The 56,677-nt window shown below is 65.3% G+C and carries 52 protein-coding genes; 15 read left to right on the top strand and 37 right to left on the bottom strand.

Translation table 11 applies throughout. The features are described 5' to 3' along the window. Positions 1-199: 199 nt before the first annotated feature. On the bottom strand, positions 200-1,204 hold the full coding sequence (locus ACZBJS_RS31490; RefSeq protein WP_057015287.1) for a 2-hydroxyacid dehydrogenase: 1,005 nt from the start codon (positions 1,202-1,204) through the stop codon (positions 200-202). Between the two features lie 342 nt (positions 1,205-1,546). Here ACZBJS_RS31490 and ACZBJS_RS31495 point away from each other — a divergent pair, with 342 nt between their 5' ends. Continuing rightward, positions 1,547-2,071: an SH3 domain-containing protein gene (locus ACZBJS_RS31495; RefSeq protein WP_375162557.1), complete on the top strand. Its 525-nt coding sequence runs from the start codon at positions 1,547-1,549 to the stop codon at positions 2,069-2,071. Positions 2,072-2,143: 72 nt separating this feature from the next. On the opposite strand, the gene irrA is transcribed toward ACZBJS_RS31495, so the two are convergent. Further along, the gene (irrA, locus tag ACZBJS_RS31500) at positions 2,144-2,635 is read right to left on the bottom strand and encodes an iron response transcriptional regulator IrrA (RefSeq protein WP_026192029.1); all 492 of its coding nucleotides are present in this window, start codon (positions 2,633-2,635) and stop codon (positions 2,144-2,146) included. A 327-nt stretch (positions 2,636-2,962) separates the two neighbouring features. Here irrA and fabA point away from each other — a divergent pair, with 327 nt between their 5' ends. The 3 genes from fabA to fabV all read left to right on the top strand — a co-directional run bounded on the left by fabA (position 2,963) and on the right by fabV (position 6,002). Then, positions 2,963-3,484 carry a 3-hydroxyacyl-[acyl-carrier-protein] dehydratase FabA gene (gene fabA / locus ACZBJS_RS31505; RefSeq protein ID WP_057015289.1) on the top strand — a complete coding sequence of 174 codons (522 nt, stop codon included), beginning with the start codon at positions 2,963-2,965 and terminating at the stop codon, positions 3,482-3,484. Positions 3,485-3,527: 43 nt separating this feature from the next. Further along, the gene (gene fabB / locus ACZBJS_RS31510) at positions 3,528-4,751 is read left to right on the top strand and encodes a beta-ketoacyl-ACP synthase I (RefSeq protein WP_092081034.1); all 1,224 of its coding nucleotides are present in this window, start codon (positions 3,528-3,530) and stop codon (positions 4,749-4,751) included. 78 nt (positions 4,752-4,829) lie between these two features. Next, complete coding sequence (fabV, locus tag ACZBJS_RS31515) at positions 4,830-6,002, top strand: enoyl-ACP reductase FabV (RefSeq protein ID WP_316398806.1); 1,173 nt, start codon at positions 4,830-4,832, stop codon at positions 6,000-6,002. Between the two features lie 640 nt (positions 6,003-6,642). Here fabV and ACZBJS_RS31520 read toward each other — a convergent pair. The 11 genes from ACZBJS_RS31520 to rimP form a co-directional block, all read right to left on the bottom strand. Then, complete coding sequence (locus ACZBJS_RS31520) at positions 6,643-7,239, bottom strand: glutathione S-transferase family protein (RefSeq protein WP_057015292.1); 597 nt, start codon at positions 7,237-7,239, stop codon at positions 6,643-6,645. Then, on the bottom strand, positions 7,236-7,712 hold the full coding sequence (locus ACZBJS_RS31525; RefSeq protein ID WP_057015293.1) for a GNAT family N-acetyltransferase: 477 nt from the start codon (positions 7,710-7,712) through the stop codon (positions 7,236-7,238). The genes ACZBJS_RS31520 and ACZBJS_RS31525 overlap by 4 nt, the downstream gene beginning before the upstream one ends. Positions 7,713-7,835: 123 nt before the next feature. Beyond that, the gene (locus ACZBJS_RS31530; protein ID WP_057015294.1) at positions 7,836-8,558 is read right to left on the bottom strand and encodes a superoxide dismutase; all 723 of its coding nucleotides are present in this window, start codon (positions 8,556-8,558) and stop codon (positions 7,836-7,838) included. 203 nt (positions 8,559-8,761) lie between these two features. After that, positions 8,762-10,924 carry a polyribonucleotide nucleotidyltransferase gene (gene pnp / locus ACZBJS_RS31535; RefSeq protein ID WP_050383431.1) on the bottom strand — a complete coding sequence of 721 codons (2,163 nt, stop codon included), beginning with the start codon at positions 10,922-10,924 and terminating at the stop codon, positions 8,762-8,764. Between the two features lie 314 nt (positions 10,925-11,238). Beyond that, positions 11,239-11,508 (bottom strand): 30S ribosomal protein S15, encoded by a 270-nt coding sequence (gene rpsO / locus ACZBJS_RS31540; protein WP_016844725.1) that lies wholly within the window; start codon positions 11,506-11,508, stop codon positions 11,239-11,241. A 2-nt stretch (positions 11,509-11,510) separates the two neighbouring features. Then, positions 11,511-12,620 (bottom strand): tRNA pseudouridine(55) synthase TruB, encoded by a 1,110-nt coding sequence (gene truB / locus ACZBJS_RS31545; RefSeq protein WP_092081024.1) that lies wholly within the window; start codon positions 12,618-12,620, stop codon positions 11,511-11,513. Beyond that, entirely contained in the window at positions 12,620-13,030 is a 411-nt protein-coding gene (rbfA, locus tag ACZBJS_RS31550; protein ID WP_028343913.1) for a 30S ribosome-binding factor RbfA, read from the bottom strand. Before rbfA ends, truB begins: the two co-directional genes overlap by 1 nt. 174 nt (positions 13,031-13,204) lie before the next feature. Continuing rightward, a complete protein-coding gene (gene infB, locus ACZBJS_RS31555) occupies positions 13,205-15,901 on the bottom strand; it encodes a translation initiation factor IF-2 (protein ID WP_076824501.1) in 2,697 nt (898 codons plus the stop codon). Between the two features lie 107 nt (positions 15,902-16,008). Then, complete coding sequence (locus ACZBJS_RS31560; protein WP_057015296.1) at positions 16,009-16,695, bottom strand: RNA-binding protein; 687 nt, start codon at positions 16,693-16,695, stop codon at positions 16,009-16,011. A gap of 15 nt (positions 16,696-16,710) precedes the next feature. Next, on the bottom strand, positions 16,711-18,327 hold the full coding sequence (gene nusA / locus ACZBJS_RS31565) for a transcription termination factor NusA (RefSeq protein ID WP_057015297.1): 1,617 nt from the start codon (positions 18,325-18,327) through the stop codon (positions 16,711-16,713). Positions 18,328-18,330: 3 nt separating this feature from the next. Continuing rightward, positions 18,331-19,119, bottom strand: coding sequence for a ribosome maturation factor RimP (rimP, locus tag ACZBJS_RS31570; RefSeq protein WP_016840382.1), 789 nt, complete (start codon positions 19,117-19,119; stop codon positions 18,331-18,333). A 347-nt stretch (positions 19,120-19,466) separates the two neighbouring features. Here rimP and ACZBJS_RS31575 point away from each other — a divergent pair, with 347 nt between their 5' ends. Both ACZBJS_RS31575 and ACZBJS_RS31580 read left to right on the top strand, forming a co-directional pair. After that, the gene (locus ACZBJS_RS31575; protein ID WP_463439721.1) at positions 19,467-20,537 is read left to right on the top strand and encodes a DUF2336 domain-containing protein; all 1,071 of its coding nucleotides are present in this window, start codon (positions 19,467-19,469) and stop codon (positions 20,535-20,537) included. Between the two features lie 217 nt (positions 20,538-20,754). Beyond that, complete coding sequence (locus tag ACZBJS_RS31580; RefSeq protein ID WP_057015300.1) at positions 20,755-21,597, top strand: phytanoyl-CoA dioxygenase family protein; 843 nt, start codon at positions 20,755-20,757, stop codon at positions 21,595-21,597. A gap of 90 nt (positions 21,598-21,687) precedes the next feature. Here ACZBJS_RS31580 and ACZBJS_RS31585 read toward each other — a convergent pair whose 3' ends face one another. The 16 genes from ACZBJS_RS31585 to murJ form a co-directional block, all read right to left on the bottom strand. Then, positions 21,688-22,428 carry a tRNA (guanine(46)-N(7))-methyltransferase TrmB gene (locus tag ACZBJS_RS31585; RefSeq protein ID WP_057015301.1) on the bottom strand — a complete coding sequence of 247 codons (741 nt, stop codon included), beginning with the start codon at positions 22,426-22,428 and terminating at the stop codon, positions 21,688-21,690. Continuing rightward, positions 22,425-23,549, bottom strand: a complete 1,125-nt coding sequence (locus tag ACZBJS_RS31590; protein WP_057015302.1) for a M20 family metallopeptidase — start codon at positions 23,547-23,549, stop codon at positions 22,425-22,427. The genes ACZBJS_RS31585 and ACZBJS_RS31590 overlap by 4 nt, the downstream gene beginning before the upstream one ends. A gap of 179 nt (positions 23,550-23,728) precedes the next feature. Continuing rightward, positions 23,729-24,145 carry a helix-turn-helix domain-containing protein gene (locus tag ACZBJS_RS31595; protein ID WP_028335515.1) on the bottom strand — a complete coding sequence of 139 codons (417 nt, stop codon included), beginning with the start codon at positions 24,143-24,145 and terminating at the stop codon, positions 23,729-23,731. A 261-nt stretch (positions 24,146-24,406) separates the two neighbouring features. Next, a complete protein-coding gene (lnt, locus tag ACZBJS_RS31600) occupies positions 24,407-26,020 on the bottom strand; it encodes an apolipoprotein N-acyltransferase (RefSeq protein WP_316398804.1) in 1,614 nt (537 codons plus the stop codon). Further along, the gene (locus ACZBJS_RS31605; RefSeq protein WP_463439722.1) at positions 26,017-27,129 is read right to left on the bottom strand and encodes a hemolysin family protein; all 1,113 of its coding nucleotides are present in this window, start codon (positions 27,127-27,129) and stop codon (positions 26,017-26,019) included. The genes lnt and ACZBJS_RS31605 overlap by 4 nt, the downstream gene beginning before the upstream one ends. 1 nt (position 27,130) lies before the next feature. Beyond that, the gene (gene ybeY / locus ACZBJS_RS31610; RefSeq protein ID WP_057015306.1) at positions 27,131-27,628 is read right to left on the bottom strand and encodes an rRNA maturation RNase YbeY; all 498 of its coding nucleotides are present in this window, start codon (positions 27,626-27,628) and stop codon (positions 27,131-27,133) included. Positions 27,629-27,696: 68 nt separating this feature from the next. Continuing rightward, positions 27,697-28,767: a PhoH family protein gene (locus ACZBJS_RS31615; RefSeq protein WP_077231173.1), complete on the bottom strand. Its 1,071-nt coding sequence runs from the start codon at positions 28,765-28,767 to the stop codon at positions 27,697-27,699. A 5-nt stretch (positions 28,768-28,772) separates the two neighbouring features. Beyond that, positions 28,773-30,161 carry a tRNA (N6-isopentenyl adenosine(37)-C2)-methylthiotransferase MiaB gene (gene miaB, locus ACZBJS_RS31620; protein ID WP_253588338.1) on the bottom strand — a complete coding sequence of 463 codons (1,389 nt, stop codon included), beginning with the start codon at positions 30,159-30,161 and terminating at the stop codon, positions 28,773-28,775. Between the two features lie 204 nt (positions 30,162-30,365). Next, positions 30,366-31,046 carry an HAD family hydrolase gene (locus ACZBJS_RS31625; protein WP_057015308.1) on the bottom strand — a complete coding sequence of 227 codons (681 nt, stop codon included), beginning with the start codon at positions 31,044-31,046 and terminating at the stop codon, positions 30,366-30,368. Between the two features lie 5 nt (positions 31,047-31,051). After that, positions 31,052-31,504, bottom strand: coding sequence for a Fur family transcriptional regulator (locus tag ACZBJS_RS31630; RefSeq protein ID WP_016840396.1), 453 nt, complete (start codon positions 31,502-31,504; stop codon positions 31,052-31,054). Between the two features lie 77 nt (positions 31,505-31,581). Continuing rightward, positions 31,582-32,067: a ribosomal protein S18-alanine N-acetyltransferase gene (gene rimI, locus ACZBJS_RS31635; protein WP_057015309.1), complete on the bottom strand. Its 486-nt coding sequence runs from the start codon at positions 32,065-32,067 to the stop codon at positions 31,582-31,584. Then, complete coding sequence (tsaB, locus tag ACZBJS_RS31640) at positions 32,064-32,759, bottom strand: tRNA (adenosine(37)-N6)-threonylcarbamoyltransferase complex dimerization subunit type 1 TsaB (RefSeq protein ID WP_316398803.1); 696 nt, start codon at positions 32,757-32,759, stop codon at positions 32,064-32,066. The genes rimI and tsaB overlap by 4 nt, the downstream gene beginning before the upstream one ends. 88 nt (positions 32,760-32,847) lie before the next feature. Next, positions 32,848-33,417, bottom strand: a complete 570-nt coding sequence (locus ACZBJS_RS31645) for a NifU family protein (protein WP_253588337.1) — start codon at positions 33,415-33,417, stop codon at positions 32,848-32,850. A gap of 201 nt (positions 33,418-33,618) precedes the next feature. Beyond that, positions 33,619-34,113 (bottom strand): universal stress protein, encoded by a 495-nt coding sequence (locus ACZBJS_RS31650; RefSeq protein ID WP_028335525.1) that lies wholly within the window; start codon positions 34,111-34,113, stop codon positions 33,619-33,621. An 88-nt stretch (positions 34,114-34,201) separates the two neighbouring features. Continuing rightward, positions 34,202-35,254: a tryptophan--tRNA ligase gene (trpS, locus tag ACZBJS_RS31655; protein ID WP_316398802.1), complete on the bottom strand. Its 1,053-nt coding sequence runs from the start codon at positions 35,252-35,254 to the stop codon at positions 34,202-34,204. Between the two features lie 65 nt (positions 35,255-35,319). Then, positions 35,320-36,858, bottom strand: a complete 1,539-nt coding sequence (gene murJ / locus ACZBJS_RS31660; RefSeq protein ID WP_463439723.1) for a murein biosynthesis integral membrane protein MurJ — start codon at positions 36,856-36,858, stop codon at positions 35,320-35,322. Positions 36,859-37,102: 244 nt separating this feature from the next. Between murJ and ACZBJS_RS31665 the strand changes: the two genes are divergently transcribed. Further along, the gene (locus ACZBJS_RS31665) at positions 37,103-38,104 is read left to right on the top strand and encodes an adenosine kinase (RefSeq protein WP_076824515.1); all 1,002 of its coding nucleotides are present in this window, start codon (positions 37,103-37,105) and stop codon (positions 38,102-38,104) included. A 170-nt stretch (positions 38,105-38,274) separates the two neighbouring features. On the opposite strand, the gene ACZBJS_RS31670 is transcribed toward ACZBJS_RS31665, so the two are convergent. Then, entirely contained in the window at positions 38,275-40,014 is a 1,740-nt protein-coding gene (locus ACZBJS_RS31670; protein ID WP_410469842.1) for an AMP-binding protein, read from the bottom strand. 288 nt (positions 40,015-40,302) lie between these two features. Further along, a complete protein-coding gene (locus ACZBJS_RS31675; RefSeq protein ID WP_253638159.1) occupies positions 40,303-41,496 on the bottom strand; it encodes a serine hydrolase domain-containing protein in 1,194 nt (397 codons plus the stop codon). A gap of 345 nt (positions 41,497-41,841) precedes the next feature. Here ACZBJS_RS31675 and ACZBJS_RS31680 point away from each other — a divergent pair, with 345 nt between their 5' ends. From ACZBJS_RS31680 to ACZBJS_RS31690, 3 genes are all read left to right on the top strand, one after another. Further along, a complete protein-coding gene (locus ACZBJS_RS31680) occupies positions 41,842-42,165 on the top strand; it encodes a hypothetical protein (protein ID WP_057015316.1) in 324 nt (107 codons plus the stop codon). Positions 42,166-42,406: 241 nt separating this feature from the next. Beyond that, positions 42,407-43,903, top strand: coding sequence for an NAD-dependent succinate-semialdehyde dehydrogenase (locus tag ACZBJS_RS31685; RefSeq protein WP_057015317.1), 1,497 nt, complete (start codon positions 42,407-42,409; stop codon positions 43,901-43,903). Positions 43,904-44,012: 109 nt separating this feature from the next. Beyond that, on the top strand, positions 44,013-44,474 hold the full coding sequence (locus ACZBJS_RS31690; RefSeq protein WP_316399322.1) for an FAD-dependent oxidoreductase: 462 nt from the start codon (positions 44,013-44,015) through the stop codon (positions 44,472-44,474). A 201-nt stretch (positions 44,475-44,675) separates the two neighbouring features. Here the strand turns inward: ACZBJS_RS31690 and ACZBJS_RS31695 are convergent, their stop codons facing one another. The 3 genes from ACZBJS_RS31695 to ACZBJS_RS31705 form a co-directional block, all read right to left on the bottom strand. After that, on the bottom strand, positions 44,676-45,482 hold the full coding sequence (locus ACZBJS_RS31695) for a crotonase/enoyl-CoA hydratase family protein (protein ID WP_057015319.1): 807 nt from the start codon (positions 45,480-45,482) through the stop codon (positions 44,676-44,678). 260 nt (positions 45,483-45,742) lie between these two features. Next, positions 45,743-46,657: a phosphoribosylaminoimidazolesuccinocarboxamide synthase gene (locus tag ACZBJS_RS31700; RefSeq protein ID WP_316399321.1), complete on the bottom strand. Its 915-nt coding sequence runs from the start codon at positions 46,655-46,657 to the stop codon at positions 45,743-45,745. A gap of 99 nt (positions 46,658-46,756) precedes the next feature. Further along, positions 46,757-47,674, bottom strand: coding sequence for a pirin family protein (locus ACZBJS_RS31705; RefSeq protein ID WP_028335539.1), 918 nt, complete (start codon positions 47,672-47,674; stop codon positions 46,757-46,759). A gap of 293 nt (positions 47,675-47,967) precedes the next feature. Here ACZBJS_RS31705 and ACZBJS_RS31710 point away from each other — a divergent pair, with 293 nt between their 5' ends. The 4 genes from ACZBJS_RS31710 to ACZBJS_RS31725 all read left to right on the top strand — a co-directional run bounded on the left by ACZBJS_RS31710 (position 47,968) and on the right by ACZBJS_RS31725 (position 51,807). Then, entirely contained in the window at positions 47,968-48,543 is a 576-nt protein-coding gene (locus ACZBJS_RS31710) for a GNAT family N-acetyltransferase (RefSeq protein WP_316395102.1), read from the top strand. Between the two features lie 31 nt (positions 48,544-48,574). Continuing rightward, complete coding sequence (locus tag ACZBJS_RS31715; RefSeq protein WP_463439724.1) at positions 48,575-49,648, top strand: helix-turn-helix domain-containing protein; 1,074 nt, start codon at positions 48,575-48,577, stop codon at positions 49,646-49,648. 311 nt (positions 49,649-49,959) lie between these two features. Further along, entirely contained in the window at positions 49,960-51,387 is a 1,428-nt protein-coding gene (locus ACZBJS_RS31720; protein ID WP_463439725.1) for a serine hydrolase domain-containing protein, read from the top strand. Between the two features lie 129 nt (positions 51,388-51,516). Beyond that, positions 51,517-51,807 (top strand): DUF1330 domain-containing protein, encoded by a 291-nt coding sequence (locus tag ACZBJS_RS31725; protein WP_316395106.1) that lies wholly within the window; start codon positions 51,517-51,519, stop codon positions 51,805-51,807. A gap of 273 nt (positions 51,808-52,080) precedes the next feature. Here ACZBJS_RS31725 and ACZBJS_RS31730 read toward each other — a convergent pair whose 3' ends face one another. Continuing rightward, positions 52,081-53,451, bottom strand: a complete 1,371-nt coding sequence (locus tag ACZBJS_RS31730) for an MmgE/PrpD family protein (protein WP_057015325.1) — start codon at positions 53,449-53,451, stop codon at positions 52,081-52,083. Between the two features lie 162 nt (positions 53,452-53,613). Here ACZBJS_RS31730 and ACZBJS_RS31735 point away from each other — a divergent pair, with 162 nt between their 5' ends. Beyond that, the gene (locus ACZBJS_RS31735; protein ID WP_076824532.1) at positions 53,614-54,753 is read left to right on the top strand and encodes an FUSC family protein; all 1,140 of its coding nucleotides are present in this window, start codon (positions 53,614-53,616) and stop codon (positions 54,751-54,753) included. 14 nt (positions 54,754-54,767) lie between these two features. Here the strand turns inward: ACZBJS_RS31735 and ACZBJS_RS31740 are convergent, their stop codons facing one another. Both ACZBJS_RS31740 and ACZBJS_RS31745 read right to left on the bottom strand, forming a co-directional pair. Then, positions 54,768-55,241 (bottom strand): DUF2867 domain-containing protein, encoded by a 474-nt coding sequence (locus ACZBJS_RS31740; protein WP_076824534.1) that lies wholly within the window; start codon positions 55,239-55,241, stop codon positions 54,768-54,770. Continuing rightward, the gene (locus ACZBJS_RS31745) at positions 55,238-56,635 is read right to left on the bottom strand and encodes an MATE family efflux transporter (RefSeq protein ID WP_057015328.1); all 1,398 of its coding nucleotides are present in this window, start codon (positions 56,633-56,635) and stop codon (positions 55,238-55,240) included. Before ACZBJS_RS31745 ends, ACZBJS_RS31740 begins: the two co-directional genes overlap by 4 nt. Positions 56,636-56,677 lie beyond the last annotated feature (42 nt).

The following is a 56,677-nucleotide window of genomic DNA, read 5'->3' on the forward strand; positions in this document are numbered from 1 at the left end:
GGGGGAAGGTCGGGATGGGGGTCAGCTACAGGCGACGCTGCAAGCGGAGAGAGCAGATCCCCACCCGCTTTGCTCTGCGAGCAAAGCGACCTCCCCTTTTCAAGGGGAGGTTATGGAAAGAAGCGGTCCCGGATTGCGCGGAGCCTGTCATCGGGCGCGCGTTCGCGCGACCCGTTGGCTCCATCCGGGCTACGAGCGCTTACAGCATGCTCGGCAGCACGCGATCCGGCGGCTTGTGGGCGTCGAGGAAGGTTCGGATGTTGATGATCACCTTCTCGCCCATCTCGACGCGGCCTTCGATGGTGGCCGAACCCATATGCGGCAGCAGCGTCACCTTGCCGGCCTTGGCGAGCCGCACCAGCTTCGGGTTCACCGCGGGCTCGTGCTCATAGACGTCGAGGGCTGCGCCGCCGATATCGCCGGCTTCGATCAGCTTGATCAGCGTGTCCTCGTCGATCACCTCGCCGCGCGCGGTGTTGACGACATAGGCCTCTTTCCGGATCAGCTTGAGCCGCCGCGCCGAGAGCAGATGATAGGTGGCCGGCGTGTGCGGGCAATTCACCGAGATGATGTCCATCCGCGCCAGCATCTGGTCGAGGCTTTCCCAATAGGTCGCCCCGAGCTCTTCGGCGATCATAGGCGCCACCGGGCGGCGGTTGTGATAGTGGATTTGCAGGCCGAAGGCGCGGGCACGGCGCGCCACGGCCTGGCCGATGCGGCCCATGCCGACGATGCCGAGCCTCTTTCCACCGATGCGGTGGCCGAGCATCCAGGTCGGCGACCAGCCCGCCCAATGCTGCTTGCCTTCGGTCAGGATCGAGGCGCCCTCGATCAGGCGCCGCGGCACCGCCAGGATCAGCGCCATGGTCATGTCGGCGGTGTCCTCGGTCAGCACCTTCGGGGTGTTGGTCACGGTGATGCCGCGGGCATGCGCCGCCGCCACGTCGATATTGTCGACGCCATTGCCGAAATTGGCGATCATCTTCAGCTTGCAGTCGGGCTGATTGATCACGTCCTCGCGGATCATGTCGGTCACGGTCGGCACCAGCACGTCGGCGGTTCGCGCCGCCTCGGCGATCTGCTCCGGCGTCATCGGCGTGTCGTCGAGATTCAATCTGGCGTCGAACAACTCGCGCATCCGGGTCTCGATCGAGTCCGGCAGCTTGCGGGTGACGACGACGAGAGGCTTTTTCTTCACCGACATGTCCTGCTTTCATGACGCGCGGCTTGCCAAAAAGCAAACCGTTGAGGCCTCATTAACCCGGTTGTTCGACACTGCTGATAGCCGCGCTGTCCCGGCGTTTCCTTCGCGTTTCCTAGGGTTCCCCGATACTTGCCCCGGCTCTTCGCCAAGGCGAAACGACGGGCAAATTCGGGTGTTCTGGCTCTCAGGCGTTCCGTCCTCTCTAGCAGAAGGCCGGGCCAAGACAAGAACCCCTCGGACTTGCAGTGCGGGAGCGAACGGCGCAGGCGCAGGGGCCTTCGGGCGTGGTTTGGGTTGCAATTCGCCGAATGCGGGTTGGGCATTTCGGCAGGAGACGAGTTGATGGTCTGGCGTTTCGGTTCATTGGTGGCGCTGGTCGGAAGCATGCTGAGCGCGTCGGTCATCCCCGGACATTCCGCCAAGGATATGAGCCCCACCACCAGCGGCCTGCCGATCCCGCGCTATGTCAGCCTGAAGTCGGATCACGTGAACGTCCGGGCCGGCCCGACCAAGGACAATGACGTCGCCTGGGTCTACACCCGGTCGGGGCTGCCGGTCGAAATTACCGCCGAGTTCGAGAACTGGCGCCGGGTGCGCGATTCCGAGGGTGCCGAAGGCTGGGTCTATCACTCCCTGCTGTCCGGCCGCCGCACCGCCGTCGTCACGATGAAGAACAAGGACGATCTGGCCTCGCTCTACGACCGTCCCGACGCCACCAGCGCGATCGCGGCGCGCCTGCAGGCCGGAGTCGTCGCGCAGGTGAAGAAATGCGCCAATAACTGGTGCCGGGTCACCGGCAGCGGGTTCGACGGCTGGATCGAGCAGCAGCGCCTCTGGGGCGTCTACGCCGACGAGAAGGTTGATTGAGCTTCCCCGACCGCAAATGAAAATGGCCGGGACGAGCCCGGCCATCACAACTCAAATCGACGGTAAGACGGTTCAGCGCTTCTTGCGCAGCCGTACGACCATGTCGACGCGGGAGATCTCGTAGCCTTCGGGCACGTCGGGCATCTTCGACAGCACGAGGTTCGGGTCGGGAATGTCGACCAACTCGTGGTTATGCTCGAGATAAAAGTGGTGGTGCGTCGACACGTTGGTATCGAAATAGGTTTTCGTGCCGTCGACGCTGACCTGGCGCAGCAGGCCGGCGTCGGTCAGCTGGTTCAGGGTGTTGTAGACGGTCGCCAGCGACACCGGAACCTTGGCCAGCGTGGCTTCCTCGTACAGCATTTCAGCGGTCAGGTGGCGGGCACCCTTGCCGAACAACAGCCAGCCCAGCGCCATGCGCTGACGGGTCGGCCGCAGACCGGCAGACTGCAACATCTCGTTGACGTCATGCCACGGACAGCCGGTCAGGGCAGGGTGGTGACCAGCGCCCCGGGCAGCCGGGTGCACGGCATCATCGTTCACAGCCGGTACTTCCTCGTTCATATCCACTCTATGCACCCAACTCAGGCAATATTCCTCATAAATATAAAAAGGATGCCTATCAGATGCAAGTTTTTCGCAACTAGAACGAATCCAAGCGGCGGTAGAAACCTAAGGAGAAGCGGTCATTTATCCTCGGAATGCCGCTTTGCCGCCCAGTTGGCGCTATGTTAGAGAGCGCGCGGACCACATATGCGCTTTCGGTAGAGATAACGGGCCGTAGCGTACCCAGGTAGCGCCAAGATGCGGGACGGGTTATTCCGGTTCCCGTGGGTAGATCAAGGTCCGACCAAGCAAAGCGCTCATCGGGACATCAGAGGTGGAAAGAGGATGCTGGATCGGCGCGGCGGTTACGAATACGAGGATTTGCTGGCTTGCGGGCGGGGCGAGCTTTTCGGTCCCGGCAACGCCCAGTTGCCGCTGCCGCCGATGCTCATGTTCGATCGCATCAGCGAGATTTCGGAGAATGGCGGCGAGTTCGGCAAGGGGCTGGTGCGCGCCGAGCTCGAGGTGAAACCGGATCTCTGGTTCTTCGGCTGCCATTTCAAGAATGATCCGGTGATGCCGGGCTGCCTCGGCCTCGATGCCATGTGGCAAATGGTCGGCTTTTACCTTGGCTGGATCGGTGGCGAAGGTCGTGGCCGCGCGCTCGGCCTCGGCGAGCTGAAGTTCTCCGGACAGGTGCTGCCGCAAGCGCGCAAGGTTGTGTACAACATCGATATCAAGCGCGTGATGCGGTCAAAGCTCGTGCTTGGAATTGCCGACGGGTGGCTTTCCATGGACGACGAGATTATCTATCGCGCCAAGGACTTGAAGGTCGGGTTGTTCAAGCAGGGCACGGCTCCATCTTGAGCAGGATCATCATGCGGCAACATAAAGGCAGGGCGAGGCGAACATGAGGCGGGTTGTCATCACGGGGATGGGTATTGTCTCGTCCATCGGTAACAACACCCAGGAAGTGCTTGCGAGCCTCTACGAGGCGAAGTCGGGCATTTCGCGCGCGGAGAAGGCCGCCGAACTCGGCTTCCGCTCGCAGGTGCACGGTGCGCCGACACTCAATCCTGCCGAGGTGATCGATCGCCGCGCGATGCGGTTCCTTGCCGAAGGTGCGGCGTGGAATCACGTTGCGATGGAACAGGCGATCCGCGACTCGGGCCTCGAGGAAAGCGAAGTCTCCAACATCCGTACCGGCATCATCATGGGATCCGGCGGTCCGTCGACGCGCACGCTGGTGGAGGCCGCCGACATCGCGCGCGCCAAGGGCCCGAAGCGCGTCGGTCCGTTCGCGGTGCCGAAGGGCATGTCCTCGACCGCGTCGGCGACGCTCGCCACCTGGTTCAAGATCAAGGGCGTGAACTATTCGATCTCGTCGGCCTGCGCGACGTCGAACCACTGCATCGGCAACGCCTATGAGACGATCCAGATCGGCAAGCAGGATGTCATCTTCGCCGGCGGTTGCGAGGAACTCGACTGGACGCTGTCGGTGCTGTTCGACGCCATGGGCGCGATGTCCTCGAAATACAACGACACGCCCGCCACCGCCTCGCGTCCCTACGATCTCAACCGCGACGGCTTCGTCATCGCGGGCGGCGCGGGTGTCGTGGTGCTGGAAGAGCTCGAGCATGCCAAGGCGCGCGGTGCCAGGATCTATGGCGAGGTCGTCGGCTACGGCGCAACCTCCGACGGCTACGACATGGTGGCGCCGTCGGGCGAGGGCGCCGAGCGCTGCATGCGCATGGCGATGTCGACGGTGAACACGCCGGTCGACTACATCAATCCGCACGCCACTTCGACGCCCGCCGGCGATCCGCCGGAGATCGAGGCGATCCGCAAGGTGTTCGGCACCGGCGACAAGTGCCCGCCGATCTCGGCGACCAAGGCGCTGACCGGCCACTCGCTCGGCGCCACCGGCGTGCAGGAAGCGATCTATTCGCTGCTGATGCTGAACAACGGCTTCATCTGCGAGAGCGCGCATATCACCGAACTCGATCCGGTGTTTGCCGACATGCCGATCGTGCGCAAGCGCATCGACAACGCCAAGCTCAACACCGTGCTGTCGAACTCGTTCGGCTTCGGCGGCACCAACGCGACGCTGGTGTTCAGGCGGCTTGACGCGTGATTTCGCCTCTCCTCGCTTGCTGAGGGACATCCGCGGGCAGCGAATGGGAACATTGCAACGATCCGGAATGGGGTGGGAATGATTATCGAACCGCGCGTGCGAGGCTTCATCTGCACGACGGCACATCCCGTCGGCTGCGCCACGAATGTCCGCGAACAGATCGCCTATGTTCTGAAGCAGGGTCCGGTCGCCGACTGCCCGAAGCGCGTTGCCGTGCTGGGCTGCTCGACGGGGTATGGCCTCGCGAGCCGCATCGTCGCGACCTTCGCCGGCGGCGCCGATACGATCGGCGTGTCGCTGGAGCGCGAGCCGTCGGAAAAGAGAAGCGCCAGCGCCGGCTGGTACAACAACCGCGCCTTCGAGATCGAGGCCCAGAAGATCGGACGCTCGCCGCTCACGCTCGAAGGCGACGCCTTCTCCGACGAGCTGAAGGCGACCTTCATCGAGCGCGTGCGCGAGAAATTCGGGCAGCTTGATCTGCTGGTCTACAGCATGGCCGCGCCGGTCCGTACCGATCCCGACACCGGCAAGACCTATCGTTCGGTGATCAAGCCGCTGGGCGCCCCGGTCGAGATCAAGACGCTCGACACCGAGACCGGCGAGGTGTTCCAGACCACGCTCGAGCCGGCGAGCGAGGAGCAAACCGCGGCGACCGTCGCGGTGATGGGCGGCGACGACTGGAAGCGCTGGATCGACCAGCTCGCGGATGCCGGCGTTTTGGCGCCGGGCTTCCAGACGCTCAACTACACCTATATCGGCAGCGAACTGACCTGGCCGATCTACTGGAACGGCACGCTCGGCCGCGCCAAGGTCGATCTCGACAGCAAGGCGGAAGCGATCCGCGGCCGGCTCGGCGCGGACGCGGCCCGCGTCGTCGCGCTGAAGGCCGTGGTCACCCAGGCGAGCTCGGCGATTCCGGTGGTGCCGCTCTATGGCACGGTGCTGTTCAAGGTGATGAAGCAGCTCGGTCTCCACGAAGGCTGCATCGAGCAGATCGATCGCCTGTTCCGGACGAAGCTCGGTAAGGGCGTCGAGCTCGATGACGCGCAGCGCGTCCGGGTCGACGACTGGGAGCTGTCGCCCGAGGTGCAGACGGAAGTGTCGCGGCGCTGGCCACTGCTCACCACCGAGACGCTCGGCGAGTTGGCCGATCTCGGCGAGTACAAGAGCCAGTTCCTGCGCCTGTTCGGCTTCGGCATCGACGGCGTCGACTATACACAGGATGTCGATCCCCGCGTCGTGCCGGGTTAGGCCGTTCGGAAGCATCCTATTGAGCTTGAAGACGGGAGCGCTCTACTGCGCTGAGACTATCCGAGCAGAAAAGCACCCGTTATCTCGCGCCATTCAGAACCGGGCGTAATTCTCGATGACTAAGCGCTCAGCCCGTTGGTATCTCTATTGGGTGGAGTCGGACGGTTACGAGGATTGTTTCGTTGTCGCCCGAAATAGTCGCAGTGCTCGCGCGGTTGAGTGCGAAATGAATGGCTTTGACCCGGGTGAGGTCAAAGCTACCAAAATTATGAGTGTTACTGAGCGCGCAGAGCGCGCCTATAGACGAGGGCAGGAATTCAAAGAGAGGCCGTGGCCGTGGTACGTATATGGAAAGAAATTCTTCGAACACTTAGGAGCTAGTTTCAGGACGATTAAGGGCCAAGCTATTACGCTAGCATTCAGTTCGCAGTTCAACACTTTGGCATGCCTGACGGCATGCCAAAGAAACTATTCAACAAGAATCAAATCGAAGAAATGGGAGTGTTCTTCGAATACTTCTCACCGAAAGCCGACGCTATTTGAGTATGTTCGAGATCCAGCTAGGAGGGGTGCGATCTGAGAATCGTAGGCCTCACAAGCTCCTTGGATAACGTCTCGCTTCATTCGGGTTGGATGAAGCTCACCCCGCCGCGATCTTCTCTGCGCGCTGGAACGCGGGCCGGGCCACGCAGCGGCCGATATAGGCCTCGAATGACGGCCGCGACGGCACCATCTTGAACACGCGCACCGCAAAGTTCAGTCCCGCGCCGATCGCGATGTCGGCCGCGGAGAATTGATCGCCGAGGATCCATGGCCCCTTCTGCAGCTCGGCGTCGAGCACGTCGAACACCTGCGCGGCGCTGCCCCATGCCGCGGTGCTGGTCGGCACCTCGAGCTTGGTGAAGAGCTGGATCAGCGCGGGCTCGATGCAGCTCGGCGAGAAGAATAGCCACTGCAGATAGCGCGCCCGCTTCGGGTCCGTCGCTGCCGGCGCGAGTTTGGTCTCGGGATAACGGTCGGCGATATAGGCGCAGATCGCGGCGGCCTCGGCGAGCTGCGCGTCGCCGTCGGTCAGCGCGGGCACCTTGCCCATCGGGTTGATCTTGAGAAAATCGGGCGATTTCTGCGCCCCGGTGCTGATGTCGGTCAGCACCCGTTCGTATGGCAGGCCGGATTCCTCCAGCAGCCAGATGGCTGAGAACGAGCGCGAGCGCGGCGACCAGTACAGCTTGATCATGGCTTAGCCTCCGATGTGCGGTTTGTTCTCATCCACCGATAGTGCTTCATCATGAAGCCGGTGACCGGATGGGGCGCTTCCTTCTCGAAGATGAAGCCTTCGCGCTCGTACCAGCGCCAGGCCTTCTCGTTCTCGCGGACGCATTTCAGCCAGATCTCGTCGGGCATCTGCCGGCGCGTGAAGGCAAGCAGCTCGCGTCCCAGGCTCCGGCCCTGATAGGCGGGGACCACCATCAGCTGATCGAGCAGCAAGGTCGGCAGGTGCAGCGCCAGCATGGCGGCGATGGCGCCGCGATCGTCGGCCACGAACAGGCTCCAGCCGCCGGCAATCTCGCGCGGCAGGCGGACACGCAGATCATTCAACAGGTTGTCGCTGGCTTGCGAGAGCCCGGTCGAAACCCAACTCGCCATCCAGGCGCGCGCGATCGCGTCATGTTCGTCGGGACGAGCGGGGCGGATGATCGGCAGCGTCATTGTTCCCTATCGCCTTCGACGCCGGCGGCGCGACGCTGTGGGTGCATAAAGGTGAAAGCCCGCGAGCGCCTCGCGGAGCTTTCAACTCTAGCGTAGTTGTTTGCGACCGGCGAGCCCGGCGGCTCACACGCCGAGCGTGCCGGCCTTTGCTGCCGCATAGCGCTCAGCCACGGCCTTCCAGTTCACCGTATTCCACCACGCCTTGAGATAATCGGGGCGGCGGTTCTGGTAGGTCAGGTAATAGGCGTGCTCCCAGACGTCGTTGCCGAGCAGCGCGCGCTTGCCGTCCATGATCGGATTGTCCTGGTTCGGCCGGGTCTCGATCGCAAGCTTGCCGTCCTTGGTCACGGTGACGAACACCCAGCCGGAGCCGAACACGCGCCCGCCGGCGGCGTTGAAATCGGTCTGGAATTTTTCCATGCCGCCGAGGTCGCGATCGATCGCGGCGAGCACCTCGCCGTCCGCCTTGCCGCCGTTCGGTCCCATGATCTGCCAGAACATGGTGTGGTTGGCGTGGCCGCCCATGTTGTTGCGCACGCCGGTGCGGATCGCCTCCGGCACGCTGCCGAGATTGGCGAGCACCTCGACGACCGGCTTCTCGGCGATCTGCGGATTGTCCTTGGCGAAATTGTTGAGGTTGGTGACATAGGCCTGATGATGCCGGTCGTGATGGATTTCCATCGTCTTGGCGTCGATATGCGGCTCCAGCGCATTGGTGGGATAGGTCAGCGGATCGATCTTGAACGGTCCGGCGGGGGCCTGCGCGAATGCCGTGCGCGATGCGGCTGCGGCCGCGGCGATGCCGCCTGCTGCGATGATCAAATGGCGTCGGGACATCGAGGACATCGTGGTTCTCCGTGCTGGGAAAGCTTCCTGATGTTAGGCCCGAGTTGTGAACGGGTTCCAGCGAATCCGGTCACAATGCCGGGTCAAAATCGCGCATGCCGATCAGCGGAGATTGATTTGCGTCCGATCTCGGCAAACCAAAAAGGGCGGCCACAGGGCCGCCCTTTTCGTAACAGTCGATTTGCTAGTCGATTGGCCTTGGCTTACTCGCCGGCAGCTTCGCGCGGCGCCGCAGCCGGCGCTTCGGTCTTCTGCTTGGCCTCGAGATCTTCGCCGGTCTCCTGGTCGACCGCCTTCATCGACAGGCGGGTCTTGCCGCGATCGTCGAAGCCGAGCAGCTTGACCTTGACCTTGTCGCCTTCCTTGACGACGTCGGAGGTCTTCTGCACGCGGTTGGACGCGAGCTGGCTGATGTGGACGAGGCCGTCCTTGGCGCCGAAGAAGTTCACGAACGCGCCGAACTCCATCACCTTGACGACGGTGCCCTCGTAAATCTGGCCGACCTCCGGATCGGAGGCGATCGACTTGATCCACTTGATCGCAGCCTTCATCGCCTCGCCATCGTTGGAGGCGACCTTCACGGTGCCGTCGTCCTCGATGTTGACCTTGGCGCCGGTCTTCTCGACGATCTCGCGGATCACCTTGCCGCCGGTGCCGATCACTTCGCGGATCTTGTCGGTGGCAATCTTGAAGGTCTCGATGCGCGGTGCGTATTCGCCGAGCTCGGCGCGCGCCGCGGTCAGAGCCTTGGCCATCTCGCCGAGGATGTGGATGCGCCCTTCCTTGGCCTGGCCAAGCGCAACCTTCATGATCTCTTCGGTGATGCCCTCGATCTTGATGTCCATCTGGAGCGAGGTGATGCCGTGGTCGGTACCGGCGACCTTGAAGTCCATGTCGCCGAGATGATCCTCGTCACCGAGGATGTCCGACAGCACCGCGAAGCGCTGACCTTCGAGGATCAGGCCCATGGCGATACCGGCGGTCGGCCGCTTCAGCGGCACGCCGGCGTCCATCAGCGACAGCGACGCGCCGCACACCGAAGCCATCGAGGACGAGCCGTTCGACTCGGTGATCTCGGAGACCACGCGGATCGTGTACGGGAACTCGTGATGCGGCGGCAGCACCGGGTGGATCGCGCGCCAGGCGAGCTTGCCGTGGCCGATTTCGCGGCGCTTGGTGCCGCCGAGGCGACCGGTTTCACCGACCGAGTAGGGCGGGAAGTTGTAGTGCAGCAGGAACGTTTCCTTGTACGTCCCCGACAGTGCATCGATGTACTGCTCGTCCTCGCCGGTGCCGAGCGTGGTCACGACCATCGCCTGGGTCTCACCGCGGGTGAACAGCGCCGAGCCGTGGGCGCGCGGCAGCACGCCGGCTTCGGCGATGATGTTGCGCACGGTCTTGGCGTCACGGCCGTCGATGCGCTTGCCGGTGTCAAGGATGTTCCAGCGAACGATCTTGGCTTCCAGTTCCTTGAACACGCCGGCGACGCGGAGCTTGTCGTATTTCGGCTCCTGGCCTTCCGGGAAGAAGTGCGCCAGCACCTTCTCCTTGACGGCGCCGACCGCGGCATAGCGTTCCTGCTTGACCGGGATCGCATAGGCCTTGCGGAGCTCCTGTTCGGCGATGCCGAGCATCTCCTTCTCGATCTCCGAATTGTCGATTGTGGTGACTTCGCGCGGCTCCTTGGCGGCCTTCTCGGCGAGCTCGATGATCGCGTTGATCACCGGCTGGAAGTGGCGGTGGCCGAACATGACCGCGCCGAGCATCACGTCCTCGTTGAGCTCCTTGGCTTCCGATTCGACCATCAGCACGGCGTCGGCGGTGCCGGCAACGACGAGGTCGAGCTGGGTCTCGGTCATCTCGTCCAGCGTCGGGTTGAGCACGTATTCGTCATTGGCGAAGCCGACGCGCGCGGCGCCGATCGGGCCCTTGAACGGCGCGCCCGACAGCGTCAGGGCGGCGGAGGCGGCGACCAGCGACACGATGTCCGGATCGTTCTCCATGTCGTGCGAGAGCACCGTGACGATCACCTGGGTCTCGTTGCGCCAGCCGTCGACGAACAGCGGACGGATCGGGCGGTCGATCAGGCGGGAGACCAGCGTCTCCTTCTCGGTCGGACGGCCTTCGCGCTTGAAATAGCCGCCGGGAATGCGGCCCGCGGCGTAGGTCTTCTCCTGGTAGTCGACCGTGAGCGGCAGGAAGTCGACGCCCTCGCGCGGCGCCTTCGCCGCAACGACGGTGGCAAGCACCACGGTCTCGCCGTAGGTGGCCATCACGGCGCCATCAGCCTGGCGGGCGATCTTGCCGGTTTCAAGTTTGAGGGGACGTCCACCCCAGTCGATTTCGACGGAATGCGAATTGAACATTTCGGTTTTCTTTCATGGTTTCACGAAAGCACGGCGCCCTGAAACACAAAGACCATGCCAAGACGGCGAGACACTGATGCGCTGTCGCGATCAGCATCCGGCGATCCTGCCATGGTCCCTGGATTTCGGATGGCGTCCATCCTTTCGGTCATCTGGGCATCTTGCCCGGTCCAGCGGCCGGATTGCTGCTGGACGCTAGTGTGCATGGCGCGACTGCCATGCTGCGCTTGGTCATCTTTCGACAATTCGAAAGCCCGAGTTCACGGACGACCATGCGAAAACGCGCGCGAACCCTCGCGCGCGTGCTTCTCAAATCAACGACGGATGTTGTGCTTTTCGAGCAGCGCCTTGTAGCGCGCCTCGTCCTTGCGCTTGATGTAGTCAAGCAGGGAACGACGCGTCGACACGAGCTTCAGGAGGCCGCGGCGTGAATGGTTGTCCTTCACATGGCTCTTGAAGTGCTCGGTGAGGTTATTGATGCGTTCCGACAGGATCGCGACCTGAACCTCGGGCGAGCCGGTGTCGCCGGCTTTGTTGGCATTCGTCTTGATGACTTCCGCTTTGCGTTCGGCGGTAATCGACATCGTCAGTTACTTTCATCGTTGCGAGCCGGACCGGCAGTCAGTCCGTTCAGGTTGAACACGCGCTTGGGGATGAGTTCGCCATTGCCAATTTCGGCAAGCGCGAGAAGCCGGCCTGCCACCGTGACATAGACTGTGCCGCTGGTATTGGGCGCATCCCGTCCGCGCAACAAAACGGCCTGGCCCCTGTGGAGCCTTGCCGCATCAGCCCGTGTGACGGCCAGTGCCGGGATGTCGTCCAGCGCGGTCTCAACGGGCAAAAGCGCGTCGGCGAGGCTGCCCTCGCCAGACGCGGCTCTATTGCATAAAGCCTCCAACTGTTCCAGCGGAATCATGTCTCGTTCGGTAAACGGACCGACAAGGGTTCGCCGCAGGGCGCAGATATGGCCGAAACAGCCCAGAATCCGGCCCATATCGCGGGCCAGCGCCCGGACATAGGTTCCCTTGCCGCACTCGGCCTCGAACACGGACTGGCCGTTATCGCCATGTTCCACAAGGGTTAATTCGTGAATTTCGACCGGGCGCGGCTTCAGTTCCACAGTCTCGCCGTCGCGCGCCAGATCATAGGCGCGCTCGCCCTGCACCTTGATCGCCGAATATTGCGGCGGGATCTGCTCGATCACCCCGGTAAAGCGCGGCAACAGTTCCCGGATCGAATCGGCGGTCGGCCGGCTCTCGCTGGTCCTGACCGGCCGCCCCTCGGTGTCGTCGGTGTCGCGCTCCTCGCCCCAGCACACCGTGAAGCGGTAGCGCTTGCGGCCGTCCATCACGAACGGCACCGTCTTGGTGGCCTCGCCCAGCGCGATCGGCAAGCCGCCGGAGGCGAGCGGATCGAGCGTGCCGGCATGGCCGGCGCGCTTGGCCTGGAACAGGCGCTTGAGCACCGCGACCGCCTGCGTCGAGGTCATGCCGATCGGCTTGTCGAGCACCACCCAGCCGTGGACGTCGCGCTTGTCGCGGCGCGGCTGCTGGTTCTGCCTGCCCTGCTTCTGGCGCGGGTCGTTGTTGGTGCGGCGCGCATCGTCGGTGCGCTGGCCGGCAAAAGCATCCCGCTCAGCGTCGCGCGCGTCGGCATCCTTCGCGTCGACAACGCTGTTGGTCGTCATCACAGTCATCACTCGTCGTCCGAATCGGGTGCAAGGTCTCGCTGCACCGCAGGTGTCCGCAGTAGTTTCTCGATGCGCTCCGCCTCGTCGAACCGCTCATCGACGCGGAAGCGAATGTCGGGTGCAAATTTCAGGTTGACGCGGTGCGCGATCTCGCCGCGAAGGAATTTCTTGTTGCGCTCGAGCGCGGATATCACCGTGTCGGTGTCGCGGCCGCCGAGCGGCATCACGTAGATCGTGGCGAGCTTCAGATCCGGCGACATACGCACCTCGGGAACGGTGATGATGTGGCCTTCCAGATCGGGATCGTGAACCTCACCCTGTGACAGAATCTCGGCAACTGCATGGCGAACCGTTTCGCCGACGCGCAGCTGACGTTGCGATCCGCCGGGGCTGGAACTCTTCTTTTGACGGGGCATGACCTTTTTCCAAAACCGTCGCGCCCGCCAGCCGTGGCCGCGGGCATCAATGTCCTTGCTTTGCTTTCAATCGGACGATGCGCTGGTGGCCGGACTAAAGTCCGGCCACGCCGTCGCATTTTCAGTTAAATGGACCCAACGCCTAGCAAGATCTGCGCTTCGTAAGATTTGGACTTACAGAGAGCGCTGGATCGTCTCGATGCGGTAACACTCGATCACGTCGCCGACACGCATGTCGCCGTAGTTCTCGAATGCCATGCCACACTCCTGGCCGGCGACCACTTCCTTCACTTCATCCTTGAAGCGCTTCAGCGTCGACAGCTTGCCTTCGTGCACCACGACGTTGTCGCGGATCAGGCGAACATTGGCGCCGCGTTCCACGGTGCCGTCGGTGACGCGGCAACCCGCGACCTTGCCGACCTTGGAAATGTTGAACACTTCCAGGATCTGCGCGTTGCCCAGCATGGTTTCGCGCAGCGTAGGCGCGAGCAGGCCGGACATCGCCTTTTTGATGTCATCCACGAGGTCGTAGATGATGTTGTAGTAGCGGATCTCGATGCCGTTGCGCTTGGCCGCGGCCGCCGCTTCCTTGTTGGCGCGGACCGAGAAGCCGATGATCGCGGCGTTGAAGCCTTCCGCCAGCGTGACGTCGGATTCCGAGATGCCGCCGACGCCGGCATGCAGGATGCGGGCGGCGACTTCGTCGGTGCCGAGCTTCTCGAGCGAGCCCAGGATCGCTTCCAGCGAGCCCTGCACGTCGGCCTTGACGATCAGCGGGAACTCCTTGCGGCCCGCGGTCTTGAGCTGCGACATCATCTGCTCGAGCGAGCCGCGCATGCCCGAGATCGAGGCCGCGGCATTCTCGCGCTTCTGGTGCGCGCGATAGCTCGTGACCTGACGGGCGCGGGCTTCGTTCTCGACCACGGCGAGACGATCGCCGGCTTCCGGCGGGCCGTTGAAGCCGAGCACCTCGACCGGCACCGAAGGGCCGGCCTCTTCGAGATTCTCGCCCTGGTCGGAGATCAAGGCGCGGACGCGGCCCATCTCGGCGCCGGCCACGATGATGTCGCCGACGCGCAGCGTGCCGCGCTGCACCAGCACGGTCGCGACCGGACCGCGTCCGCGATCGAGCTTGGCTTCGATCACGGTGCCTTCCGCCGGACGCTCCGAGTTGGTCTTCAGGTCGAGGATTTCAGCCTGCAGCGCGATCATCTCGAGCAGCTTGTCGAGATTGGTCTTGTTCTTGGCCGAAACCTCGACGTCGACGACGTCGCCGCCGAGCGATTCGACCTGCACCTCGTGCTGGAGCAACTCGGTGCGCACGCGCTCCGGCCGCGCATCCGGCTTGTCGATCTTGTTGATCGCCACGATCATCGGCACCTTGGCCGCTTTGGCGTGATTGATCGCCTCGATCGTCTGCGGCATCACGCCGTCATCGGCCGCGACCACCAGCACGACGATGTCGGTGACCTTGGCGCCGCGGGCGCGCATCGCGGTGAACGCGGCGTGGCCGGGTGTGTCGATGAAGGTGATCTTGGTGCCGCTCTCGGGCGACAGCACCTGGTAGGCGCCGATATGCTGGGTGATGCCGCCGGCTTCGCCCGATACGACGTTGGCGTGGCGCAGCGCGTCGAGCAGCGAGGTCTTGCCGTGGTCGACGTGACCCATGACGGTGACCACCGGCGAGCGCGGCTCGGTGTCGGTGGAATTGTCGACGACGTCGAACAGGCCCTCTTCCACGTCGGACGCCGCGACGCGCTTGACGCTGTGGCCGAGTTCTTCGGCGATCAGTTGCGCAGTGTCGGCATCGATCACGTCGGTGATCTTGTGCATCGCGCCCTGCTTCATAAGCATGCGGATGACGTCGACCGCGCGTTCCGACATGCGGTTCGCGAGTTCCTGGATCGTGATCGCTTCCGGAATGGTGACTTCGCGGATCAGCTTTTCCTTCGGTTCGTTCGACGCATGCCCCTTCAGGCGCTGGGTGCGGCGGCGGAACGAGGCGATCGAACGCTCGCGCACGTCGTCGGCGTTGAGCGCAGTGGTCAGAGTGAGGCGGCCGCGCTCCTTCTGCGGGCCGGGCTTGTGGGTGGTCTTCGGAGCCGCGGCGGGGCGCACGGCGCCGCCGGGGCGGCGCACTAGGCGCGGACCTTCGTCTTCGTCCGGCCCGGCCGCAACTGCCGCCGGCCGCGGCGCAGAGGCTGGTGCGCGCGCGGTTGTCGTGGTGGTCGGGCGTGCTGCGGGCGCGCGGGCAGGCGGAGCAGACGCAGGTGCGGCTGTCGCAGGCCTGGCCGCTGTTGTGGCCGGAGCGCCGGGTTTGGCTTCGCCCTCGCCAAAGCGGCGCTTGGCCTCGACCTCGGCCTTGCGCTTGGCCTCTTCCTCGTGGCGGTGGCGCTCCTCTTCCGCTTTGCGGCGGGTTTCGGCGGCCTCGCGCTCTGCCTTCTCGGCAGCCTCGCGGACGGCGCGGCGCTTGGCTTCCTCTTCGGCCTGGCGGCGCTCCTCGATGTCGCGCTGACGGGCGTCGGCCAGCGCGCTGGCGCGCGCGGAACGCTCGTCCTCGGTCAGGGTCGGCAGCACCACGCCGGAGCGGGTGTTACGCTGTTGCTGGCCTGGAGGCGGGCCTGAGGGGCGGCCGAGCGGCGGCCTGGCGGCCGGCGCCGCTGGCTTTGCAACCACGGGTTCCGGCGCGTGCGCCTCGCCGGGACCATCGCCACCGACGCGACGCTTGCCGCGCTTCTCGACCACGACCTGCTTGGTCCGGCCGTGGCTGAAGCTCTGGCGCACGGTGCCCGTCTCGACGCGCGGCTTCAGCGACAACGTCTTGCTCGGGACACTCAAAGTCTTGTCGCCAGGGGTCTTGGTATCAACCATTCAGCAGTCCTAATCTCGTTTCGCTGTGCGTTTGCCGCACAAATCCTTCAACGTGTCGTCGTTTGCTGAGCATGACCGGTCGGAAAGACGGCGTCCGCCTTCCCGGATCACGCTCTGGAATTTCTGGCCGCTTCGGCGGTCTTGTCGTCGTCGGCCATCCGGTATCGGACCAGCATCTGGCAGCGCGACAGGAACGTCTTGCTCGCCGGGCCCGCGAGCAGCGCAGCATGTATCACATTTGACCGCCCAAGTGCCAAATCCAATTCTTCCGACGTCAAAACATTGACGACGGGGATTACCGGCGATTCACCACGTTTTTCGCCCCTTTGCCCCACGATCGCGTCCAATTTGCGGATTCCGTCCGCCGCGCCGTCGGAAGCGTGGATCAGGGCTGCAGTTTCGTTCCGGTTGAGTGCGTCCTCGACCTTGCCGAAGCCCGAAACGACCTGACCGGCCTTGGCGGCCATTGCCAGGGCCTCGGTGACGCTGCGCACCAGGAGGGTGTCGGTATCGGTGGGAAGGGTCGGCGCGACGCGGACGTCGCGCTTGAATCCCTTGCTAAATTGGTGACGGCGGACCGCTTCCGCAACGCTGCGCCGCGACGCGGAAACCCAGAGTCCGCGGCCGGGCAGCTTGCGCTTGATATCCGGGATCACCTCGCCTGTGGGCGCGACGACGAACCGGATCAGCTCGTCGATCGGACGCACCTCGCGGCTGACCGCGCACATCCGCGTGGTCGCGGACTTCTGCGTCCGCGGCCCATCGTCGAGATCGGGGTCAGCCTGAGCCAGCATCCGTGGGGCATCTCCTTACGAAGCCGTCGTTTCTGCTTCGGCGGCCTCGGCCTCCTCGGCAGGCTTGGCGAGGTCGGCCTCGGTGATCCAGCCGGCCTTCAGACGGGCCTGCATGATCACGGCCTCGGCCTCGTCGCGCGAAATCTCGATGCCGTCGAGGAACCCGGCATGCTTGGTCGGCTCGCCGCCTTCCTTGCGCTCGGTCCAGCCGACCAGGTCGTCGGTGGCGCAGCCGGCGAGATCCTCGACCGTCTTCACATCGTTCTCGCCGAGCTTGACCAGCATCTTGCCGGTGATGCCGGGCACGTCCTTCATGGCGTCCTCGACGCCGAGTTCCTTGCGCTTGGCTTCCAGTTCCGCCTCGAGCTGTTCCAGATATTCGCGGGCGCGGGTCTGCAGCTCGGTGGCGGTCTCCTCGTCGAAACCCTCGATGCCGGCGAGTTCCTTGACATCGACCAGCGCGAGTTCCTCGACCGAAGTGAAGCCTTCGGAGGCGAGCAGCTGGCCGACCACCTCGTCGACATTGAGCGCTTCCATGAACACGCGGGTCGAGTTCTCGAAGTCGGCCTGGCGGCGCTCCGACTCTTCCTGCTCGGTCAGGATGTCGATGTCCCAGCCGGTCAGCTGCGAGGCGAGGCGGACGTTCTGGCCGCGGCGGCCGATCGCCAGCGACAGCTGGTTGTTGGTGTCGGGAACCACGACCTCGATGCGCTCGCGGTCCTCGTCGATCACGACCTTGGCGACTTCAGCCGGCGCCAGCGCGTTGACGACGAAGGTCGCAATGTCGGGCGACCACGGGATGATGTCGATCTTCTCGCCCTGCAGCTCGTTCACCACGGCCTGCACGCGCGAGCCGCGCATGCCGACGCAGGCGCCGACCGGGTCGACCGAGGAATCGCGCGAGATCACGCCGATCTTGGCGCGCGAGCCCGGATCGCGGGCGACCGCCTTGATCTCGACGATGCCGTCATAGATCTCCGGCACTTCCTGCGCGAACAGCTTCGCCATGAACTGCGGATGGGTGCGCGACAGGAAAATCTGCGGACCGCGGGTCTCGCGGCGGACGTCGAAGATATAGGCGCGGACGCGGTCGCCGTTGCGGAACACTTCACGCGGCAGCATCTCGTCGCGGCGCACGATCGCTTCGCCACGGCCGAGGTCGACGATCACGCTGCCATATTCGACGCGCTTGACGATGCCGTTGACGATGTCGCCGATGCGGTCCTTGAATTCCTGGTACTGCCGGTCGCGCTCGGCCTCGCGCACCTTCTGCACGATCACCTGCTTGGCCGACTGCGCGGCAATGCGGCCATATTCCAGCGGCGGCAGGGTGTCGGCGATGGTGTCGCCGACCTGGGCGCCCGGATTGGCGCGCTGCGCGTCGTGCAGCGAAATCTGGTTCGACGAGTTTTCGACGACGTCGACCACCAGCATGTGGCGGGTCAGCCGCAGCTCGCCCTTCTTGGCGTCGATCTCGGCATGGACGTCGGTCTCGCTGCCGTAGCGGGCACGCGCGGCCTTGGCGATGGCGTCTTCCATCGCCGCGATCACGATGGAGCGGTCGATCGACTTTTCGCGCGCAACTGCGTCTGCGATCTGCAGCAGTTCGAGTTTGTTGGCGCTGACTGCCATGGCTTAGTCTCCTTCGGATGGATCGATCTCGCCACGGCGCGCGCGCTCGGCCGCCAGGCGGTGCTTTTTGGTGTTAGTCGGAGCCGGTTTCTTGCCGGGCTTGTGAGCAGGCTTATCACCAGGCTTGGGTTTCGGCTTCTGGCTCTTCGCCGGATCGCTCTTCTTGGCGTGGGCCGGTTGCGGCGGCGCGAGGCCGAGCTCGCGGCGCAGCTCGCGCTCGGCGGCCTTGCCGCGGCGCATCGATTCCTCGATCAGCTCATCGGTCAGCACCAGCCGCGCGTCCGAGATGTCCTCCATCACCAGGAGAACCTCGGCGTCCTCGTCCGGACGCGGATCGTCGCGCCTGATGCGCACCGCATCGCCCTCGACGCCGGCAAGCACGCCGCGAAACCGCTTGCGGCCCTGATGCGCCACCGCCATCTCGATCTTCACGAGATGCCCGGTGTAGCGCTCGAAGTCGGAGCGGCGCACCAGCGGGCGGTCGATGCCGGGCGACGAGATTTCCAGCCGGTAGGCACGCTCGATCGGGTCGGCGACATCGAGCACCGGCGACAGCGCGCGCGAGATCGCCTCGCAATCCTCGAGCTGCATCGAGCCATCGGGTCGCTCCGCCATGATCTGCACGGTGCAGCCGGCATCGCCCGAGACCTTGATGCGCACCAGGCGATAGCCCATGCCCTGCAGCACCGGGACCGCGACCGCGGCGACGCGCGCCGCGACCCCGGGCTCGACGACGAGACGCGGCTCGGCGAGCAGTTCGGTGTCCACGGACGTGGCGGTCGGTTCGGTCATATCCAGTGTCAAAGGCTGTCTAAGGTCTTAAAGGCTGCCGAGGTCTGTTGTGTTGTTCAGGTGGCCTTAAGGGGCCGCTAACGCTACCCAAACCGGACCCGGCCTCGTTGGGTCCCGTCAGGTAATAAAAAAGAGCGGGTCCCGGGGGGCCCACTCTCCTACGCGATCGTATGAGATACCATAAGTTGCGCTGGATATAGCTCTTTTGCCCGGGTCCGGCAAGGCCCCCGGGTCCGGCGGGAGGCGATTTTACGGCTCTCCGGATGCCGGATTGATCTAACCCTCCGTTTACGAACGGGACCATAGATTGCCGAAAATCGGCAGAAGTCGCCGGTTGGACAAGGCCCATGACGACAGCCCCTGCGCTGATCCCGGAACTCGACGATATCGTTCGCCGCGGCGACCCCAAGCGCCGCGCCGAGGCCGCGCGGCGGCTCGGCGAGCTGTTCCTGCAGGGCGCCGCGAGCTTCCGTCCCGACCATATCGACCTGTTCGACGGGGTGCTGACCAGCCTGGTCCCGCATGCCGAGCTTGCCGCGCGGGTCGATCTCGCCGAACGGCTCGCGCTGCTCGCCAACGCGCCGCGGCATCTGGTCGGGCAGCTCGCCCGCGACGACGAGGTCGCGATCGCGGGGCCGCTGCTGCGCCGATCGCCGGTGATTGACGAAAAGGTGCTGGTCGAGATCGCCAATGCCAAGGGCCAGGGCCATCTGCTCGCGATGGCCGAGCGATCGAAGCTCTCGACTGCGCTGACCGACGTCCTCGTCCGACGCGGCGATCGCGACGTCATCCGATGCGCGGCCGGCAATGCGGGCGCGGCGTTCTCGGACGCCTCCTTCACGACGCTCGTGCAACGCGCCAGCCAGGACGGCGTGCTGACGCTGCGGATCGGCCGCCGCGATGATCTTCCGCCCGAGCATCTGAAGGGCCTGCTCGCCGGCTCGATCGACGTGATCCGCCGCCGTCTGCATGCCGTCGCCAAGCCGGAACGCCAAGCCGAGATCAAGCTGGCGATGACCGAGATCGAGGGCGTGACCGTTCAGGTCGAGGGCCGCGATTTCACGGCCGCGCAGCGCGCCATCCTGGCACTGCATCGCGCCGGCGAATTGAACGAGGCCGCGGTGGCCGGCTTCGCAAAGGCCTTCAAATATGAGGAATGCGTGGCGGCGCTCGCCGCGATGGCCGGCGTGAAAATCGTCACGCTCGATCGCCTGATCTCCGGCGACCGTTACGATCCGATCCTGATCGCCAGCAAGACGATCGGCTTCGAATGGCCGACCGTGCGCGCCCTGATCCTGATGCGGCTCGGGCCGAACCGCGTGCCGTCTCCTGCCGATATCGAAGGTGCGCGGGTGAATTTCGTGCGCCTGATGCCCTCGACGGCGCAGCGCGTCGTGGAGTTCTGGAAGTCGCGCTAGTTCACGCTAACTGCTCTTGGCTCCGTCATCCTGAGGAGCGCCGCAGCCGCGTCTCGAAGGATGCACGGCCACGCTGTTGCAGCCGGGCCGTCGTGCTTCGAGACGGCCGCTTTGCGGCCTCCTCAGCATGACGGATCATCGTGCACACTTCCCAAACCCAAAATCGTTCCGCTATGCTTTCCGCAAGGCGCGACACAGCGCCAACAGGGAGATTGCCATGCTGACGGACGCCGACATCCAAACGCACGCCGCGCGGATCCGCGACGACGGATACACCGTGATCGAGCGCGCCGCCTCGCCCGATCTGGTCGAGGGGTTGAAGGCGGCGGTGCTGAGAATCGAGAGCGAGCACAATCTCGCACCTGCCAGGACGTCGTTCGAAGGCTTCAAGACGCTGCGCATCAACAACCTCCTGACCTATGACGATCTGTTCTGGGAGGTGCCGCTGCATGACAACGTGCTGCCGGTGGTCGAACGCGTGCTGGACAGGGAATGCCTGCTGTCGTCGTTCTGCTCGCTGGTGCTCGGGCCCGGCCAGGAAGCGCAGCCGATTCACGAAGACACCCAATTGATCCCGTTGCCGCGGCCGCACATTCCGATCACGATCAATGCGATCTGGGCGCTGTCCGATTTCCGCGAAGATAACGGCGCGACGCGGATCATCCCGCGCAGCCACAAATTCGATTTGTCGCCCGAATACGGCAAGGAGTACGACGCGGTCACCGCGACCATGCCGGCCGGCAGCGTGATGCTGTTCGACAGCGCGCTGTGGCATGGCGGCGGCGCCAACAGCAGCGACGCCAGGCGCTTTGCCTTCTCCTGCGCCTATTGCTGGGGCTGGATGCGGCAGCAGGAGAACCTGCAGCTCGGCATTCCGCGCGAGACCGCGGCTCGCTTTCCGCGCCGGCTGCAGGAATTGTGCGGCTACAGCGTCTACAAGGGCCAGTTCGGCCACATCGACAATCACGATCCGATCGAGCTGCTCGGCCGCGAGCGCGGCAAGCGGATGGTGTGGGAGGCGACCGACGTCAGGAAGGCGCGGCTGGCGGGGCAGGCGTGAAGATATCCGTCATTCCGGGGCGATGCGAAGCATTGAACCCGGAACCTCGAGATTCCGGGTTCGTGCTTCGCACGCCCCGGAATGACGGCGTCAAGGCAAGCGCTTGAACCTCAAATACGCCGCCTTGCGCCCTTCGCGCTCGGCCTTGGCGCCGTAGCGCGTCATTGTGTAGTTCGGCCACGGCTGCTGCCAGTCGATCGCGCGCTCGGCGAGCCAGGCGAAGTCGGGCGAGCGCATCAGATGCGCCAGCGTCCAGGCGCAATAGTCGTCGATGTCGCTGACGAAGCGGAATTCGCCGCCCGGCGGCAGCAATCGTGTCATCGCAGCGACCGTCGCATCCTGCACGAAGCGCCGCTTCCAGTGCCGCCGCTTCGGCCAGGGATCGGGATGGATCAGGTCGATGCGCGCAAGCGAACGCGTCGGCGCCCAGGCCAGCAGTTCGGCCGCGTCGCCGGCGAACAGGCGGATATTGCCGATATTCAGCGCCTCGATCTGAGTCAGGATCTTCGCCATGCCGTTGACATAGGGCTCGCAGCCGATGAAGCCCGTGGCCGGAAAGGCCTGTGCCTCCGCGATCAGATGCTCGCCGCCGCCGAAGCCGATCTCGAGCCTGACATTCTCGATGCCGTCATCGAACAACTCGGTCAGCGCCTCGGGCGCGGGCGCCGAGATGTCGACCGCCAGATGCGGCAGCAGAGTGTCGATCAGGTCGGCCTGATGCGGGCGCAGCTTGTGGCCCTTGCGCCGTCCGAAGAACGAGCCGCGCGCATGCGCCATCGCGCCGTCGTCGGGGGAATCGCGATCGCCGCGGTCGCCTGGAGCCGGTGTCATCGCAGCGTTTGATAGAGACGGTGGAGCAGCCGCGCGCGCGGCTCGATCGACGAGATGTAGAGCTGCTCGTAATGGGTATGCGCGCCCTTGCCGTCGACGCCGAGGCCGTCGAGGGTCGCCGTGTGTGGCGCGGTGAAATTGCCGTCGGAGCCGCCACCGGTGAACACATCCACCAGCTCGAAGCCGAGCTCGGCGGCCAGCCCCTTGGCGTGCTCGTAGAGCGCGGCGCCGGCGTTGCTTTTCTCATAGGGCGGACGGTTCAATTCGCCCGATATCTTCACGCTGACGCCCTCGGTGCGTGAGGTGATTCCGAGGATCCTCGGCACCAGCTCGTCGGCGTCGGCCATCGTCGGCACGCGCATGTCGACTTCCGCATAGGCCTCCTCGGCGATCACGTTCGGCTTGGTGCCGCCGCGGACGACGCCGACATTGACGGTGACGCCGCGCTTCAGGTCGTTCATCGCCTCCAGCGCCTGGATCACATTGCCGAGCTCCCGGATCGCGCTGCGGCCGTCCTCGGGGCGCGTGCCGGCATGGGCCGGCGCGCCCTTGATGAACACGTCGAAACGCGCAACGCCCTTGCGTCCGGTGACGATCTTGCCGCCGTCGCGCGCCGGCTCGGTCACCAGCACGTATTTCGCCTTGCGGCCCTCGGCCTCGATCAGCGCCCGCGAGGTCGGGCTGCCGATCTCCTCGTCCGATACGTAGAGCTGGGTGATGCCGAGCGGCGGGCGCGCGCCGTCGGCGCAGACCTGCCTGAACGCATGATGGGCGAGGTAGGCTCCGCCCTTCATGTCGTAGATGCCGGGGCCGAAGGCGCTGTCGCCGTCGACCTTGAATGGTAACCGTTCGATGAATCCCATCGGATGAACTGTGTCGAGATGGCTCAGCACCAGGATGCCCGGCGCGTCCTGGCCCCAGGACGAGCGCGTCACCAGATGGTCGCCGCAGCCGTCGCGTCCCGCAATGCGCTCCACCGTGGCCGGCAGGTCGCGATAGCCCGACGCGACGAGATCAGCCAGCTTGTTGACCTGATCGGGCCGCTCGGTCGGAGATTCGATCTCGACCCAGCGGCGGATGCCGTCGAGAATCACGGCGGTTTCGAACGGATTGCTGGACATGCTGTTGTCGTCGCCTGTGAGTTCGCTTTGTCATTGCGCGCACGCGCCGAAGCACGATCAGGAATCATGCTCAAAGGAGGCGCTCAAGCGCGATGATGCTCAAGCTGAGCTCATCGCGTTGGCGCGCGCCGGAATGGCATATTCCAGATTTGACGATCTCTCAAACGGATATGGCTGAATCAGGCCTGCTCGGCCGCCTCGCGCGCCGCGATCTGCTCGACAAGTTCGACGATGCTGCGGCGGAGCTTGGCGTCCGCAATCCGCGTGAAGGCGCGGGTCAGGGCCAGGCCCTCGGCGGTTGCCAGAAAATCGGAGACGTAGGTCGGCGAGGCACCCTCGCTGAAGCCGTCGGCGGTCTTGACCCCGCTCGGGCCGCCGTCGAACAGGAAGGAGACCGGCACCTGCAGGATTTCGGAGATCTGCTGCAGCCGGCTGGCGCCGACGCGGTTGGTGCCCTTCTCGTATTTCTGCACCTGCTGGAACGTCAGGCCTAGCGCCTCTCCCAGTTTCTCCTGGCTCATGCCGAGCATGATGCGTCGCATACGGACGCGGCTGCCGACATATTTGTCAACAGGATTGGGCGCTTTGGTGGACATCTCCAACTCTCCTAAGGGATTGCGCGCCCGTGGATGAGGCAAGTTGGAAGTGGAGTATGCCTCAGGCGCCGGTGCCGTCAAATCCTGCAAGGAGGATCGGGACGAAATGCGGACAATTTGCGCAAAGGGGCTGACTTGGCTTGTGATTTCGCGTGGACCCGTACAATGCGAAGTGCACGGTCGATCTGTCAACTGGTGGAATCATACTGAGGTAAATTTCGACGTTTTTTCGGGTTCGCGACAACCGGCGATATGCAGCCGTCAGGCTTTTCGCCTCACAAACCGCCGCCGCAACACGAACGCCAGGGCTGTGATCACAATCACAGCGGCGGGGACGTTCCCGACACGCGCATAGATCGTCGGCGCGATGGCCGCCGGCAGGCCGGCATCGAGCACGCCTTCGATGCCGAGCCCGAGTTGCGCGACGATCCGGCCAACCGGGTCGATCACGGCCGAGATGCCCGTATTGGCGGCGCGGACCATCGGCAGGCCTTCCTCGATGGTGCGCAGCCGGGCCTGTTGCAGGTGCTGGTAAGGGCCGGTCGAGATTCCGAACCATCCGTCATTGGTGACATTGACGATCCAGCCGGGACGGTCGTCGCGGCTCACGACATTGCCGGGAAAAATCGCCTCGTAGCAGATCAGCGGCAGGGCGCGCGGTGCATTCGGAATATCGAGCGTGCGGCGGATCGTGCCGGGAATGTAGCCGCCCTGCACCTTGGTGAGCTGCACGAAGCCGAGCTTCTCCATCCAGTCCTGGAACGGCAGATATTCTCCGAACGGGACAAGATGCAGCTTGTCGTAGACCGCAAGCACGTTGCCGTCGTGGTCGATGACGTAGATGGAATTATAGGCGCGCGTCACGCGGACGCCGGGCGGCAGATCGGGCGCGCGCACCGAGCCGGTGATCAGCACGGTTCCCTTCGGCAGCAGGTCGGCGATCTGCGCCATCGCGTCGGCTTCCTTGGTCAGGAAGAACGGAAACGCGGATTCCGGCCAGATCAGGATGGTGGCATCCTTCACGCCGGTGGCGTGCGGCCCGGAGGCGCGATCCGACAGGGTGAGATATTTCTGCATCACCGCCGCCTTGGCGGAGTAGTTGAACTTGGCGTCCTGCTGCAGATCGGGCTGCATGATGCGCAGCTTGACGCCGTCGACCAACCTGGTCGGCTGCTGCGCGAGGCGGACCACGCCGAACGCCAGCATCGCCGCCAGAACCAGCACCGCGGCCACCGGCGCGCGCCACGGCTTGCGGCCGCGCGAGGCGCCATCGATCAACACGGCCGGACTTGCGAAGATCGCGACGGCCAGGAACGTCATGCCCCAGAGCCCGATCAGCGACGCGGTCTGGGCCAGCGCCAGCGGCTCGGTCAGTGCGTAGCCGAACGCATTCCACGGAAAGCCGCTGAGGAGATGGCCGCGCAGCCATTCCGAAATCGTCAGGCTGACCGCGAGCGCCAGCACGCGCGAGGCGTCGCGCGGCCAGATCAGCCGCGCCAGCGCGAAGCCGAACGCGGTGAACAAAGCGAGATAGGCAGGCAGGCCGAGCACCGCGAACGGCGTCAGCCAGGCGAAGGTGTCCGCATCGACGAAGAAGGCGTAGCCGATCCAGTACAGTCCCGGCACGAAATAGCCGAGGCCGAACCAGAAGCCGGACAGCGCCGCGGCAGGCAGACCGCGCCAGCGGCCGGCCGCGCTGCCGTCGATCAGCCAGACCGCGATGGAAAAGGTGAGAAACAGAACCGGCCAGGCGTTGAACGGCGCCATCGCCAGCGCAGACAGCGCGCCGGCCGCGAGCGCGAGGACGGCGCGTTTCCATCCCCAGGTCAGGATGATTGCAAGGCCGATCGATCGGAGCTTGTCGGACAGCCTCACTGCGGACCGGCTCCCTCGCCGGGCGGCGGCAGGTTGTCATTCGCCTGCGGGTTTCCGGAGTCCGGCGCCTGCTCGCGGCGCCGCTCGCGCTCCTTGCGCGGCGTCGGCCGGTCCTTGCGCGCGCTGATGCGCACGCGCTTGACCCGCCGCGGATCGGCGTCGAGCACCTCGACCTCGTAATTGCCGGGTCCCGAAATCACCTCGCCGCGCACCGGCAGGCGTCCGACGAACGATACGAGGTAACCGCCGAGCGTCTCGACCTCCTCGCCGGCGTCGCCGATCACGAAATCCTCGCCGATCACCGAGCGGACATCGTCGAGGCTGGCGCGCGCATCGGCGATGAAGGAGCTGTCCGGCTGGCGCACGATGGACGGCGGCTCGTCGGAATCGTGCTCGTCGTCGATCTCGCCGACGATCTGCTCGACGATATCCTCGATCGACACCAGTCCGTCGGTGCCGCCATATTCGTCGACCACCAAAGCGAGATGGATCCGCGAGGCCTGCATCTGCGCCAGCAGGTCGATCGCGCGCATCGACGGCGGGATATAGAGCAGCTTGCGGATGATGTTGGCTTCCGACAGCGGCAGCGCGAGATCGACGCTGCGCAGATCGAGCCCCGCCGGGAACGGCTTCTTGCGCTTCGTCTTGGTCGCGTCGGTGACGCGGGCTCTCGCGGTCATGAAGGCGAGCAGGTCGCGGATGTGCACCATGCCCTCGGGGTCGTCGAGGGTTTCGTTGTAGACGACGAGCCGCGAATGCGCCGCGCTCTCGAACAGGCTCATCAATTCGCCGAGCGGAATGTCGCGCTTGACCGCGACGATGTCGGCGCGATGCACCATGACGTCGGCGATCCGCCGCTCGTTCAGCGACAGGATGTTGCGCAGCATGGTGCGCTCGATCGCCGAGAAGCCGACATCGTCGGGCGTCGAGGCGTCGAGCACCACCTGCAAATCGTCGCGCACCGAGCCGGCCTTCCAGCCGAACAGGGTGCGGATCGCGCGCACCAGCCAGCCCTCGGCCGCCGGGCGCTGCACCTCGCCCTCATGCACCACGGCGGGCAGGTTGCTCACGTTGCGCGGGTTGTCGTGGGTCGGTTCGGAATCCGGCATGTCAGGCGGTCCGATCCGCATAGGGGTCGGGAATGCCGAGGGAAGAGAGGACCTCGCGCTCGAGCGCCTCCATGTCCTCGGCATCGTCATCGTTCTCGTGGTCGTAACCGATCAGGTGCAGGAAGCCATGCACCGCGAGATGGCTCAAATGATGGTCGAACGGTTTCCCTTCTTCATCGGCTTCCCGCCGAGTCGTCTCATAGGCGATCGCGATATCACCGAGCATGCGCGGGGCATCGTCGGGTCCGCCGGCGCCTTCGGGCTGCAGCGCCGGGAACGACAGCACGTTGGTCGGCTTGTCGATGCTGCGCCAGTTGGCGTTCAGCGTGCGGATACCGGCATCGTCGGTCAGCATCACCGCAAGCTCGGCGTCGGCGACATCGGCATCGGCGATTTCAGCGGCAGCCTCGATGGCGCGGTGGATCACCGCGTCGGCATTGGGCTCGGCCTGCCAGCATTCGGCGGTGACGAGAACCTCGGTGGCAGGAAAAGCGGACACGTTGGTTTCAAAATCTGCGTTATGGCCGGATCCCGCATCGTGCGGGCTCGCGGCCGAAGCTATTGGTCTCAAGATCTGGCGTTTGCCGGCTTTTGCGGCAATCCCTCATAGGCGGCCACGATGCGCGCCACCAATTCATGGCGGATGACGTCCTCGGCCTTGAAATGCACCTGGGCGATGCCCTCGACGCCGTCGAGCAGCTTCACGGCTTCCGTGAGGCCCGAGGCCTGGCCATGCGGCAGGTCGACCTGCGACGGGTCGCCGGTGACGATCATCCGGCTGTTCTCGCCGAGACGCGTCAGGAACATCTTCATCTGCATCGTCGTGGTGTTCTGCGCCTCGTCGAGGATGATGGCGGCATTGGTCAGGGTGCGGCCGCGCATGAAGGCGAGCGGGGCGATCTCGATCTCGTTGCCCTGCAGCGCGCGCTCGACGACGCGGGCGTCCATCAGATCGTACAGCGCGTCATAGATCGGGCGCAGATACGGATCGACCTTCTCCTTGAGGTCGCCGGGCAGGAAGCCGAGCCGCTCGCCGGCCTCGACAGCGGGCCGCGTCAGGATGATGCGATCGACCTCCTTGCGCTCGAACAGCTGCGCGGCATGGGCTACCGCGAGCCAGGTCTTGCCGGTGCCGGCCGGGCCGATGCCGAACACCAGCTCATGCCGCTTCAGGGCGCGGATGTAGGAATCCTGCGCCGCGGTGCGGGCGCGCACCGGACGCTTGCGCAGATTGATGGTCTCGAAGGTCGGCTTGGCGGTCTTGTTGTCGAATTCGAACAGCGAGCCCTGTGCGATCACGGCGCGGATCGCGCCTTCGACCTCGCCCTGATCGAGGTCGTGTCCTTCGACGGCCTGCGCGTAGAGCGTCTCCAGCACGCGCCGCGCCGCGTCGCAGCCGTCGCGGGAGCCTGCGATGGTGAGATGATTGCCGCGGGAATCGACCACGACGCCGAGCCGCCGCTCGATCAGCGCCAGATTCTGTCCGTAGGGGCCGACCAGCGCGGATGCCGCGCGGTTGTCGTCGAAATCGATGACGACCTGAGTTTCAGGGGGCCGGGTCTCAGGTGGCATTTGCATGTCGCGGTCAGGTTTGCGGCTGGGAGCGAGCGAAGACGAATCCGATGCGCTTTTGGGCAAGGATTTCAGGCTCCAATGGTCTGCGAAATGAGGCCGGGCACGGGTCGCGTCGCGAGCTCGCCGATCAGGCTGTAGCGCTCGAGGCTGTCGATCCTCACCGGGAGGACCTGGCCGATGATGTCAGGCGACGCCATCACATGGGCGGGCTGCAGATAGGCGGTGCGGCCGACGATCTGGCCCGGATTGCGCGCGGCGCGCTCGAACAGCACATCGACCGTTGTGCCAATCGCAGCCCGGTTGAAGGCCGATTGCTGGCTGTCGATCAATTCCTGAAGCCGCCCCAAGCGCTCGTCCATCTCGGCTGCTGACACTGTCTCCCGCATCTCCGCCGCCGGCGTGCCCGGTCGTGGCGAATACTTGAATGAATACGCCGCAGCGTATCCGATTTGCGTGACAAGCGCGAGGGTGGCGGAAAATTCTTCCGCGGTCTCTCCGGGGAAGCCCACGATAAAATCTGATGAAAAAGCAATGTCTTGCCGCGCGGCGCGGAACCGGTCGATGACGCGCCGGTAGTCATCGGCGGTATGCTTGCGGTTCATGGCGGCAAGGATCCGGTCCGACCCCGATTGCACCGGCAGGTGCACGAACGGCATCAATTCGGGCAAATCGCGATGGGCCGCGATCAGGGCGTCGTCGACGTCGCGCGGATGGCTGGTCGAATAGCGCAGCCGCGCGACGCCGGGGATCTCGGCGAGGCGCTGCAACAATTTGCCGAGCGGCCAGACGCGGCCGTCGGGGCCTTCGCCATGATAGGCGTTGACGTTCTGTCCGATCAGCGTGAATTCGCGCACGCCATTATCAGCGAGCTGCTTCACGTCGTCGATGATCCTGGCGACCGGACGCGAGACTTCCGCGCCGCGTGTGTAGGGCACCACGCAGAAGGTGCAGAACTTGTCGCAACCTTCCTGCACCGTGACGAAGGCGGAGATGCCGCGGGCGCGGATCGCATCCGGCTTCGGCTGCGGCAGGAAGCCGAACTTGTCCTCGACCGGGAATTCCGTTTCCAGCGCGCGGCCGTTTGCCTTGGCGCGCTTCAACAGCTCGGGCAGATGATGATAGCTCTGCGGCCCGACCACGATGTCGACGGTCGGCGCGCGATGGATGATCTCTGCGCCTTCGGCCTGCGCGACGCAGCCGGCGACCGCGATCTTCATCTCGCGGCCCGCCCGCGCGGCCTCGTCCTTGGCGACGCGCAGCCGCCCGAGCTCGGAATAGACTTTCTCCGACGCCTTCTCGCGAATGTGGCAAGTGTTGAGGATGACGAGGTCGGCGTCTTCGGCGCTCGCGGTCTCGACAAAGCCCTCGCCGGCCAGCGTGTCCGCCATGCGTTGCGCATCGTAGACATTCATCTGGCAGCCATAGGACTTGATGTGCAGCTTGCGCGGCGTCGTCATGGAACCCTGAGAGTGAAAAATGGAAACGGCGCCATCGGGGCGCCGAGGCTGAAATATAGCTTAAACCGGGGAAAATCCAGCGGTCTGGACGTCATTCCGGGGCGATGCGTCAGCATCGAACCTCAGGTGCGCAATTACGCACCGGGGAATCTCGAGATTCCGGGTTCGCTCCCTTCGGTCGCGCCCCGGAATGACCTCGCAGGGTCAGTCAGCGCTCGCCGTGGCCCCCACCCGGGCGATCAAATCGGGCAATTTCCGCATATCGGCGAAGGTGACGGCCGCGCCGGCCTGGCGCAGCATCCCCTCATGTTCCGCCGTGCAGTGGCTGCCGCCATAAAAACCGAGCACGGTCATCCCGGCGGCGCGGGCGCCGGTGACGCCGGCCACGCTGTCCTCGATCACGACGCAACGCGCGGGGGTGGCGCCCATCTGCGCCGCCGCGAACAGGAAGAGATCGGGCGCCGGCTTGCCGCGCTTGACCTGGGTGGCGGAGAAAATATGCGGCGCGAGTTGGTCGTAGAGCCCGGCGCAGGTCAAGCCGTGATGGATCTTTTCCGGCGTGCCGCTCGACGCCACGCATTTCGGTAAGCCGAGCGCGGCGATCGCCTCGCCGACATGCGCGATCGCGCTGAGATCGTCGGCATAGAAGCTCAGCGTCGCGTGCTTGACCTCGGCCTCGAAGGTCTCGGGCAGCGCGCGGCCGATCTCGCTCTCGACGATCCGCCGCGCCTCGCGGTCGGACACGCCGAGGAAGCGCTTCAGCACGCCGTCGGGTGTAATCGGAAAGCCGTGCCGCGTCAGCGTCTCCGCATGCGCGCGACAGGAGATCACCTCGCTGTCGACCAGCACGCCGTCGCAATCGAAGATGACGAGGTCGAAACTCACCCGGCTTACGACTTGCTGTCTTCGTCGAGCGGGACGCAATACAGCTCGAGACGGTGATCGACCAGCTTGTAGCCGAGCTTGCGCGCGATCTCGGCCTGCAGCTTCTCGATCTCTTCGGAGGTGAACTCGATCACCTTGCCGTCGCGCAGATTGATCAGGTGGTCGTGATGGCTCTCGGGCATCTGCTCGTAGCGCGCGCGGCCCTCGCGGAAGTCGTGGCGCTCGATGATGCCGGCATCCTCGAACAGCTTGACGGTGCGGTAGACGGTCGAGATCGAGATCTTGTCGTCGACCGCCACGCAGCGGCGGTAGAGCTCCTCGACGTCAGGGTGATCCATGGCCTCCGCCAGCACGCGTGCGATCACACGGCGCTGTTCGGTCATGCGCATGCCGGTCGCGGCGCAGCGCGCCTCGATGCCGGTATTCTTCTGCGCAGGCGTGATTTTCACCGTCGTCATGGGTCCTTGGCAGGTCCTTGGCCAGTCCTTGAGCCTTGGATGGCAGAGCAGGGCGCTGTTCTGCCATCGCGCCGATGTTACGACAAGTCGCGCCGCATCAGAAGCGCGTTCAAATGTTCCCCGCCGGGCTGCTTGTAGTAGCGTTCGCGGCGGCCGATCACGCCGAATCCGGCCTTTTCATAGAGCCGTCGCGCCGGCTGATTGTTCTCTTCCACCTCGAGGAAGATGGTGCGGATGCCGCGGCCGGCAAGATGGCCGAGATGGGTCAGCAGCAGGTCGCGCGACAGGCCGCGGCCGCGCTGATTGGAATCGATCGCAATCGACAGAATTTCGGCTTCGTCCGCCGCCATCCGCGAGACGGCAAAGCCGATCACCTTGCGTCCCTGCCGCAGCCGGTGCACCAGCGTGTTGCGCTCGGTCAGCATCGCCTCGAATTCGCCTTCGCCCCAGCCGCGATGAAACGACGCGCCGTGCAATTGCGCGAGTCGCGCCGCATCGCGCAGCGATGCGGGCTCGACCGCGGGCGGACCGCCGCCCCACCATCGTGACAGCCAGCCGATCATGTCGATCGCGGCGTGCTGATCTCGAGCCGGTCCTTCGGCGGCTTGGCGTCGGGCGCACGCAGATAGAACGGTCGCGGCGGCGCGGTTTCAGGATCCACAGCCGCGCCGATCCAGGCGACCCAGGTAATATCGGGCGCGGGCTGCCGGTCGACCTTGACCGGCGGTGCGGCGTCGGCGGGCCAGCGCTCGGCGAGGATATTGGCGGCGTTGCCGACCAGATGCAGCGCGCCGTGTTGGGAGGCCTCGAGCGCTTCCGCGATCGGCGCCACCTCCGGCTTGATGATCGGACTGCCGTCGCCGCCGACCAACTGGAAATAGACGTGATCATGCCGCGCATCGATCGCCGACAGGATCGCGGCCGCGCCATTCTCGGCGACGACGGGCGCGGCGTAGGCGGCGAGCGTCGACAGTCCGACCACCGGCTTTTCTGCGGCCAGCGCCAGGCCGCGCGCCGCCGAGAGGCCGACGCGCAGGCCCGTGAAACTGCCGGGGCCGGTGGTGACGGCGATGCGGTCGAGCCCGGCGAAGCCGATGCCGCTCTCTTTCATCACCCGAGCGATCAGCGGCATCAGCGCCTCGGCATGGCCGCGCTGCATCGCCTGCGATTCAATGGCGATTGTATTGCCGGAGGTGGTGTCGAGCACCGCCGCGGAGCAGGCGTCGAGCGCCGTATCGATGGCGAGAATCATCATGGGAGGGCGAATAGCGAATAGGGAATGGCGAACAGGGGTCTTGCGGAGAATGCTATTCGCGATTCGCCACTCGCCATTCGCCGCTCCATCACATCGGCCGGACTTCCTGCACGTCGGGCACGAAGTGCCGGAGCAGGTTCTGGATGCCGTGTTGCAGGGTTGCGGTCGATGACGGGCAGCCGGCGCAGGAGCCCTTCATGTTGAGATAGACGATGCCGTCCTTGAAGCCGCGGAAGGTGATGTCGCCGCCGTCATTGGCAACCGCGGGACGCACGCGGGTCTCGATCAGGTCCTTGATCTGCTCGACCGTCTCGGCGTCGGCCTCGTCGAAGAACTCGTCCTCCTCATCGCGGGCGTCGTCGCTGGCCGCGGTGCCGTCGGCGAGCAGCGGCGCGCCGGACATGTAGTGCTCCATGATGGCGCCGAGGATCGCGGGCTTGAGGTGCTGCCAGTCGCCGTCCGCCTTGGTCACGGTGATGAAGTCGCCGCCGTAGAACACGCCGGTGACGCCGGATACGGCGAACAGCCGTTCGGCGAGCGGCGAGCGCGCGGCGGACTCGGGCGAGGAAAATTCCATCGTCCCGCCGTCGAGCACCATGCGGCCCGGGATGAATTTCAGCGTGGCGGGATTCGGCGTGGCTTCGGTCTGAATGAACATCTGCTGTCTCCGGCGTCGCCGGTTTAAGGCCGGCGCGTTGGGTTCCATTATAGCGTTTTCGAGCGAAGTGACACCGGTTCGCGAAGAAAACGCGTCAAATCAAGGAGTCAGATGGCAACTAAAAAGCCCGCGATCAAGCCGCAAAACCGCGGTTCCAGGCGCATACCCATGCCCGGAAGCGGGTCCGGCGCCGGTAACGCGTTAGGACAGGGCGTCGATCTCGGCGTCGGTCAGGCCGCCCGGCACGATGGTTACCGGGATCGGGAATGCCCCCATGGTCTTGGCCATGGTGGTGATGATCGGCCCGGGCCCCTCGGCGCCCGGGTTGGCGGCCAGCACCAGCGCTGCAATATCGACGTCCTTGTCGATCACGTCGAGGATCTGTTCGATCGGGTCGCCCTCTCGAATCACCCGCTCCGGGGTGATCGCGGCGATGCCGTTGGCGCGGCCGGCGGCGCGGTCGAGCGCCTCGTTGGCGGCTTCCTCGGCCTCCGCGCGCATGATGTCGGCGACCCCGAGCCATTGCTGGTTCTGGTCCTCGGTCTCGATCACCCGCAGCATCACGACGCCGCCGCCGACCCGGATCGCCCACCGGCTGGCGTAATAGACCGCGCGGTCCCATTCCGCCGTGTCGTCAACGATGACGAGGCATTTCGGCTTGTGACCTGACTCGTAGCTTCGTCGCTGGGTGGTCATGCATGTCCCGGTGCTGAACCAAACCAACCCATGGTGCCATACTCCCTCGCCGTTTGGGAGAGGGAGCGCGCAGTTCCTGCCTCGCGCGTCAGCGCGGGCAGATGAAGCCGACGATGTCCTTGGTGATGCGCATGGTCTCGTCGGCGATGCCGCGGGCGCGGTTGGCGCCGTCGGCGAGGACCGCGTCGACATGGCCGGGATCGGCGACCAGCTTCTTCATCTCGGAGGCGATCGGCGCCAGTTTCGCGACGCAAACCTCGACCAGCGCGTTCTTGAAGCTGGAGAACTGCCCGCCGCCGAACTGCGTCAGCACCTCCTGCTTGGAGATGCCGGCCAGCGCCGCGTAGATGCCGACCAGGTTGTCGGCCTCGGGGCGGGTTTCCAGACCCTTCTCCTCGGACGGCAGCGGCTCCGGATCGGTCTTCGCCTTGCGGATCTTCTGCGCGATGGTGTCGGCGTCGTCGGTGAGGTTGATGCGCGAATTGTCCGACGCATCCGACTTCGACATCTTCTTGGTGCCGTCGCGCAGGCTCATCACCCGCGTCGCCGGCCCCGTGATCAGCGGCTCGGGCTGCGGGAAGAACAGGCCGTCGGCGAAACCATGACCACGAATTGAATCAGCGAAATCGTTGTTGAACTTCTGCGCGATGTCGCGGGAGAGCTCCAGATGCTGCTTCTGGTCCTCGCCGACCGGCACATGGGTCGCGCGGTAGAGCAGGATGTCGGCGGCCATCAGCACCGGATAGTCGTAGAGGCCGACCGAGGCGTTCTCGCGGTCCTTGCCTGCCTTCTCCTTGAACTGCGTCATGCGGTTCAGCCAGCCGATCCGCGCGACGCAGTTGAAGATCCAGGTCAGCTCGGCATGGCCGGCGATCTGGCTCTGGTTGAACACGATGTGCTTCTTGGCATCGATGCCGGCGGCGATGAAGGCCGCGGTGACCTCGCGGGTGTTGCGGGCGAGCTCGGCCGGGCCGCCCCAGACCTCGACGCCCTGCGTGATCGCATGCATGTCGACGACGCAATAGATGCAGTTGTGGGTCTGCTGCATCTTCACGAAGTTGACGATGGCGCCGAGGTAGTTGCCGAGGTGCAGATTGCCCGTCGGCTGGACGCCTGAGAAAACCCGTTCAACGAACGCCATGGTCTAATTCCCGGAAATGGCTAGTTTTGCCGCGTCGTTTGCCACTTAAGCTCCGCGCGCGCAAGTCAGGCGGGGCGCCTTTGCCTGACGGCGTTAACCGCCTCGCGCCAGCCGGTGACGCCGAAAAGCTGCAAGAACAGCCCGTAAGCGGCGATACCTGCCGCGATCAGCACGAGCAGGGAGGCTGCTTGCACGAAACCGTGGCTACCGGCCGACGGCAGCCCGCCCTCCGCGAACCAGAGCAGGGCGCCCATCGCGAGCGCCGCGGCCAGGATGCGCGGCAGCCGGCGGCGCGCATCGGCATCGATCGAGAAGCCGAAGGTCGCGGCCCCCTTGCGGATCAGTGCCAGTGCGTTGCTCCAGGCGCCGAGCGCGATGCCTGCGGCAATTCCGCTCGCACCGAAAATCTGCCCGAGCAGAAAGGCCGCCGCGATCGTCACCACGACCGCCTTCAGCGTCGCGAGCAGCGGCGTCAGCGTGTCCTCGCGCGCAAAGAATGCCGGCGACAGCGCCTTCACCAGCACATGCGCCGGCAAGGCCAGCGTCAGCCAGATCAAGGCTTGCGCGGTTGCCGCGCTATCCTGGGCGGTGAACGCGCCGTGCTCGAACAGCATCCGCACGATCGGTTCGCTCAGCACCATCAGGCCGAGCGTCGCCGGCAGCGCCAGCCCGACCGCGAGCTCGAGGGCACGTGATTCCGCATGCGCGATTGCGCTGGATTCGCCGCTGCGCACGGCGCGCGTCATCTCCGGGATCAGCACGGTGCCCATGGCGACGCCGACAATGCCGAGCGGCAGCTCGAGCAGGCGGTTGGCGAAATAGAGCCAGGACACCGCCGACGGCGAGGTCGATGCGATCACCGCGCCTGCCACCATCAGCCATTGCGGCGCGCTACTCGCGACCATGCCGGGGATCGCGCGGCCGAGAAAGCCGCGCATGTCAGGATCGAAGGACACGCGGAGCGGCGAGGCGAGCCTTGCGCCGCGCAGCGCCAGCATCGACAGTTGCAGGAAGCCGGCGACGCCGATCGTTGCCGCCATGACAATCGCGGCCTGCGCCGGCTCCTGCTGCCGCACCAGCAGCACGGCCATCACCGATATCAGCGCGATGTTGAACAACAGCGGCGAGAACGCGGTCAGCGCGAAACGTCCCTGGGCGCTGAGCAGCGCCATCATCACGGTGACCGGGCCGGCGAAGGCGAGATAGGGCAGCATCAGCCTTGCATCGTCGACGGCGAATTGCAGCGTGTCGCGGCCGACAAAACCCGGCGCGATCGCCGCGATCACCAGCGGCATCAGCAGGCCGATGACGAGCGCGGATGCGATCACCGCGGCGCTGACGGTGCCGAGCACGCGGCCGGCAAAGGCGGTTGCCGCCTCCAAGCCGCCGGCATCGCGTGCCTTCAGCCAGGCCGGCACCAGGGCGGCATTCAGTCCGCCCTCGGACAACAGCCGTCGCACAACATTCACAAGCTGGAATGCCGCCAGGAAGGCATCCGCCACCGGTCCCGCGCCCAGCAGCGCCGCGATCGCGGAATCGCGCACGAAGCCGAGCAGTCGCGAGGCCAGCGTTCCCGAGGAGACCGTGAGGAAGGAGCGGAACATGAGGCTTGTATAGCAGTAGCAGGTATAGCTTCCAGTGGTGCCGTCTTAAACCCGTCATCCTGAGATGCGAGCGAAGCGAGCCTCGAAGGATGAATCGGCCAGAGCCGGGCCGTTCATCCTTCGAGACGCGCTGCGCGCTCCTCAGGATGACGGGGAACAGGCAGGTTCAGCTTCGCTTGCTGCCCCGAGGCGTAACGTGATAGGCCGCCACTCTTGTTGGGTGGCGTTAACACAGGGCAGGTCTATGGCTGATGCAAAATACGACGTTCTTGGGATCGGTAACGCGATCTTCGACGTGCTGGTGCAGACCGACGAGGGGTTCCTTGCCCGTCACGGCATGACCAAGGGCTCGATGCAACTGATCGACGAGGCGCGCGCCACCGCGATCTACGGCGACATGGGCGTGGCGACCGAGATGTCGGGCGGCTCGGCTGCCAACACCATCGTCGGCGTCGGCAGTCTCGGTGCCCGCGCCGCCTATGTCGGCAAGGTCAAGGACGACCAGATCGGCAAGCTTTACGTCCATGATATCCGCGCCGCCGGCGTGGCGTTCGACACCGCGCCGGCCAGGACCGGACCGGCCACCGGCTGCTCCTACATCCTGGTGACGCCGGACGGCGAGCGCACCATGAACACCTATCTCGGGGCCGCGCAGGATCTGACGCCGGACGATATCGATCCGAACCAGATCGCAGCCGCCAGCATCATCTATCTCGAGGGCTATCTCTGGGATCCGAAGAACGCCAAGGACGCGTTCGTGAAGGCGGCTGACATCGCGCATGGCGCGGGCCGCCAGGTCGCGCTGACGCTGTCGGATTCGTTCTGCGTCGATCGCTACCGCGACGAGTTCGTCGATCTGATGCGCAAGGGCGTGGTGGATCTGGTATTCGCCAACGAGTCCGAGCTGCACTCGCTGTACCAGACCTCGGATTTCGACACCGCGCTGAAGCAGTTCGGCAAGGACACCAAGCTCGGCGTCGTCACGCGCAGCGAGAAGGGCTGCGTCGTGATATCAGGCGACAGCGTCGTCTCGGCGCCCGCCTCGCCGATCGACAGGCTGGTCGACACCACCGGCGCCGGCGATCTGTTCGCCGCCGGTTTCCTCGTCGGTCTCGTGCGCAATGTCGGCCATGAGAATGCCGGTCGGCTCGGCGCGCTCGCCGCCGCCGAGGTGATCCAGCACATCGGCGCCCGGCCGCTGGTGTCGCTGCAGGATCTGGCGAAGCAGCAGGGGCTGCTGGTTTAAGGGCGCCGCTCTTTCTCGCCTCGCCCCGCCTGCGGGGAGAGGCCGGATCGCATCGCAAGATGCGATCCGGGTGAGGGGGAGTCTCCGCGTACTCATCTTCATCCAGTTTGCGGAGGCGGCCCCTCACCCCGACCCTCTCCCCGCAAGAGCGGGGCGAGGGAGAAGAGAGATCACGCCGTCTTCGCCGCCTTGAGCCCGAGCCGCTGCTCGACCGCGTCGCGCATCACGAACTTCTGGATTTTCCCCGTCACCGTCATCGGGAATTCCTCGACGAACTCGACATAGCGCGGGATCTTGTTGTGGGCGATCTGGCCATGGCAGAAGGCGCGGACCTCGTCGGCGGTGAGCGTTTCACCCTGCCTGATCCTGACCCAGGCGCACAGCTCCTCGCCATAGCGCTCGTCGGCGACGCCGAAGATCTGCACGTCCTGGATCTTCGGATGGCGGTAGAGGAATTCCTCGATCTCCCTCGGATAGAGGTTCTCGCCGCCGCGGATCACCATGTCCTTGATGCGGCCGACGATGTTGCAGTAGCCCTCGTCGTCGATCACGGCGAGATCGCCGGTGTGCATCCAGCCATTGGCGTCGAGCACGTCTGATGTCTTCTCCTTCTCGTTCCAATAGCCGAGCATGATGCTGTAGCCGCGGGTGCAGAGCTCGCCGCGTTCGCCGCGCGGCACCACCTTGCCGTCGAGATCGACGACCTTGACCTCGACATGCGGATGGATGCGACCGACGGTGGAGACGCGGCGCTCCAAGGGATCGTCGGTCGCGCTCTGGAAACTCACCGGGCTGGTTTCGGTCATCCCATAGGCGATCGTCACCTCGCGCATGTTCATCTCGGTGTTGACGCGCTTCATCACCTCGATCGGGCAGGGCGCGCCGGCCATGATGCCGGTGCGCAGCGACGACAAGTCGAAGCGCGCGAAGTCGGGATGGTCGAGCTCGGCGATGAACATGGTCGGCACGCCGTACAGCGTCGTGCATCTCTCCTGCGCGACCGTCGTCAGCGTCGCCAGCGGATCAAAACCTTCGCCGGGATAGACCATGGTGGTGCCGAGCGTGACCGAGGCGAGGTTGCCCATCACCATGCCGAAGCAGTGATAGAGCGGCACCGGAATGCAGATGCGGTCCGCTTCGGTCAGGCGCATGGCGCGGCCGGTGAAGTAGCCGTTGTTGAGGATGTTGTGATGGGTCAGCGTCACGCCCTTGGGCGAGCCGGTGGTGCCGCTGGTGAACTGGATGTTGACGGGATCGTCGAATTGCAGGCTCTCGCCGAGCGCCGCAAGCAGCTCGCGATGGCGATCGCCGCCCATCTGCGATACCGCATCGAACAGAATGGTGCCCGGCGCCGCCGGTCCGCCGATCTGGATCACGGCGCGCAGTTGCGGCAGCCGCGCCGAGCGCAGATGGCCGGGCTCGGAGCTCGCAAGCTCGGGCAGCAGCGTGTTCAGCATCTCCATATAGGCCGAGGTCTTGAATGCGGTCGCCGTCACGATCGCGGCGCAGCCGACCTTGCCGAGTGCGAATTCCAGCTCGCTGAGGCGATAGGCCGGATTGATGGTGACGAGGATCAGTCCGGCTTTCGCGGCGGCGAATTGCGTTAGCGTCCATTCCGGCCGGTTTAGCGACCAGATCCCGATCCGCTCGCCGCGTTGCAGCCCGAGCGCGATGAAGCCCGCCGCCAAGGCATCGACGCGCTCGGCGAACTCGTTCCAGGTCCAGCGCACATTGTGGCTGGGCGAGACCAGCGCCTCGCGCGTGCCCCAGCGCGCCCGTGCGCGGTCGAGGCTGCGGCCGATGGTTTCACCGAGCAGCGGCGTATCGGAAATGCCGCAGACATAGCTGTCTGCCTTGCTGTTTCCCTTGGGTGTGGGTGCCAAGCTCGTCCTCCTCGTGGTCGTGTTCATGTCGTCACGCTTTTTGCGCGATCTTAGTCGTTTGGCGCCGATGGGACAGGCCCGACCTATGGCGGGTATGGTTTTCGATTGTGGCGGCGACGGGTTCCGCTTCACCTCGCCCCGCGTGCGGGGAGAGGTCGGATCGCATCGAAGATGCGATCCGGGTGAGGGGAGTCTCTGCGAGTCCAATTGCGACCGTCTGCGCGGAAGCAGCCCCTCACCCCAACCCTCTCCCCGTAAGAACGGGGAGAGGGAGAGGAGTCCCGTCACGGTTGGTACGACTTATCTCATCGAGCCTTACGCCGCCCTTTGCCCGCTGCCGGCGTCGAGCCCGGCATAGATGCCCTTCTCGAAGCCTGCGAAGGCTTCCAGGCTGTGCTTGTCGGCGAACGGCAACAGCTGGGTCAGGATCACGCCGCAGACGTCGCGCGACGGATCGATCCAGTAATAGGTGTTGGCAAGGCCCGCCCAGGCGAGGCTGCCGGCGCTGCGGCCTTCCGGCGTCTTGGCGGTGTTGATGAGGAAGCTCAAGCCCCATTTCTTGACGATGTCGGGATAGAGATCGACATCGTTGGTGTACATCGGCAAGGCCGTCGTCATCTTGCCGACGGTGAGCTCGCCGATGTGATTCTGCCCCATGGTCGCGACCGTCTCGGCCTTCAGCACCTGATTGCCGTTGCCTTTGCCCTTGTTGAGGATCATCTGGCAGAACTTGATGTAGTCGGCCGCGGTCGAATACAGGCCGCCGCCACCCATGTGGAATTCAGGATTCTGCTCGAGCTCGAACGGGATTGCCGCCAGCGTGCCGTCCTCGCCGCGGGCATGCATGCCGACCAGCCGCTTGCGCATGTCGTCGGAGATCTTGAAGGCGGTGTCGCTCATGCCGAGCGGCGCGAACACGTTGTCGCGCAGATAGGCATCGAGCTTCTTGCCGGATGCGGCCTCCACCGCCTTGCCGACGAAGTCGATATTGGTGCCGTATTCCCAGCGCGTGCCGGGATCGGTCATGATCGGCGTCTTGAGCGCGGCATTCAGGCAGGTGATGATGCCGGGCGTGCCGGTCTTTTCGAGATACTTGCCGAGATTGCCGTCCCACATGTCGTAGGCGAAGCCGGCGGTGTGGGTCATGAGCTGGCGCAGCGTGATCGGCTTTTTCGCCGGCCGCAGCTGCGGTTCGCCCTTGGCGTCGAAGCCGTCGAGCACCTGCACCGCGGCGAGATCGGGCAACAGCTTGCCGATCGGCTCATCGAGCGAGAGCTTGCCCTGCTCGACGAGCTGCATCGCGCCCGCCGAAGTCACCGCCTTGGTCATCGAGGCGATCCAGAACACGCTGTCCGCCGTCATGGGATCGCTCTTGGAGAGGTCGCGCTTGCCGAACGCGCCTTCATAAATCACGTCCTTGCCGGTGGCCGCGATGGCGACCACGCCGGGAATTTCCTTTGCCTCGCTTTTCTGGCGCAATACCTGATCGATCTGAGCCTTGCTCTGCATTGGGCGCTTCCTCCGGTGGGGTTTATTGTTTTGAAGTGGGCGGATCATCCTCCCGCTTTTCCGCTCCCGCAAGGCGGGCGCGATGCGACGACGTCGCGATGTCGTGAAGGCCGGCCGCTAGGAACGGCCTTGGTCGGGAGGCGTTCACCACGCGCGCAGATTTTGCAGGGGACTTCGAGCAAGTCCCGGTGACCTTCGCGGGTGGCCACGGTAACGTGATCAAGGAATGATTTTCGTACCTGATTATTTGCATTAACGCATTCAGATCGCTGCACAAACGGTGCGGCGGATTGGACCGGATTTGACGAAAAGATTCGTCATTTCCCGCCTTGCGGGGGCGCAGCAATGATTTCGACATGGAGTGAATGGAAGCGCTATCCGCGGCCGGGCCGCGGCGAGAATATCGAAGCGCCGATCAGCCCAGGTCTCTACGAAGTCCGCTACGCAGGTACCGGCGCACTGCACTCGTTCGAGGCCGTCGCGAATGTCGCCCGGGCGCTGGCGCTGCTGCAGACCGGCGCCAAATCCTGGTTCGGCCGCCGCGATGCGCGGGCGCAGGCCGACCTCGAATACCGGACCTGCGCGACCTCGACCAAGGCGGACGCCAAGGCCGCGGCCGAGCGCATGATCGGGCGTCGTGAAACCTATATGTCCGGCGGCGCGGTCTGATCAGAGCCGTCATTCCGGGGCGATGCGCAGCATCGAACCCTCAGGTGCGCAACTGCGCACCGAGAATCTCGAGATTCCGAGTTCGGCTCTTAGAGCCGCCCCGGAATGACAACCCTCCAACAATCGCGCCGCGTTTGCGTCCAAGCAGGGTCGCGCCCGGCGCCGGTGCATCGCAGCGGCTTTCCGCCTATATAGGCGGTGAACACCCCCAAGAAATTCCAGAAATGACAGGAGTAACGCCATGACCCCGCCCGTCGCCGCACGCGCCACCCAATCCGCAGCATCCTCCCTGCAGAGCCGCCTGAAGGACCCCTCGCTGCTGCGCGACCGCTGCTATATCGATGGCGCCTGGGTCGGCAGCCCCGAATTCGCCGTCAACAATCCGGCGACCGGCGTCGAGCTGATCAAGATCCCGCAGCTGAGCGCCGATGACGCGACCAAGGCCGTCGAGGCCGCCGAGCGCGCGTTTCCGGCCTGGGCCAAGCTGACCGCGAAACAGCGCTCCAACATCCTGCGCAAATGGTTTGATCTGATCATCGCCAACCGCGAGGACCTTGCGCTGATCCTGACCTCCGAGCAGGGCAAGCCGCTGGCGGAAGCGCTCGGCGAGGTCGATATCGGCGCCGCCTATGTCGAATTCTTCGCGGAAGAGGCGCGTCGCGTCTATGGCGAGACGATCCCGACCCAGCGTCCGGACGCGCGTCTGCTCGCGATCCGGCAGCCGATCGGTGTCTGCGGCGCCATCACCCCATGGAATTTCCCGAACTCGATGATCACCCGCAAAGTCTCGCCGGCGCTGGCGGCCGGTTGCACCGTGGTGCTGAAGCCCGCCAACGAGACGCCGCTGTCCGCGCTCGCGCTCGTTGCGCTGGCCGAGAAGGCCGGCGTGCCGAAGGGCGTGTTCAACATCATCACCGGTGATGCGCCGCCGATCGGCAAGGTGCTGTGCGAGCATCCGGCGGTGCGCTTCGTCGGCTTCACCGGCTCGACCGAGGTCGGCAAGATCCTGTACCGGCAGGCGTCGGTCGGCGTGAAGAAGCTCGGCCTCGAGCTCGGCGGCAACGCGCCGTTCGTGGTGTTCGACGACGCCGATATCGATGCCGCCGTCGAAGGCGCCATCGTCTCGAAGTATCGCAACATGGGCCAGACCTGCGTCTGCGCCAACCGTCTCTATGCCCAGGACAAGATCTACGACGCGTTCGTCGCGAAGCTGTCGAAGAAGGTCGCGGAGATGAAGATCGGCGACGGCACGGAGCAGGGCGTGACGCAGGGGCCGCTGATCAACATGGAAGCGATCGAGAAGGTCGAACGGCACATTGCCGATGCGGTGAAGGGCGGCGCCAAGATCGTCACCGGCGGCAAGCGTTCGTCGCTCGGCCGCAGCTTCTTCGAGCCCACGGTGCTGTCGGATGTGCGGCCGGACGCGCTGGTGTCGCACGAAGAGACCTTCGGCCCGCTCGCGCCGGTGATCCGCTTCAAGGACGAGGCCGACGTGATCGCGATGTGCAATGCCTCACCGTTCGGCCTTGCCTCCTACTTCTATTCGCGCGACATCGGCCGCGTCTGGCGCGTCGCCGAGGCGCTGGAGTCGGGCATGGTCGGCGTCAACTCCGGCCTGATCACGACCGAAGTGGCGCCGTTCGGCGGCGTCAAGGAATCGGGCCTCGGCCGCGAAGGCTCGCGCCACGGCATGGAGGAATATGTCGAGATCAAATACGTGATGATGGCCGGCGTCTGATCGCCGTCATTACCTTTGAGAGTGTAGCGAGATTAGGCCGTATCGTGACGGCAACTGCCGCTGCGCACCCTCTCCCCGTTCTTGCGGGGAGACGGTTGGGGTGGGGGGCATGCCGGGCAGCATCCATTGCCGGCCCGACGGCGGCGATCACGGCGAGTGGATCAAGCTCGGCTGGGCGTTCAACGCGGAACAGATCACCGAGCCGATTCGCGAGCCGGAACTGAATCCCTATTTCCCCGAAGTCGTGCTGCGCGCGGCGAGCCGGCTGCAGCCAAAGCTCGCGCACTATCTCGGCGCGCTGCCGCGCGACCGCGTGCATTACGGCGGCTACTATCCGATGACGAGAGAGAATTGGCCACTGATCGGGGCGGCGAAGACGCCAAGCGTGTTCCTCGCCACCGCGCTGTCGGGCTACGGCACGATGGGCGCCCGCGCCACCGGCGACCTCTGCGCCCGCGCTGTGGTCGGCGCGCCCGTGCCAGTCTTCGCCCGCAGCCTTTCGCTCGCGCGCTATGACGACAAGGCGCTGATGGGTCAGCTTGCGGCGAGCGAAAGCCGCGGGTCGCTGTAGTTCTCGCCTTCGTAGCCCGAACGAAGCGAAGCGAAATCCGGAGTCTCTCCGCATTACCTTCCCCTGAAATGGGGAGGTCGCTTTGCTCGTCAGAGCAAGCGGGTGGGGATCAGCTCTCTCCGCATACGGCATCGCCTGCGGCTCACCCCATCCCGACCTTCCCCCTTTCAGGAAAAGGAGAAGGCTAGCGAGACGTAATCTTCAGCCGTGGCCGCTCTCAGTGCCGAAGGCGCCGTGACGGCCGACGCCGGAGGCAAAGCGCGCCGCGCCCGACAGCGTTTCGCCTGACGCTATCACGTCGAGCCCGCCGCGCATCTCGTTCCTGATCGCCTCTTCCTCGTCGAGGTCCCACTGCCGCAGCGCCGACAGCCGGTCGGCGCGCATGCATTTCTGCGGGAATCTCGCGATGTCCTTGGCGAGCGCAATGGCGTGGGCGCGGGCCTCACCCTTCGGCACCAATCGGTTCGCGAGTCCCATGCGGTGGGCTTCGGGCCCGGCAACCGGGCGTCCGGTCAGGATCATGTCGATGGCCTGCGAATGGCCGATCAGTCGCGGCAGGCGGATGGTGCCGAGATCGATCAGCGGCACGCCGAAGCGGCGGCAGAACACGCCGAAGGTTGCGTCCTCGGCCACGACGCGCATGTCGGCCCACAGCGCGAGCTCCATGCCGCCGGCGACCGCAAAGCCTTCGATCGCGGCGACCACTGGCTTCGACAACCGCAGCCGGCTCGGTCCCATCGGCGCGATCGTGTCGTGGCCGCCGACCTCGCGCTTCTTCTCGGGATCGCCCGCCGCCACCGCCTTCAAATCGGCGCCGGCGCAGAAATAGCCGCCGGTGCCGGTGAACACCGCGACCGATGCGCTCGCGTCAGCATCGAAGGCGAGAAACGCGTCATACAGCTTGCGCGCGGTGGCGCCATCGACGGCGTTGCGGTTGTGCGGACGGTTGATGGAGATAATGGTGACAGGACCGTCGCGCTCGACGAGCACGGTATCGGCATCGGACATGGGGCGCTCCCTGGGCTGTTCTTGTTGTGCCCGGAGAGTGGCATCAGAGGTGAGTTCGTTGCAATCCCACGACAGACAGCGCAATTCCGCAGGGTGGGCAAAGCGAAGCGTGCACCGCTCGTTCCCCGTCATCCCGAGGTGCGAGCGGAGCCAGCCTCGAAGGATGAATCGGCCACCAGCCGGGCCGTCGACCCTTCGAGACGGCCGCGTTGCGGCCTCCTCAGGGTGACGGTGAAAGAGCGAACGCGCCGACGGTGCAGCTAAACCTTCAGCTCGCTTCCCGTCACGCGGCGATACGCTTCCAGATACCGCTTGCTCGTCGCATCCACCACGCTCGCTGGCAGCGGCGGAGCGGGCGCATCGCCGTTCCAGCGGCCGGCGCGGCGCTCGACGTCGAGATAGTCGCGCAGTGGCTGCTTGTCGAAGCTCGGCTGCGGCTGGCCGGGCTTGTAGGCATCGACCGCCCAGAAGCGCGACGAATCCGGCGTCATCACCTCGTCGATCAGGATGATGCGGCCGTCCTTGTCGCGGCCGAACTCGAACTTGGTGTCGGCGATGATGATGCCGCGGGCGCGGCTGGTCTGCTCGCCGTAGCCATAGACGTCGCGCGCCATCTTCTCCAGCGTCGCGGCGACGTCGGCACCGACGATCTCGCGCACCCGCTTAACCGTGATGTTCTCGTCATGGCCGGCCTCGGCCTTGGTCGCCGGGCTGAAGATCGCGGGTTCGAGCTTCTGGCTCTCGACCAGGCTGGCCGACAGCTTCTCGCCGGCAAGCGTGCCCTCGGCCGCGTATTCCTTCCAGGCCGAGCCGGAGATGTAGCCGCGGATCACGCATTCGATCGGAAACACCGTGGTGCGCTTGCACAGCATCGCGCGGCCGAGGATGTCGGCGCGATGGTCCTTCAGTTCAGGCACCGCGCGGATGATCTCGTCGGCATCGGCGCTGATCATGTGATGCGGCACGGTGCCCTCAAGCTGCCGGAACCACCAGGCGCTGATCTGGGTCAGCACCGCGCCCTTCATCGGAATGGTTTCCGCCATCACCACGTCGAATGCCGAGATGCGATCGGTGGTCAGCAGCAACACGCGATCGTCGCCAACGGCGTAGATATCGCGCACTTTGCCGCGGCCGATCCGGGGCAGGGGCAAATCGCTGGATAGCATCGCGGTCATGGCCTGATCTCTCTAGGTGGCTTTTCAAAATAGGTGGCTTGCAAAGACGAGCGCCCGCACGCGGCCGTGCGGGCGTTCGAGGTTATCACAGGAAATAACTCACTCCGGCAGCGGAATGAACTCGTGTTCGTGCGGAACCTGCGCGAAACGGCCGGTTTTCCAGTCCTGTTTGGCCTGCTCGATCCGCTCCTTGGATGACGAGACGAAATTCCACCAGATATGGCGCGGCCCTTCCAGGGCGTCGCCGCCGAGGAACATCATGCGGGTCGGCCGCAGCGTCTTGACGGTGATGCGGTCGCCGGGCCGGAAGATCAGGAGCCGCGGCCCCTCGTGGCGGTCGCCCGCGATCTCGACCTCGCCGTCGACGAGATAGATCGCGCGCTCCTCATGGTCGGGGTCGAGCGGCACCGAGGTGCCGGCCTTCGCGGTCACCTCGGTGTAGAACCAGGGCGAGACCATGCTGACCGGCGAGGTGATGCCGAATGCCGAGCCCGCGATGATGCGCGCGGTGAAGTCGCGCTCGGAGATCATCGGCAGGTCGCCGGCGCCATAATGCTGGAACGACGGCGCGATCTCCTCCTTGCCCGCCGGCAGCGCGATCCAGCTTTGCAGGCCCAACATCTTCTGGCCGTCGCGGCGCTGCACGTCGGGGGTGCGCTCGGAATGCGCAATGCCGCGGCCCGCGGTCATCAGGTTCATCGCGCCGGGCTGGATCTCCTGGATGTTGCCCTCGCTGTCGCGGTGCATGATGCTGCCGTCGAACAGATAGGTGACGGTGGCGAGCCCGATATGCGGATGCGGCCGCACGTCCATGCCCTTGCCGGCGAGATACTGCACCGGCCCGAAATGGTCGAAGAAGATGAAGGGTCCGACCATCTGGCGCTTGCCGTGCGGCAGCGCGCGGCGCACCGCAAAGCCGTCGCCGAGATCGCGGGTGCGCGGCACGATGATCAGATCCAGCGCGTCGCAGGTCTTGGGATCGCCGAGTTCGGGATCGGTCGAGGGCTGCCAGCTCATGTCGGACTCCTTACAGTAGTGTAGCGATGATACTCTTTTGCCGTGATCATACTCTCTATCCGTCGTCCCGGCCAAGCCAACGGGTTGGCGCGAAGCGCCGCCCGATGACAGGCTCCGCGCGAGCCGGGGCCCATAACCACCGATGCTAGTCTTGCGAAGGCTGGGGCCCCAGCTTTCGCTAGCAACACACATCGGTGGTTATGGGTCCCTGCTTTCGCAGGGACGACGAATTACTTGTGGCTTGCACCTGCTCTCGATGGCAGCAAGTTCAAACTTGGAAACCGGAGACAGTCATGGTTTCTCTGATCAAGCCAGGCGCAAGTCTGCTGCAGGTCGACGGTCCCGTGATCGAGACCGCGCGGCTCATCCTGCGGCCGTGGCGCGCATCGGATATTACTGCGAACACGCGGATGCTGTCCGATCCCGAGACGGCGCGCTTCATCACGCCGGATCACCAGCCGGTCACGTCTGAGCTGAAGGGCTCGCGCAATGCCGCCGTCATCTCGGGCCACTGGGCGCTGCACGGCTTCGGCATGTTCGCGGTGGAGGAGAAATCTTCCAGCCGCTACATCGGCCGCGTCGGCCCGTATTATCCGCCGGAATGGCCCGGCTTCGAGGTCGGCTGGGGCATCGCCAAAGAGCATCGCGGCAAGGGCTATGCGGTGGAAGCGGCGCGTGCCGCGATCGACTTTGTGTTCGCGAACTTCACGGTCGACCGCATTATCCATTGCATCGATCCGGCCAACGCAGCTTCCCAGGCCGTGGCGCGGCGGCTAGGTGCCGTGAATGAGGGGCCGGGCCAGCTCGAGGGTGATGTCGTCGACATCTGGGGGACGTCGCGTCAACGCTGGCAGCGCGAGCCATCTTGAAAAACCACGTCCGACCGACGATTGTCCGGCGATGACATCGGCTGCTTCACATTGGCCTGCACTTGAACTCTGCCTGCGCAGCGCCAGCGTGGCGCTGCTGCTGGTGCTTGCCGCCTTGCTGCTGACTGATTTTCGTAAGGCGCTTTCCGGGCGCCTTGCGGCCGCTTTCGCGCTCGGTTCGGCCGCGCATGCGGTGACCGCGTCGATCGGTGCCGGGCCGCCGGTCTCGGACTGGCATGCGCCACTGATCGCGCTCTCGACCGGCGATATCGTGGTGTTCTGGCTGTTCACGCGCGCGCTGTTCGATGACGCGTTTCAGCTGCGCTGGTGGCACGGCCTGATCTGGGCCGCGGTCGTGGCCTACAGCTTCGTCAATTGCATGTGGATTGCACCCGCCGGTCACGCGCGGATCGCGATCATCATGGTCAATTCGCTCACGCTCGTCTTCGTTGCGCTCGCGGTGGCGCAAACCATCGGATCGTGGTCGGCGGATCTGGTCGAGCGTCGCCGACGTGTCCGCGTCTTCATCGTCGCCGCCTCTGCGCTGTACGGCGGAATGAACGCGCTGCTGCAGATTGCCTATGCCGGCAGCCGCGTGACCGTGGAATGGGCCAACCTGGTGAACGCGGCCGTGCTCACCGCCATCGTGGCCGCAATCACCTGGGCGATGATGCGCGTCGACGGCGCCGACCTGTTCACGGTGCCGGCGGAGGCCGTCGTGCCGACGAAGCCGGCCGCGGCCGAGGAGGCGGCCGACCGCAAGCTGATCGATGCCCTGATGCGGCTGATGGCGGACGAGCGGATCTACCGCCATGACAACGTCACCATCGGCGCGCTGGCGACCCGGTTGAAAATCCCTGAATATCGTCTCCGACGGCTGATCAACCAGCGGCTCGGCTACCGCAACTTCAATGTCTTCTTGAACAACCACCGGATCGAGGAGGCCAAGGCGGCGCTCGCCGATCCCTCCCAAGCCGAAGTCCCGGTCATCACCATCGCCATGGACGCCGGCTTCCAGTCGCTCGGCCCCTTCAACCGCGCCTTCAAGGCGACGACCGGCGTGACCCCGACAGAGTACCGGAAGCTGAAGGCAAGCGCGGTGTAGATGTCCTGCTTGCGGCGGATACCGCTGCACCCTCTCCCCTTGTGGGAGAGGGTGGATTCGATGCGGTAGCATCGAAGCCGGGTGAGGGGTTTGTCTCCTCGGATAGAGAGAGACCCCTCATCCGTCGCGGACTTCGGCCGCGCCACCTAAGAGGCGTCGCGATTACAGGCCCTTGTAATCGCTGTAGAATTCCAGAATCGACCAGTCGCCTCCAATCCTCGACCAGCCCGATTTCCAAATCCGGCGAGCGCTCTCTCGTCCCCGGCGGCCCGATCCGGCCACGCGCCCGTTGCGCCATGCCGGAGGATCCCGTGACCCGTCGAAAGCTCTTTCTCATTCTCGCCGCCACCACCGCCTTCGGTGCGTTGGCGCTGTCCGCCGCCCGCGCCCGCGATGTGCCTGAGGTCGCGACCGGCTTTGTCGCCAACGTGATCTGCTCGGAGACCTTCGTCAGCGGGCTCGACCCCAGGCGAAACCTGACCGAGACCACTGACGCGATGCCGGGGGCCGGCCTGATCACTTGGGCGATGGACACCGAGGTCGACCTCGACCGCAAGGACGTCACCGTGACGCTGTTCGGGCTTGGCCGCAGCCATGCGGTCTATCGCGAGGGCATGGGCTGCACGCTCGAACATGACGAGACGCTGGGCGAGACTGCGTTGCCGCCTTTGAGGCCGCAGGCCGCGCTGCTGCCCGAGATCGCCGGCCCCGCGCTCGTCGCGCCGCAAACCCCGCAGCTTGCGGCTGCGCTCGACCGCGCCTTTGCCGAGCCGGCCGAGCCGCCGTTCCGCCGCACCCGCGCTGTCGTCGTGATGAAGGACGGCCGCATCGTCGCCGAGCGCTACGCCGCCGGCGTTGGCACCGACACGCCGCTGCTCGGTTTCTCCGCGACCAAATCGGTGATCTCGGCGCTGATCGGAATCCTGGTGCGCGAGGGCAGGCTGACGCGCGACCAGCCGGTCCCAATCGCGGCCTGGCGGAATCCTGACGATCCGCGCCACGCGATCACGGTCGACGAGCTGTTGCGCCACACCGCGGGCCTCGCACTCGGCAGTTCGCTGCAGGCGTCGCTGGCATCCGTGCTCGAGCCGGTCAACCGCATGAAGTTCATGGAATCGGATATGGCCGCCTTCGCCGAGAGCGCTCCGCTGGAGAGCGCGCCCGGCCGGGTCTGGAACTATCACGACGGCAACTACCTGATCCTCTCGCACCTGATCCGCAACGCCGCCGGCGGGCATGCGACTGATGTGATGCGCTTCGCGCGTGAGGAGCTGTTCGGACCGCTCGGCATGCGCAATGTCGTGATGCAGTTCGATGCTGCGGGCACGCCGGAAGGATCGGGCGCGATGATGGCGAGCGCGCGCGACTGGGCGCGCTTGGGTCAGCTCTATCTCAATAACGGCGTGGCCGGCGGCAAGCGTATCCTGCCCGAGGGCTGGGTGAAATACTCGGCATCGCCGACGCCGAATGCCTTGGTCGGCTATGGCGCGGGCTTCTGGACCAATCTCGGCGACAGCTTTGGCGCTCGCTTCCGTGTCGAGCACGGCTGGCCGCGCGATGCCTTCTTCGCCAAGGGCACGATCGGGCAATATGTGATTATCGTGCCGTCGCAGCACCTCGTCATCGTCCGCCTCGGCCGCTCGCCGAACATGCCGCCCGAGGCGGACGGCGTGTTCGATCTGGTCCGTGACGTCGTCACAGCGACGTCTGCAAGTGCGCGGCTCGCGGGCGGCAATTGACCGGCATGTCACACAACACCCGCGCGATCGTGAATTGAATCTCGGCCTCCGGAATTTTCTGATGCTGTGGCGCATCTCGCGAGGAGGCGCGCCATAGTTTCTTGAAGCACGCGTCAACCGGAGACCATCATGCCGAAAGCCTACTGGATCGTGCACGTCACGGTTCACGATGAAGCGCGCTATCCCGAATATCTCGCCGCCGCGATGCCGGTGTTCGAAAAGTACGGCGCCAATTTCATCGTGCGCAACGGCCCCTATGACGTGATGGAAGGCGCAACGCGCCAGCGCAACTTCGTCATCGAATTCAGGGACCGCGCCACTGCGATGGAATGCTACACCTGCCCGGAATATCAGGCCGCGAAGGTGATCCGGCAGAAATATTCAGAGGGGGATTTTGTGATTATCGATGGAGCGGAGTAGGACGCGCCGTCATTCCAGGGCATGCGAAGCATGAGCCCGGAATCCATTTCGCCACGCGGGCGATGACACCGCGCTGTTTGACTTCTTGAATTACGACGCATCCCCGCCGTCGTCGTCCCGGCGAAGGCCGGGACCCATTACCCCAAATGAGACTTGTTGCGCGACGCTGGGGCCACGATCCCCTTCATGATCAAATGCGGTGGTTATCGGTCCTGGCTTTCGCCAGGACGACAGCTGTGGGCGTGGCGTGCAGCCTGCGCCTCGACGGCCTGCTTACTGCCTTCCCAGCTGCGTCGCCTTCTCCACGCGATCGAAGCGCTCCAGCGTCAGGATGGCGTCGGCGAGCTGGTCGGCGCGCTTGTCGAGCACCGGGCGAGCCAGCGTCAGGAATTTCTGCTGCATCGCCTTTGCGTCGGGGAACGAGGTCGGCTCGCCGGAGGGATCGGCATAGAGGCGCTCATGGGTGCCGTCATCTGTCGTGATCGAGACGCGGGCGCCGAACGGATGGGTGCGGCCGACCTCGAGCCGGTCGTCCTGCACCACGTCGAACTTGTCGGCGAGCGCGTCGATGGCCTTGTCGCCCAGCCGGTCGTAATCGTCCCAGCCGAAATGGCCCTGGTCGAGCGCGATCGCGCCGGTGAAGAACATCGAGAACTGGCCGCCGACCACCGAGGTCGGGTGGCGCTTGGTGGCGGCGTCGCCGGTCAGCGTGATGCCGTTGCGGTGCAGACCGATTTCGACCTTCCTGATCTGGTCCGGCGTCAGATTGTGCTCGCGCCGCATCGCGATCAGCGCGTCGATCGCGGCGTGGGTGTAGCGGCAGCTCGGATACGGCTTCACGCCGATCTTCAGCGTCTCATAGGTGTGGCCCAAGTCCGCCACCGCCTTGTCCGGATGCGCATCGTCGCTGTAGCCGACCAGCAGGCCGTGCTTGCCTTCGACCGACTCGCTCGAGCCGATGAAGTCGTTGCGCGCCAGGGTCGCGGCGATCACGCCGTTCATCGCGGCGGCACCGACCTGGTAGCGCTTGTTCCAGGCGCCGTTGACCAAAAATTGCAGCGAGCCCGCGGCCTGGCTGCCGGAGACGCCGAACGCGGAAACGATCTGCTCCTTCGACAGGCCGAACAGCTTGGCCGCCGCCGCGGCAGCGCCATAGGTGCCGGCGGTCGCGGTCGGATGGAAGCCGCGGGCGTAATGCGAGGTCGGGTCGAGTGCGTTGCCGAGCCGGCAGCACACTTCATAGCCGGCGACGATCGCGGTCAGCACGTCGCGGCCGGAGGCGCCGACCATCTCGCCGACCGCAAACGCGGCGGGCACCACCGGTGCGCTCGGATGCAGCGAGGAATCGGCATGGGTGTCGTCGAAGTCGAGCGAATGGCCGAGCGCGCCGTTGAGCAGCGCCGCGACCGCCGGGGTCCAGGTCTTGGTGTCGCCGAATACGGTGGCCTCGCCCTTGCCGTCGAGCGCCAGCGCCTCCAGCATCTTCATCAGCGACGGCGTCGATTCCGCATCGCGCCGGGCGCGGATGGTGCTGCCGAGGAAATCCAGCGTCAAAACCTTGGCGCGCTCCAGCACCTCCGGCGGAATGTCGGAATATTTCAGGTCGGCGACATAGGCGGCGAGCGTTGCGGTTTCGTGGGCCATCGTGTTTCCTCAATTTTGCGGCGCAGGGTAGGCGGGCAGGTCAGGCCTTTCAAGCCACCTTGCCGCCGCGGGCAGCTGCCATGCTCCAGATCGGTTAGCTTCAGGTCGGTTAGCTTCAAGTCATGTAACACGGGCCTTTCCTTTGATTGCGGATCACGGTGCATGAGGACCTTCGCAAAACGCATGTTCGACCAGCTCTGGGCTCGCAAGACGCAGCTGGCGCTGGCGGTCCGGATCGCGTCCGCCGGCGTGGCGGCCTATACCATCGCGCTGGCGCTCAACCTGATGCTGCCGCTCTGGGCGGTGCTGACCTCGCTGATCGTGACCCAGATGAGCGTCGGCCGCTCGCTGAAGGCCAGCCGCGACTACATGCTCGGCACTATCGGCGGCGCCGTCTATGGCGGCGCGATCGCGGTGTTGATCCCGCATTCCGGCGAGGGCAGCCTGCTGGCGCTGCTGGTGCTGGCGATCGTGCCGCTGGCCTTCATCGCCGCGCTCAATCCGAGCCTGAACTCGGCGACGGTGACGGCGGTGATCGTGTTGCTGCTGCCGACGATGCATCACTCCAACCCGCTGGACTCCGCGATCGACCGCGTCCTCGAGGTGACGGTCGGCGCGCTCACCGGGCTTCTGATCTCGTTCCTGGTGCTGCCGTCGCGCGCGATCAGCCAGATCAGGGTCAACGGATCGAAGCTGCTGGAACTGCTGTCGGCGGCGTTCGCCGAATTGCTCGCCGGCCTGACCCGCGGCCTCGACAACGACGCGCTGCACCGGATCCAGGACGGCATCGGCACCGCGGTGACCAATCTGCACGCGACCGGCCTCGAGGCCGAGCGCGAGCGCTCCATGCATCTGTCATCAGGACCGGACACCGGCCCGTTGCTACGGACAATCCAGCGGCTGCGGCACGACGTCGTGATGATCGGGCGGGCCTGCGTGGTGCCGCTGCCGGCCGATATCCAGGCGAGGCTGGCGCGCCCATTGGCAGACGTCAGCAAGGCGATCGTGACTTACATGGTGGCGGTCGCGACCGCTCTGCGCGCCGGCAGCGGCCCGGCCGACATGGCGCCGGTCGATGCGGCGCTGCACGCCTATAGCGAGGAGGTCGCCGCGGTGCGCAGGGATGGCCTGATCCGCGGCCTGCCGGTCGATGCCGCCGAGCGCTTCTACGCGCTCGGCTTCTCGCTCGACCAGATGCGGCAGAATCTCAACGACCTCAAGCGCTGCCACGGCAATTGGTGCACCAACGCCGACGCCTCCGAGAAGATCGTCGCCGACACGCCGGAGAAGAGCGCGGCTTGAGATCGAGTACTACTTCAGCGTCCGGCCTTGCGCAGCATCGCGGGCACGATCAGGCGATGGAACGGCAGGATCACCGCGAGATAGGCGCGCCCGAACCAGTTGTGGGTGAGCACCAGCGTGGTCGCGGTAATGCTGCGCACAGCTCCCGCGGAGGCGACGTCGACGACGAGCCGGAAGTCGAGATGCTTGTCGTTGAATCCCGCGACCAGCCGCTCCGGCGTCTCGCTGACCACCGGAAAGATGCCGATCATATCGCGTGTCGCGCCGTCGGCTGCGCCCGAGGTTTTCAGGCCAAGCGGCGCGACGATGAAATTACGCAGGGCAAGCAGCCATTCGATCCAGCGCGGCTGCCGCGCCACCATCGCCTCGGCGGCGTGCCGCGCATCGAGGTCGGGGCGCGCGGTCGCGATGCGGAACGCGTCGACGAACTGCGCGCCGGCGAGCAGCGCGGCGGAATCCACGTTCGGCGTGACCTCGTCGACCCTCATTTGCCCAGTCTGCGTGCCAGCAGGCGGAAACGCAAGACAAGGAGGGTCGCATAGACCGCCGTCCCGAGCGACAGCCCGATCCAGACACCGGCGGCGTCGAGCTTGACCCAGAAGGCGAGCGCGGAGGCCGACGCGAAGCCGATCAGCCAATAGCTGATGACGGCAAACAGCAGCGGCACCTGGGTGTCGTTCATGCCGCGCAGCGCGCCCGCGGTGGTGGTCTGGATGCCGTCGGCGATGAAGAAGGTCGCGCCAATCAACAGCAGCGCCGCGGTGAGCTGCGCGGTGGTATCGGAGGCCTCGCCGAGGAACAGCGCCGCGATCTCGAAGCGGGCCAGGATCACCGCGAACGTCATGATGCTCATGAAGATGCCGCTGAGCGCGATCGCGACAAAGCCGGCGCGCTGCACCGCGTCGGTATCGCGGCGGCCGACGGCCTGACCGACCCGCACGGTAGCGGCCATGCTGACGCCGAACGGCACCATGAACAGGATCGCCGCGATCTGCAGCGCGATCTGGTGCGCGGCCAGCGCCGTGGTGCTGATCAGCCCCATCAGCAGGCCGGCCGCGCCGAACAGGCCGTACTCCAGCAGGAAAGCGATCGAGATCGGCGCGCCGACGGCGACCAGCTTGCCCATCAGCGGCCAGTCGATGCGCCAGACGCGGCTGAATACGTGGTACTTGCGGAACGGGCGGCGGCGCGCCGCGAACCACACGCCGGCAAGGAAGGTGCCGAGATTGACGATCGTGGTCGCAAGCCCGGCGCCGAACATGCCGAGTTCGGGCATGCCCCATTTGCCGTAGAGCAACAGGTAGACCATCAGCGCATTGGCCGGGATCGCCGCGAGCGTGATCCATAGCACCGGCTCCGGCCGGTTCACCGCGCTCATGAAGCCGCGGAGCGCGATGAACCACAGCGCCGGCAGGATGCCCCAGGCGAGACCGAACAGATATTGCTGCGCCAGATGCGCGGTGGCCTGGGTCTGGCCGAGCATAAGCAGGATGCGCTCGCCCTGGAACGGCAGCGCCATCAGCGGCAGCACCATGAAGAAGCCGGCCCACAGGCCGACGCGGAGCGCGCGCCGCATCACGCGCGGGTTGCGCGCGCCGAACGCCTGCGCGGCCAGGGGCGAGACCGCCGACATCATGCCCATGCCAATGGTGAAGCTGACGAAATACACGGTGTGCGCCAGCGCCGCGGCGGCGACGTTTTCGCTGCCGAGCCGGCCGATGAAGGCGAGATCGGTCGTCATCATCGCGATCTGCCCGAGCTGCGTCAGCGCGAGCGGCACCGCGAGCTTCAGCGTTTCCGCGAGCTCGGCCGTGAACAGGTTGCGAGGGACGACAACGGCCGCGTTCGGCGCGGCCGGGTCGATCTTGTCGATGCAGGTCATGACGGCACGCTTAGCACGGCAAACCGGCCGGAAGGATGGCCA

The organism is Bradyrhizobium sp. KZN70725, assembly GCF_055264925.1.

Bases quoted from the DNA above. Each gene is read 5' to 3' on its own strand.
- ACZBJS_RS31530 (WP_057015294.1), bottom strand. From the start codon at position 8,558: ATGTCCTCGATGTCCCGACGCCATTTGATCATCGCAGCAGGCGGCATC.
- ACZBJS_RS31745 (WP_057015328.1), bottom strand. From the start codon at position 56,635: ATGACCTGCATCGACAAGATCGACCCGGCCGCGCCGAACGCGGCCGTT.
- ACZBJS_RS31650 (WP_028335525.1), bottom strand. From the start codon at position 34,113: ATGACCACCCAGCGACGAAGCTACGAGTCAGGTCACAAGCCGAAATGC.
- irrA (WP_026192029.1), bottom strand. From the start codon at position 2,635: ATGAACGAGGAAGTACCGGCTGTGAACGATGATGCCGTGCACCCGGCT.
- rbfA (WP_028343913.1), bottom strand. From the start codon at position 13,030: ATGCCCCGTCAAAAGAAGAGTTCCAGCCCCGGCGGATCGCAACGTCAG.
- ACZBJS_RS31585 (WP_057015301.1), bottom strand. From the start codon at position 22,428: ATGACACCGGCTCCAGGCGACCGCGGCGATCGCGATTCCCCCGACGAC.
- ACZBJS_RS31725 (WP_316395106.1), top strand. From the start codon at position 51,517: ATGCCGAAAGCCTACTGGATCGTGCACGTCACGGTTCACGATGAAGCG.
- ACZBJS_RS31645 (WP_253588337.1), bottom strand. From the start codon at position 33,417: ATGTTCATTCAGACCGAAGCCACGCCGAATCCCGCCACGCTGAAATTC.
- ACZBJS_RS31630 (WP_016840396.1), bottom strand. From the start codon at position 31,504: ATGACGACGGTGAAAATCACGCCTGCGCAGAAGAATACCGGCATCGAG.
- rimI (WP_057015309.1), bottom strand. From the start codon at position 32,067: ATGATCGGCTGGCTGTCACGATGGTGGGGCGGCGGTCCGCCCGCGGTC.
- ACZBJS_RS31715 (WP_463439724.1), top strand. From the start codon at position 48,575: ATGACATCGGCTGCTTCACATTGGCCTGCACTTGAACTCTGCCTGCGC.
- ACZBJS_RS31700 (WP_316399321.1), bottom strand. From the start codon at position 46,657: ATGACCGCGATGCTATCCAGCGATTTGCCCCTGCCCCGGATCGGCCGC.
- ACZBJS_RS31675 (WP_253638159.1), bottom strand. From the start codon at position 41,496: ATGCAGAGCAAGGCTCAGATCGATCAGGTATTGCGCCAGAAAAGCGAG.
- ACZBJS_RS31730 (WP_057015325.1), bottom strand. From the start codon at position 53,451: ATGGCCCACGAAACCGCAACGCTCGCCGCCTATGTCGCCGACCTGAAA.
- ACZBJS_RS31580 (WP_057015300.1), top strand. From the start codon at position 20,755: ATGCTGACGGACGCCGACATCCAAACGCACGCCGCGCGGATCCGCGAC.
- murJ (WP_463439723.1), bottom strand. From the start codon at position 36,858: ATGTTCCGCTCCTTCCTCACGGTCTCCTCGGGAACGCTGGCCTCGCGA.
- ACZBJS_RS31595 (WP_028335515.1), bottom strand. From the start codon at position 24,145: ATGTCCACCAAAGCGCCCAATCCTGTTGACAAATATGTCGGCAGCCGC.
- ACZBJS_RS31525 (WP_057015293.1), bottom strand. From the start codon at position 7,712: ATGACGCTGCCGATCATCCGCCCCGCTCGTCCCGACGAACATGACGCG.
- ACZBJS_RS31590 (WP_057015302.1), bottom strand. From the start codon at position 23,549: ATGTCCAGCAATCCGTTCGAAACCGCCGTGATTCTCGACGGCATCCGC.
- trpS (WP_316398802.1), bottom strand. From the start codon at position 35,254: ATGGCGTTCGTTGAACGGGTTTTCTCAGGCGTCCAGCCGACGGGCAAT.
- rpsO (WP_016844725.1), bottom strand. From the start codon at position 11,508: ATGTCGATTACCGCCGAACGCAAAGCGGAAGTCATCAAGACGAATGCC.
- ACZBJS_RS31685 (WP_057015317.1), top strand. From the start codon at position 42,407: ATGACCCCGCCCGTCGCCGCACGCGCCACCCAATCCGCAGCATCCTCC.
- fabV (WP_316398806.1), top strand. From the start codon at position 4,830: ATGATTATCGAACCGCGCGTGCGAGGCTTCATCTGCACGACGGCACAT.
- ACZBJS_RS31740 (WP_076824534.1), bottom strand. From the start codon at position 55,241: ATGAGGGTCGACGAGGTCACGCCGAACGTGGATTCCGCCGCGCTGCTC.
- ACZBJS_RS31495 (WP_375162557.1), top strand. From the start codon at position 1,547: ATGGTCTGGCGTTTCGGTTCATTGGTGGCGCTGGTCGGAAGCATGCTG.
- ACZBJS_RS31695 (WP_057015319.1), bottom strand. From the start codon at position 45,482: ATGTCCGATGCCGATACCGTGCTCGTCGAGCGCGACGGTCCTGTCACC.
- ACZBJS_RS31665 (WP_076824515.1), top strand. From the start codon at position 37,103: ATGGCTGATGCAAAATACGACGTTCTTGGGATCGGTAACGCGATCTTC.
- pnp (WP_050383431.1), bottom strand. From the start codon at position 10,924: ATGTTCAATTCGCATTCCGTCGAAATCGACTGGGGTGGACGTCCCCTC.
- nusA (WP_057015297.1), bottom strand. From the start codon at position 18,327: ATGGCAGTCAGCGCCAACAAACTCGAACTGCTGCAGATCGCAGACGCA.
- ACZBJS_RS31735 (WP_076824532.1), top strand. From the start codon at position 53,614: ATGAGGACCTTCGCAAAACGCATGTTCGACCAGCTCTGGGCTCGCAAG.
- tsaB (WP_316398803.1), bottom strand. From the start codon at position 32,759: ATGATGATTCTCGCCATCGATACGGCGCTCGACGCCTGCTCCGCGGCG.
- ACZBJS_RS31520 (WP_057015292.1), bottom strand. From the start codon at position 7,239: ATGATCAAGCTGTACTGGTCGCCGCGCTCGCGCTCGTTCTCAGCCATC.
- infB (WP_076824501.1), bottom strand. From the start codon at position 15,901: ATGGTTGATACCAAGACCCCTGGCGACAAGACTTTGAGTGTCCCGAGC.
- truB (WP_092081024.1), bottom strand. From the start codon at position 12,620: ATGACTGTGATGACGACCAACAGCGTTGTCGACGCGAAGGATGCCGAC.
- fabB (WP_092081034.1), top strand. From the start codon at position 3,528: ATGAGGCGGGTTGTCATCACGGGGATGGGTATTGTCTCGTCCATCGGT.
- ACZBJS_RS31690 (WP_316399322.1), top strand. From the start codon at position 44,013: ATGCCGGGCAGCATCCATTGCCGGCCCGACGGCGGCGATCACGGCGAG.
- ACZBJS_RS31605 (WP_463439722.1), bottom strand. From the start codon at position 27,129: ATGCCGGATTCCGAACCGACCCACGACAACCCGCGCAACGTGAGCAAC.
- ACZBJS_RS31670 (WP_410469842.1), bottom strand. From the start codon at position 40,014: ATGAACACGACCACGAGGAGGACGAGCTTGGCACCCACACCCAAGGGA.
- ACZBJS_RS31575 (WP_463439721.1), top strand. From the start codon at position 19,467: ATGACGACAGCCCCTGCGCTGATCCCGGAACTCGACGATATCGTTCGC.
- rimP (WP_016840382.1), bottom strand. From the start codon at position 19,119: ATGACCGAACCGACCGCCACGTCCGTGGACACCGAACTGCTCGCCGAG.
- fabA (WP_057015289.1), top strand. From the start codon at position 2,963: ATGCTGGATCGGCGCGGCGGTTACGAATACGAGGATTTGCTGGCTTGC.
- ACZBJS_RS31710 (WP_316395102.1), top strand. From the start codon at position 47,968: ATGGTTTCTCTGATCAAGCCAGGCGCAAGTCTGCTGCAGGTCGACGGT.
- ACZBJS_RS31680 (WP_057015316.1), top strand. From the start codon at position 41,842: ATGATTTCGACATGGAGTGAATGGAAGCGCTATCCGCGGCCGGGCCGC.
- miaB (WP_253588338.1), bottom strand. From the start codon at position 30,161: ATGACGACGCCGCGCAAGCTGCACATCAAGTCCTATGGCTGCCAGATG.
- ACZBJS_RS31705 (WP_028335539.1), bottom strand. From the start codon at position 47,674: ATGAGCTGGCAGCCCTCGACCGATCCCGAACTCGGCGATCCCAAGACC.
- ACZBJS_RS31560 (WP_057015296.1), bottom strand. From the start codon at position 16,695: ATGCTGGCTCAGGCTGACCCCGATCTCGACGATGGGCCGCGGACGCAG.
- ACZBJS_RS31490 (WP_057015287.1), bottom strand. From the start codon at position 1,204: ATGTCGGTGAAGAAAAAGCCTCTCGTCGTCGTCACCCGCAAGCTGCCG.